General features: G+C 44.7%; 52 protein-coding genes (2 of these 52 cut by a window edge). 26 read left to right on the top strand and 26 right to left on the bottom strand.

Annotated elements, in window-relative coordinates:
* Together C6Y39_RS07845 and C6Y39_RS07840 are read right to left on the bottom strand one after the other, a co-directional pair.
* A protein-coding gene (locus tag C6Y39_RS07845) for an AMP-binding protein (RefSeq protein ID WP_105930722.1) crosses the window boundary here: on the bottom strand, nucleotides 1–539 show its beginning. It extends 1,030 nt beyond the left edge of the window; the window shows 539 of its 1,569 coding nt (coding positions 1–539); it begins with the start codon at nucleotides 537–539; its stop codon lies off the left edge, out of view.
* 106 nt (nucleotides 540–645) lie between these two features.
* Nucleotides 646–1,125 (bottom strand): hypothetical protein, encoded by a 480-nt coding sequence (locus C6Y39_RS07840; protein ID WP_205664173.1) that lies wholly within the window; start codon nucleotides 1,123–1,125, stop codon nucleotides 646–648.
* Between the two features lie 439 nt (nucleotides 1,126–1,564).
* Between C6Y39_RS07840 and nhaC the strand changes: the two genes are divergently transcribed.
* The 4 genes from nhaC to C6Y39_RS07820 all read left to right on the top strand — a co-directional run bounded on the left by nhaC (nucleotide 1,565) and on the right by C6Y39_RS07820 (nucleotide 8,075).
* A complete protein-coding gene (gene nhaC, locus C6Y39_RS07835; RefSeq protein WP_105930721.1) occupies nucleotides 1,565–3,052 on the top strand; it encodes a Na+/H+ antiporter NhaC in 1,488 nt (495 codons plus the stop codon).
* 145 nt (nucleotides 3,053–3,197) lie between these two features.
* On the top strand, nucleotides 3,198–4,301 hold the full coding sequence (locus C6Y39_RS07830; RefSeq protein WP_105930720.1) for a PQQ-dependent sugar dehydrogenase: 1,104 nt from the start codon (nucleotides 3,198–3,200) through the stop codon (nucleotides 4,299–4,301).
* A 462-nt stretch (nucleotides 4,302–4,763) separates the two neighbouring features.
* Nucleotides 4,764–7,574 (top strand): bifunctional aconitate hydratase 2/2-methylisocitrate dehydratase, encoded by a 2,811-nt coding sequence (locus C6Y39_RS07825; RefSeq protein WP_105930719.1) that lies wholly within the window; start codon nucleotides 4,764–4,766, stop codon nucleotides 7,572–7,574.
* Nucleotides 7,575–7,808: 234 nt separating this feature from the next.
* Nucleotides 7,809–8,075, top strand: a complete 267-nt coding sequence (locus tag C6Y39_RS07820) for a DNA ligase (RefSeq protein ID WP_105930718.1) — start codon at nucleotides 7,809–7,811, stop codon at nucleotides 8,073–8,075.
* A 60-nt stretch (nucleotides 8,076–8,135) separates the two neighbouring features.
* Here the strand turns inward: C6Y39_RS07820 and C6Y39_RS07815 are convergent, their stop codons facing one another.
* On the bottom strand, nucleotides 8,136–9,140 hold the full coding sequence (locus tag C6Y39_RS07815; protein WP_105930717.1) for a 5'-methylthioadenosine/S-adenosylhomocysteine nucleosidase family protein: 1,005 nt from the start codon (nucleotides 9,138–9,140) through the stop codon (nucleotides 8,136–8,138).
* Nucleotides 9,141–9,411: 271 nt separating this feature from the next.
* Here C6Y39_RS07815 and C6Y39_RS07810 point away from each other — a divergent pair, with 271 nt between their 5' ends.
* From C6Y39_RS07810 to lysC, 7 genes are all read left to right on the top strand, one after another.
* Complete coding sequence (locus C6Y39_RS07810; RefSeq protein ID WP_105930716.1) at nucleotides 9,412–11,124, top strand: ATP-binding protein; 1,713 nt, start codon at nucleotides 9,412–9,414, stop codon at nucleotides 11,122–11,124.
* Between the two features lie 147 nt (nucleotides 11,125–11,271).
* The gene (locus tag C6Y39_RS07805; RefSeq protein ID WP_105930715.1) at nucleotides 11,272–12,453 is read left to right on the top strand and encodes an alpha/beta hydrolase-fold protein; all 1,182 of its coding nucleotides are present in this window, start codon (nucleotides 11,272–11,274) and stop codon (nucleotides 12,451–12,453) included.
* 6 nt (nucleotides 12,454–12,459) lie between these two features.
* A complete protein-coding gene (locus C6Y39_RS07800) occupies nucleotides 12,460–12,744 on the top strand; it encodes a DNA ligase (RefSeq protein WP_105930714.1) in 285 nt (94 codons plus the stop codon).
* A 140-nt stretch (nucleotides 12,745–12,884) separates the two neighbouring features.
* Nucleotides 12,885–13,832: a DNA ligase gene (locus C6Y39_RS07795; RefSeq protein ID WP_105930713.1), complete on the top strand. Its 948-nt coding sequence runs from the start codon at nucleotides 12,885–12,887 to the stop codon at nucleotides 13,830–13,832.
* 361 nt (nucleotides 13,833–14,193) lie between these two features.
* Nucleotides 14,194–16,806, top strand: coding sequence for a bifunctional aconitate hydratase 2/2-methylisocitrate dehydratase (gene acnB, locus C6Y39_RS07790; RefSeq protein WP_105930853.1), 2,613 nt, complete (start codon nucleotides 14,194–14,196; stop codon nucleotides 16,804–16,806).
* A gap of 72 nt (nucleotides 16,807–16,878) precedes the next feature.
* Nucleotides 16,879–17,328: a DUF192 domain-containing protein gene (locus C6Y39_RS07785; protein WP_105930712.1), complete on the top strand. Its 450-nt coding sequence runs from the start codon at nucleotides 16,879–16,881 to the stop codon at nucleotides 17,326–17,328.
* Between the two features lie 60 nt (nucleotides 17,329–17,388).
* Nucleotides 17,389–18,738, top strand: a complete 1,350-nt coding sequence (gene lysC, locus C6Y39_RS07780) for a lysine-sensitive aspartokinase 3 (RefSeq protein ID WP_105930711.1) — start codon at nucleotides 17,389–17,391, stop codon at nucleotides 18,736–18,738.
* 72 nt (nucleotides 18,739–18,810) lie between these two features.
* Here lysC and C6Y39_RS07775 read toward each other — a convergent pair whose 3' ends face one another.
* From C6Y39_RS07775 to lptD, 8 genes are all read right to left on the bottom strand, one after another.
* On the bottom strand, nucleotides 18,811–19,377 hold the full coding sequence (locus C6Y39_RS07775) for an SOUL family heme-binding protein (RefSeq protein WP_105930852.1): 567 nt from the start codon (nucleotides 19,375–19,377) through the stop codon (nucleotides 18,811–18,813).
* A 227-nt stretch (nucleotides 19,378–19,604) separates the two neighbouring features.
* The gene (locus C6Y39_RS07770; protein WP_105930710.1) at nucleotides 19,605–21,629 is read right to left on the bottom strand and encodes a HAMP domain-containing methyl-accepting chemotaxis protein; all 2,025 of its coding nucleotides are present in this window, start codon (nucleotides 21,627–21,629) and stop codon (nucleotides 19,605–19,607) included.
* Between the two features lie 301 nt (nucleotides 21,630–21,930).
* Entirely contained in the window at nucleotides 21,931–22,758 is an 828-nt protein-coding gene (locus tag C6Y39_RS07765; protein ID WP_105930709.1) for a symmetrical bis(5'-nucleosyl)-tetraphosphatase, read from the bottom strand.
* 7 nt (nucleotides 22,759–22,765) lie between these two features.
* Nucleotides 22,766–23,140 (bottom strand): Co2+/Mg2+ efflux protein ApaG, encoded by a 375-nt coding sequence (gene apaG, locus C6Y39_RS07760; protein WP_105930708.1) that lies wholly within the window; start codon nucleotides 23,138–23,140, stop codon nucleotides 22,766–22,768.
* Between the two features lie 8 nt (nucleotides 23,141–23,148).
* Entirely contained in the window at nucleotides 23,149–23,976 is an 828-nt protein-coding gene (gene rsmA / locus C6Y39_RS07755; RefSeq protein WP_105930707.1) for a 16S rRNA (adenine(1518)-N(6)/adenine(1519)-N(6))-dimethyltransferase RsmA, read from the bottom strand.
* Nucleotides 23,973–24,959, bottom strand: coding sequence for a 4-hydroxythreonine-4-phosphate dehydrogenase PdxA (gene pdxA, locus C6Y39_RS07750; protein WP_105930706.1), 987 nt, complete (start codon nucleotides 24,957–24,959; stop codon nucleotides 23,973–23,975). The genes rsmA and pdxA overlap by 4 nt, the downstream gene beginning before the upstream one ends.
* Nucleotides 24,960–24,972: 13 nt before the next feature.
* Nucleotides 24,973–26,286 (bottom strand): peptidylprolyl isomerase SurA, encoded by a 1,314-nt coding sequence (gene surA, locus C6Y39_RS07745; protein ID WP_276309289.1) that lies wholly within the window; start codon nucleotides 26,284–26,286, stop codon nucleotides 24,973–24,975.
* 29 nt (nucleotides 26,287–26,315) lie between these two features.
* Entirely contained in the window at nucleotides 26,316–28,568 is a 2,253-nt protein-coding gene (gene lptD, locus C6Y39_RS07740) for an LPS assembly protein LptD (protein WP_105930704.1), read from the bottom strand.
* Between the two features lie 501 nt (nucleotides 28,569–29,069).
* On the opposite strand from lptD, the gene djlA reads away from it, so the two are divergent.
* The 12 genes from djlA (at nucleotide 29,070) to C6Y39_RS07680 (ending at nucleotide 41,662) form a co-directional block, all read left to right on the top strand.
* Nucleotides 29,070–29,936, top strand: a complete 867-nt coding sequence (gene djlA / locus C6Y39_RS07735) for a co-chaperone DjlA (protein ID WP_105930851.1) — start codon at nucleotides 29,070–29,072, stop codon at nucleotides 29,934–29,936.
* Nucleotides 29,937–30,863 (top strand): site-specific tyrosine recombinase XerD, encoded by a 927-nt coding sequence (gene xerD, locus C6Y39_RS07730; protein ID WP_105930703.1) that lies wholly within the window; start codon nucleotides 29,937–29,939, stop codon nucleotides 30,861–30,863. It abuts the gene before it with no gap.
* Between the two features lie 342 nt (nucleotides 30,864–31,205).
* Nucleotides 31,206–31,928, top strand: a complete 723-nt coding sequence (dsbC, locus tag C6Y39_RS07725) for a bifunctional protein-disulfide isomerase/oxidoreductase DsbC (protein WP_105930850.1) — start codon at nucleotides 31,206–31,208, stop codon at nucleotides 31,926–31,928.
* 215 nt (nucleotides 31,929–32,143) lie between these two features.
* Nucleotides 32,144–33,865 (top strand): single-stranded-DNA-specific exonuclease RecJ, encoded by a 1,722-nt coding sequence (gene recJ, locus C6Y39_RS07720; RefSeq protein WP_105930702.1) that lies wholly within the window; start codon nucleotides 32,144–32,146, stop codon nucleotides 33,863–33,865.
* Between the two features lie 43 nt (nucleotides 33,866–33,908).
* On the top strand, nucleotides 33,909–34,190 hold the full coding sequence (locus C6Y39_RS07715) for a hypothetical protein (protein ID WP_105930701.1): 282 nt from the start codon (nucleotides 33,909–33,911) through the stop codon (nucleotides 34,188–34,190).
* Between the two features lie 107 nt (nucleotides 34,191–34,297).
* The gene (gene recO, locus C6Y39_RS07710; RefSeq protein WP_105930700.1) at nucleotides 34,298–35,011 is read left to right on the top strand and encodes a DNA repair protein RecO; all 714 of its coding nucleotides are present in this window, start codon (nucleotides 34,298–34,300) and stop codon (nucleotides 35,009–35,011) included.
* 199 nt (nucleotides 35,012–35,210) lie between these two features.
* Nucleotides 35,211–35,948: a pyridoxine 5'-phosphate synthase gene (gene pdxJ / locus C6Y39_RS07705; RefSeq protein ID WP_105930849.1), complete on the top strand. Its 738-nt coding sequence runs from the start codon at nucleotides 35,211–35,213 to the stop codon at nucleotides 35,946–35,948.
* A gap of 17 nt (nucleotides 35,949–35,965) precedes the next feature.
* Nucleotides 35,966–36,346, top strand: coding sequence for a holo-ACP synthase (gene acpS / locus C6Y39_RS07700; protein WP_105930699.1), 381 nt, complete (start codon nucleotides 35,966–35,968; stop codon nucleotides 36,344–36,346).
* A 150-nt stretch (nucleotides 36,347–36,496) separates the two neighbouring features.
* Nucleotides 36,497–37,957, top strand: a complete 1,461-nt coding sequence (gene rlmD / locus C6Y39_RS07695) for a 23S rRNA (uracil(1939)-C(5))-methyltransferase RlmD (protein WP_105930698.1) — start codon at nucleotides 36,497–36,499, stop codon at nucleotides 37,955–37,957.
* A gap of 12 nt (nucleotides 37,958–37,969) precedes the next feature.
* Nucleotides 37,970–40,153, top strand: a complete 2,184-nt coding sequence (relA, locus tag C6Y39_RS07690) for a GTP diphosphokinase (RefSeq protein ID WP_105930697.1) — start codon at nucleotides 37,970–37,972, stop codon at nucleotides 40,151–40,153.
* The gene (gene mazG / locus C6Y39_RS07685) at nucleotides 40,131–41,018 is read left to right on the top strand and encodes a nucleoside triphosphate pyrophosphohydrolase (RefSeq protein ID WP_105930696.1); all 888 of its coding nucleotides are present in this window, start codon (nucleotides 40,131–40,133) and stop codon (nucleotides 41,016–41,018) included. Before relA ends, mazG begins: the two co-directional genes overlap by 23 nt.
* Before the next feature lie 275 nt (nucleotides 41,019–41,293).
* The gene (locus tag C6Y39_RS07680) at nucleotides 41,294–41,662 is read left to right on the top strand and encodes a YbaN family protein (RefSeq protein WP_105930695.1); all 369 of its coding nucleotides are present in this window, start codon (nucleotides 41,294–41,296) and stop codon (nucleotides 41,660–41,662) included.
* Nucleotides 41,663–41,747: 85 nt separating this feature from the next.
* On the opposite strand, the gene C6Y39_RS07675 is transcribed toward C6Y39_RS07680, so the two are convergent.
* The 15 genes from C6Y39_RS07675 to C6Y39_RS07605 form a co-directional block, all read right to left on the bottom strand.
* Nucleotides 41,748–42,914 (bottom strand): hydroxymethylglutaryl-CoA reductase, encoded by a 1,167-nt coding sequence (locus tag C6Y39_RS07675; protein ID WP_105930694.1) that lies wholly within the window; start codon nucleotides 42,912–42,914, stop codon nucleotides 41,748–41,750.
* A 165-nt stretch (nucleotides 42,915–43,079) separates the two neighbouring features.
* Nucleotides 43,080–43,781, bottom strand: a complete 702-nt coding sequence (locus C6Y39_RS07670) for a tetratricopeptide repeat protein (protein ID WP_105930693.1) — start codon at nucleotides 43,779–43,781, stop codon at nucleotides 43,080–43,082.
* A 15-nt stretch (nucleotides 43,782–43,796) separates the two neighbouring features.
* Nucleotides 43,797–44,642 carry an SDR family oxidoreductase gene (locus C6Y39_RS07665; protein WP_105930692.1) on the bottom strand — a complete coding sequence of 282 codons (846 nt, stop codon included), beginning with the start codon at nucleotides 44,640–44,642 and terminating at the stop codon, nucleotides 43,797–43,799.
* Between the two features lie 65 nt (nucleotides 44,643–44,707).
* Nucleotides 44,708–45,379 carry an iron-containing redox enzyme family protein gene (locus C6Y39_RS07660; protein WP_105930691.1) on the bottom strand — a complete coding sequence of 224 codons (672 nt, stop codon included), beginning with the start codon at nucleotides 45,377–45,379 and terminating at the stop codon, nucleotides 44,708–44,710.
* Between the two features lie 3 nt (nucleotides 45,380–45,382).
* The gene (locus C6Y39_RS07655; protein ID WP_105930690.1) at nucleotides 45,383–46,897 is read right to left on the bottom strand and encodes an AMP-binding protein; all 1,515 of its coding nucleotides are present in this window, start codon (nucleotides 46,895–46,897) and stop codon (nucleotides 45,383–45,385) included.
* Nucleotides 46,887–47,630 carry a thermostable hemolysin gene (locus C6Y39_RS07650; RefSeq protein ID WP_105930848.1) on the bottom strand — a complete coding sequence of 248 codons (744 nt, stop codon included), beginning with the start codon at nucleotides 47,628–47,630 and terminating at the stop codon, nucleotides 46,887–46,889. The genes C6Y39_RS07655 and C6Y39_RS07650 overlap by 11 nt, the downstream gene beginning before the upstream one ends.
* A 109-nt stretch (nucleotides 47,631–47,739) precedes the next feature.
* A complete protein-coding gene (locus C6Y39_RS07645) occupies nucleotides 47,740–49,551 on the bottom strand; it encodes an ArnT family glycosyltransferase (protein ID WP_105930689.1) in 1,812 nt (603 codons plus the stop codon).
* A complete protein-coding gene (locus C6Y39_RS07640; protein WP_105930688.1) occupies nucleotides 49,548–50,225 on the bottom strand; it encodes a TVP38/TMEM64 family protein in 678 nt (225 codons plus the stop codon). The genes C6Y39_RS07645 and C6Y39_RS07640 overlap by 4 nt, the downstream gene beginning before the upstream one ends.
* A complete protein-coding gene (locus C6Y39_RS07635) occupies nucleotides 50,215–50,952 on the bottom strand; it encodes a glycosyltransferase family 2 protein (protein ID WP_105930687.1) in 738 nt (245 codons plus the stop codon). Before C6Y39_RS07635 ends, C6Y39_RS07640 begins: the two co-directional genes overlap by 11 nt.
* Before the next feature lie 90 nt (nucleotides 50,953–51,042).
* A complete protein-coding gene (locus C6Y39_RS07630) occupies nucleotides 51,043–51,747 on the bottom strand; it encodes a hypothetical protein (RefSeq protein WP_167390635.1) in 705 nt (234 codons plus the stop codon).
* Nucleotides 51,741–52,502, bottom strand: coding sequence for an FTR1 family iron permease (locus C6Y39_RS07625; protein WP_105930686.1), 762 nt, complete (start codon nucleotides 52,500–52,502; stop codon nucleotides 51,741–51,743). The genes C6Y39_RS07630 and C6Y39_RS07625 overlap by 7 nt, the downstream gene beginning before the upstream one ends.
* Nucleotides 52,492–52,857, bottom strand: coding sequence for a cupredoxin domain-containing protein (locus C6Y39_RS07620; protein ID WP_105930685.1), 366 nt, complete (start codon nucleotides 52,855–52,857; stop codon nucleotides 52,492–52,494). The genes C6Y39_RS07625 and C6Y39_RS07620 overlap by 11 nt, the downstream gene beginning before the upstream one ends.
* Nucleotides 52,841–54,130: a sensor histidine kinase gene (locus C6Y39_RS07615; RefSeq protein ID WP_105930684.1), complete on the bottom strand. Its 1,290-nt coding sequence runs from the start codon at nucleotides 54,128–54,130 to the stop codon at nucleotides 52,841–52,843. Before C6Y39_RS07615 ends, C6Y39_RS07620 begins: the two co-directional genes overlap by 17 nt.
* A 1-nt stretch (nucleotide 54,131) precedes the next feature.
* Complete coding sequence (locus C6Y39_RS07610) at nucleotides 54,132–54,797, bottom strand: response regulator (protein ID WP_105930683.1); 666 nt, start codon at nucleotides 54,795–54,797, stop codon at nucleotides 54,132–54,134.
* Nucleotides 54,798–55,054: 257 nt separating this feature from the next.
* A complete protein-coding gene (locus tag C6Y39_RS07605; protein ID WP_240618837.1) occupies nucleotides 55,055–55,978 on the bottom strand; it encodes a transporter substrate-binding domain-containing protein in 924 nt (307 codons plus the stop codon).
* Between the two features lie 273 nt (nucleotides 55,979–56,251).
* On the opposite strand from C6Y39_RS07605, the gene rplM reads away from it, so the two are divergent.
* From rplM to petA, 3 genes are all read left to right on the top strand, one after another.
* Entirely contained in the window at nucleotides 56,252–56,680 is a 429-nt protein-coding gene (gene rplM, locus C6Y39_RS07600) for a 50S ribosomal protein L13 (RefSeq protein ID WP_012517329.1), read from the top strand.
* A gap of 12 nt (nucleotides 56,681–56,692) precedes the next feature.
* Entirely contained in the window at nucleotides 56,693–57,085 is a 393-nt protein-coding gene (rpsI, locus tag C6Y39_RS07595; protein WP_025256473.1) for a 30S ribosomal protein S9, read from the top strand.
* Between the two features lie 392 nt (nucleotides 57,086–57,477).
* A protein-coding gene (gene petA / locus C6Y39_RS07590) for a ubiquinol-cytochrome c reductase iron-sulfur subunit (RefSeq protein WP_105930682.1) crosses the window boundary here: on the top strand, nucleotides 57,478–57,671 show its beginning. The gene runs 436 nt beyond the window's last position; 194 of the gene's 630 nt are visible here — the first part of the coding sequence; its start codon is at nucleotides 57,478–57,480; the stop codon falls past the right edge of the window.

Here is a 57,671-nt window from a genome sequence, read left to right as displayed (position 1 = left end):
GCAAGCTCATCTAGATTTATCGAAGGGCGTTCGAATTGAGGTAACTCACTTCCTATTTCGATTGCTTTACTCAGTGATACCGTACCGTCAAGCGCGGGCGCTGTATTAGGGTCTAAAAGTTCAGTAGCAGACGTAGTGATAACAGTACTGATGTCTGTTTCAGTTTGTATGCTGGTGAACTTTGGAAGTAAATCGCCAAGAATGACCAAGGCTTTTGCACCACTGTCAGTAAACTGATGTTTCATTTCCCTTTCTGTATAAAGTGGGTTGGTGTTGACTACCACTAAACCCGCTCGTAATGCTGCGTATACGGCAATGGGATTCTGAATTAAGTTAGGAAGTTGAATGGCTACTTTAGTGCCCGGGGCAAGTTTAGCTTCGTGAACAAAATATCGCGCTAGTGCAGACGATTTGCTATCTATTTCAGCAAACGTGAGGGTTTGTCCAAGTGCCGTGTAAGCGGGCCTATCGGCAAACTGGTGCATTACATGTTCAATGTAGTCGGCTAGACAGGTCACGTTATCAGGATAAGTTATCATAATGCTTGTTCCTAGTAGGGCATGGTAATTAGGCATTCGTTATACAGTACCAAACTTAACCTTTTATTTACATCTGTGTTAATTTATTCGGCACTATCAATATTATTTATGTTTTTGCTTTAAATTTATTACCTAAGTAGGCAAAGACACACCCAGCAATAACCCCTGCTAAACACTGCGCTAGTAAACCAGCTAAAGAACGAGCGCCAGCGATAAGCGTAACGTTAAGAATAGGCTGCATTGCCATGAGCATTATTCCAAAGGAAACCGCTCCAGCTAATGAAAACAATGCTAAGCGGGTAGGTAATGGCGCACTTTCAGTTCGCTTACTATAAATACGATTGATAAGGTACTGGGTAATGAAAAAGGCAAGGGCGAGTGTCACCACAATAATTAAGCCATAGGTTGGAAGGAGCCCTAGTAAATCTTGCCTTATCATGAAGAGCCAGTCGCTAAACCCAATAGAAACGTCAATCTTTGTAAGCTCCGTCAATACCGCCGTGGTGTGAAGGATACTCGCTAATACAAAGCCCGCGGCCCATGCGGGTATGAAAACAAAAAATGTATGTCGTAAGAATTTTTTCATTGTTTTAGCCAAAAAGCTTCCGGTCGTTGTTATAGGTAAAATGTAGGTTTGACCTATCAAGCTGTTATTTTTTATCGAAAGTGCACGACATAACATAGTACGTTTATCCACATACAACAATCAGTTGATTTATTCGTCAACGCCACGGGTTATTAAAGCGCAGCTCGCCAGCCTAACCGGTATTTATTTTTTTAAATGTGCTGACCATCCGACACATTGAGTCTTTGCAAAAAGCTTTTTAGCCCAACACTATATCGACGAAACGGAAAGGTTAGAGGGATAGTGGGTTTAAAATTTAACCGATCTGTTCTTCACAGGTGTCCGTAAAGATTAACGAATATTTATGGAAATATATTAGCTGGGAGAAAAGTTAACTTTTGTCTCCTGTTAAAATTAGAGGCAAGTTCATTTTCCCAGCTATGACCTAGAAGGCACTAGCATGTCAGATGAACAACACACTACCCCAATACTACTGCTCGCGTTAACGCCAGTTGTACTTACATTGATGATATTAGGCACGCAGATATTTTACTTTGGCGTGTTCGAACCCCACATTCCACTTGCTATTGGCGTGGCGCTCACAAGCCTTGTCGGTATTTATCTTGGCCTCACATGGTTAGATATTCGCGCAGGAATATTTAAAGTCATATTGGTAGCGCTACCGTCCGTAAGCGTTCTTATTGTTGTAGGAATGATTATCGGTATATGGATTGCCAGCGGGACTGTGCCTACTATTATCTATTACGGCCTTAAAACCTTGTCTCCTCAAATTTTCCTTGCGGCTGGCATGGTTATTTGTGCGGTTGTATCAGTATCGCTAGGTACAAGCTGGGGAAGTGTGGGGACAGTCGGGCTCGCACTAATGGGAATTGGTGAAGGTTTTGATATACCCATGTACTGGACTGCCGGTGCTGTGGTGTCGGGGGCATTCTTCGGAGACAAGGTTTCCCCTTTATCTGATACGACAAATCTTGCGCCTGCTGTTACCGGAACTGACGTTTTTTCACATATCAAGAATATGATGGCCACTACCATCCCAGCGATGTTGATTGCGTTTCTAATCTATCTCGGCGTCGGTTACTTCGTTATCGATTCACAAAGTGTCTCTTTTGTGAAAATTGAGGCGATCACTACATCCTTAGCGTCTAATTTTACTATTTCCGGTTGGGCACTGGTGCCGGCTCTTGTTGTTATGGTATTAGCATTAAAGAAATTCTCCCCACTTCCTTCTTTATTTGCAGGTGTTGTTGTGGGCGGCGCTTTTGCGATGGTGATGCAAGGGCAAAGCCTTCAGGCTGTATTTGACTATGCGAATAACGGATATGCTATTCAAACGAATATCGTCGAGATTGATACATTGCTGAATCGAGGTGGTGTTCAATCAATGATGTGGACCATTTCGTTAGTGCTTATCGCCCTAGCATTTGGAGGGGCGCTCGAGACGACAGGCTGTTTAAGAAGTATTATTAATGCGATAAAAAGCAAAGCGAAGACGTTTGCTAGTACGCAGGTTGCGGCGGTTGGTACGGCGTTCTCAACTAACTTAGTAGCGGGCGACCCCTATTTATCGGTAGCTCTGCCAGGACGGATGTATTCTCCGGTTTACCGCGGAATGGGCTACTCTACTCTTAATCTTTCGCGAGGTATCGAAGAGGGAGGAACGTTAATGTCACCTCTTATTCCTTGGAATGCAGGGGGAGCATTTGTTATATCCGCACTTGGTTTGGGCGTGTCGGGAGGCAACCTTGAAAACTTGCTATATATTCCGCTGGCATTTGCCTGCTGGACCGCGCCTCTCATTGGCATCTTCTATGCCTATGTCGGTTGGTTTTCACCTAAAGCCACCGAGAAAGAGCGTGAAGAGTGGAAGTCGACGGGGGCAAAAATTGCGAAGTTTAACGACGACGGAACGCCAGTCACCGATTGAACAGCTCCGACTAATAACTTGCAAAGCGCATAAGGCTTAACGTAGATTCATTAACACGGTTATTGAACGAGACTTTTTTGAGATCCGATAAAAAGTCTCGTTTTCAATTGTGTCTGTGTTGTCCAACTCTTTCGAGTAGTCCGTTATGAATAATATAAAAAACGCTGTAGCGCTCTTAATATTGCTTGTTCTAAGCGTGAAATGTTGTCTTGCGCGCGTAGATGACTATGTTATTCGCGAGCACGCAGGCGGGCTGGTTTTTCCTAAGTCGATGACGTTACTGCCTGATAATTCACTGTTAATTTCACACAAGCACGGAGTGATTACCCGAGTCACCAGTGAAAAAACGCAAAAGGAATTTTCATTGTCTTTGCCCGAGCTTTACAGTGAGGGGCAGGGCGGTGTACTTGATTTGCTGGTTATCAGTGGGTTTAGCGAATCTCACCACATGACGTCGGGCGAACTTTTAATATCATACTCAAAGGGAACAGCAGAGGACAATCGGTTGGCGATTGTGTCTGCGACATTTTCTTTCAGTGAAGGGATTACAAACCTCAAGCCTGTTTTTGAAGTGAACGACGGGAAAGATACGCCTGTGCACTACGGCGGTAAATTGCTCAAATTACCTGAAGGCGGCTATCTCGTAACAACAGGAGACGGTTTTGATTACCGAGAACAAGCGCAGGTTATTAGCTCCCATTTAGGTAAAATCATAGGTTTTACACTAGATGGCCAACCGTTACCATCCCCCGCGTTTGAAGAAGCACCATACGTTTACAGCTTGGGCCATCGTAATCCGCAAGGACTGGTAAACTTTAACGGAGACATCTATCAGCACGAGCACGGTCCGGATGGCGGCGATGAATTAAATCTTATTGTAAAAGGTAATAATTATGGCTGGCCGGTAATTACTAAAGGACTCGATTACTCAGGTGCCCGAATTTCTCCTTTCACTCAATACAAGGGGATGGAAAACCCATTGGTTGATTGGACGCCCTCGATTGCTCCCTCTTCCATGGCGGTTTATACGCATACCGCGTTCGCGTCGTTAGAAAATACGTTATTGGTGAGTTCACTTAAAGCTCAGCAACTATTCGCCGTTTATGAGGCCGCCAATGGTTGGAAAGCGGTGCCCATAATTGACCAACTAGAGACACGACTTCGAGACGTAAAGGTCGATGCAAGTGGTAACATTTGGGTTTTGACAGACGGCGAAAATGCAAAAGTTTTCAGAATTTCTCCATCGTAAGCGATGGGCGACGCTTTGATGTGGTTCAAAGCATTGCCAATGCGGCAGGGTTGAAGGTCAGACCAATAGAGGTCGTGCAGAGATTCTTTTGTATGTAATTTGTACTGGTAGTACCATAAATATTATAAATGTCTGGCATAAACACAACACGGTTATTTATTTAGTTTGTTACTGAACAATAATCAAAAACAATAGAGTGAATTTCAGAGTGAATTTTTAACGCAATGAAAATAAAGAATAAAATTTCAATTTTTCTCATTTCCGTCCTTTTTATGCGCTAACAGAGACAAGGTTCAAGGACGTATGTATAGGTAAAATATCGGTTGGCACATACCCCATCTCTTTTAATGCAAACATTACGTAAGCCGTGAAAATCGGTTAAAATACCCTTCATTTTTATATGCGTATAGCTAAGACCGACTTAACACTACGCCCAAGTAAAACTAAGACCGAGAGAACTATATGAGTTTGTATTCAGAATATCTGGCAGAGATCGAAACCCGTAAAACGGAATTAGGTCTTAACCCTAAGCCTATTGACAGTGCAGATCTGCTGTCTGAAATTATTGCTCAAATAAAAGATACAACAAACGAGCACCGCGAAGACTCTCTAAAATTCTTTATCTATAACACGTTGCCGGGTACCACTCCTGCAGCTGTTGTTAAAGCACAGTTTCTAAAGGAAATTGTACTTGGCGAAGAACAAGTAGAAGAAATTACGCCTGAGTTTGCACTTGAGCTTCTTTCACACATGAAGGGTGGTCCATCAGTAGAGGCGCTTTTAGACCTAGCGCTTTCTGATAATGAAGCAGTTGCTAAACCAGCAGCTGAAGTATTGAAAACTCAGGTTTATCTGTACGAAGCGGATACTGAACGTTTAGAAACAGCATTTAAAGCGGGTAACGCGATTGCTAAAGACGTACTAGAAAGCTATGCAAAAGCTGAGTTCTTTACCAAGCTGCCTGACGTTCCAGAAAAAATTGAAGTGGTAACGTATATTGCCGCAGAAGGTGATATTTCAACTGACCTTCTTTCTCCAGGTAACCAAGCGCACTCTCGTGCAGACCGTGAACTTCACGGTAAGTGCATGATCACCCCTGAAGCACAGCAAGAAATCGTTGAGTTAGGCAAAAAGCACCCTAACGCTAAAGTAATGCTAATTGCTGAAAAAGGCACTATGGGCGTAGGTTCATCACGTATGTCTGGTGTGAACAACGTGGCTCTATGGGCAGGTGAGCCAACAAGTCCTTACATTCCGTTTGTAAACAAAGCGCCAATTGTTGCTGGTACTAATGGTATCGCCCCAATCTTCCTAACTACCGTAGATGTAACCGGTGGTATTGGTCTTGACCTTAAAAACTGGGTTAAGAAAACAGACGAAAACGGTGAAATTGTTCGCGATGCTAACGGCGACCCAGTACTAGAAGAAGCATACTCGGTAGCAACTGGTACGGTGTTAACTATCGATACTAAAGCGAAGAAGCTTTACAATGGTTCAGAAGAATTAGCTGACGTGTCTGCGTCGTTTACTCCTCAAAAAATGGAGTTCATGAAGGCGGGTGGTTCTTACGCGGTAGTATTCGGTAAGCAGCTACAGTCTTTTGCAGCACGCACGTTAGGTATTGAGGCGCCAGCGGTATATGCACCTTCTAAAGAAGTATCGCACGAAGGCCAAGGCCTAACTGCTGTTGAGAAAATCTTTAATCGCAATGCGGTTGGCGTAAACTCTGATGCACCACTACACGCTGGTTCTGATGTGCGCGTTAGAGTAAATATCGTGGGTTCTCAGGACACCACGGGCCCAATGACTTGCCAAGAGCTAGAGTCAATGGCTGCGTCAACAATCTCTCCACTTGTTGACGGTGCATATCAGTCTGGCTGTCACACAGCGTCGGTTTGGGATAAGAAAGCGCAGGCTAACATTCCTAAGCTTATGTCATTCATGAACAACTTTGGTGTAATCACAGCACGTGACCCTAAAGGTGTGTATCACTCAATGACTGACGTTATTCACAAAGTGCTTAACGACATCACGGTAGACGACCGCGCTATCATCATTGGTGGTGACTCACATACCCGTATGTCAAAAGGTGTAGCATTCGGTGCCGACTCAGGCACGGTTGCATTAGCACTTGCAACAGGTGAAGCGGCAATGCCAATTCCAGAGTCTGTGAAAGTGACCTTTAAAGGCAGCATGAAAGAGCATATGGACTTCCGTGACGTGGTTCACGCGACACAAGCGCAAATGCTGAAGCAATTCGCTGGTGAGAACGTATTCCAAGGCCGTGTAATTGAAGTACAAATCGGTACGCTACTGGCTGACCAAGCGTTTACTTTCACCGACTGGACTGCAGAAATGAAAGCGAAAGCGTCAATCTGTATTTCTGACAACGAAACTATGATTGCGTCTCTTGAACTTGCCAAGACGCGTATTCAAATCATGATCGACAAGGGGATGGACAACGAAGCTAAAATGCTTCAGGGGCTAATTGACCTTGCTGATAAGCGTATCGCTGAAATTAAGTCTGGCGAAGAGCCAGCGCTTGCACCAGATGACAATGCTAAGTACTACGCAGAAGTGGTTGTTGATTTGGACCAAATCGACGAGCCAATGATTGCTGACCCAGACGTAAACAACGACGACGTATCTAAGCGTTATACTCACGATGTTATCCGCCCGGTTTCTTACTACGATGGTAAGCCAGTAGACCTAGGCTTCGTGGGTTCTTGTATGGTGCACAAAGGCGATATGCAAATCATCGCACAAATGCTACGTAACCTAGAGAAGCTTAACGGCTCTGTAGAATTCAAAGCACCACTTGTTGTTGCGCCACCAACATACAACATTGTTGATGAGCTAAAAGCAGAAGGTGATTGGGAAATCCTTCAGAAGTACGCTGGCTTTGAATTTGATGATGCTAAGCCTAAAGAAGCGGCGCGTACTAAGTACGACAACATTCTTTACCTAGAGCGTCCTGGATGTAACCTATGTATGGGTAACCAAGAAAAAGCTGAGCCGGGCGATACAGTAATTGCAACGTCAACGCGTCTTTTCCAAGGCCGTGTTGTAGCTGACTCTGATGAGAAGAAAGGTGAGTCGCTACTTGGCTCTACGCCGCTAGTAGTACTTTCAACCGTACTTGGCCGCTTCCCAACAACGGAAGAGTACAAGCAAGCCGTTGCAGGCATTGACCTAACCAAGTTTGCTCCGCCTTCTGAAGACTTGGCAGTTAAGCCTAAGTTCGAAGCTGATGTAGCCGTTAAGCGCGTATAAGCTTTTAACGCTAAGTAAATCTTAAAAAGCCCCAACCTAGGTTGGGGCTTTTTTGTATCTAAAATTATGGGGTCAGAGTACATTAACGGTGTAGCAGCTCAAAGAATTGGGGTCAGAGTACATTTTTCTAAAAAGTACTCTGACCCCAATCCTTTATTGAACAATACGTAACCAAACACTACACTTATTCAATAAGGCGAATTGTATTCATTGTGTACTAAGGAAAGGTAAGCTATGAAAAATGTTAAGATATTAATTGTCCTGCTCACGACATGCTTTGCTTTAGGGGGCTGCAGTACGACAAGCATGGTACACACTGACAAATGCATTGAACAGGTTGATGAGGTCGAAACAAACAGTGCAGAAGTGGCTAATGCACGTTTACAGCATTGTCTCGATGAATCCTATCAAGCTAGGCGAGCGGAACGTTCAGCGCCGGGGGCATTGTTTGGCGACCTAATGGTAGCAATATTGCAACGAGCGTTCTCCAACAGAAACTGAATTTTTAAATAATGGGGTCAGAGTACATCAGTTAAAAAGTACTCTGACCCCATTTATTATCTATTGTGGGTCGGTTGCTACAAGCTCATCAAGTATGCCAAGTAGCAGCTTGGTGCCGGTACCAGAGGCTATAGCGTCAAACACATTCTCTACATTTTTACCGTGCTGCCCGCCAGCTAGGTCGCTGATTGAGCGGATAATTAGCCAGTCCACATCGTTTACAAAACTCACCTGTGCAACTGTTGCCGATTCCATTTCAGCTACATCTGCGGTATAAACGTCCCGTAGCCATTCGCGATATTTGGCGTTGTCTACGAACACAGAGCCGGTTACCCCGTTACCGCCTATATCTACCAGTATTTCTTTACCTGATGGCATAGTGATAGGCGGGATCTTTTTGAGCGCACGTTTTGCCATTTCTAACAACGCTTTATCGGCAGTAAAGTATGGCATTCTCCTGCGAGCATCCCATCCTTCTTTCACAACGGCGACTTCAGTAGGGTGAATAAATCCTATGTTTTTATAGTTAGGGGCATGCTCATCTGTGTCCCGGCGCGCTTTGTAATATTCGAGTTGTTTAGCGTAATAGTCAGGTAACTCATAGGCGCTAGCATCATCTTTTTTCGGATTGATATAGACAGATTCATCGTGGAAGTACCAGCGTTCAGGCACAGCAATATCACCAGGGGTGTATTTAGGGTTGATGGCGCCAGCAATCCCCATCATCACCAACTTATCAATAGGAAAGTAATCCAGCGCCATCTGTACTGTCATCGCAGCATTAGTGATGCTGACACCCGTACTAAATACAACAATGGGCTCACCTTTGTAGGTGCCAAGTTGGTATTTAACTCCTTTTATATAGATGGTTTGCGTAATTTGAGCGTCATCTATATCAGCAAATGCAGCATCTATGGCTTCAATTTCGGGCTCGTAGGCGGCAACAACAGCCGTCCATTTGTTCGATACATTTGAAAAATCTTTCGGGCCATATTGGCTGGTGTCGTCGTTAGCGAAAGACGACAGTGATATACATACGAATAAAACAAAACTACTTAAGCGCATAGTGACCTTATTTAATTTATTTGCGCACCAAACGGGTGCATACAATGGAACAAGAAGGAGTCTAAAAGCCTTTGAATGCTGTAGGCAAGGCTTAAGACACTACTATTCAATATATTAGTAAGGTTCGGCAGCAAGGTTCAGGCCAAGAATGGGTAATCGGAGCGGAGCAGATTGCTTGGGAAAAGTACACTGACCCCATTATTTTTATGCAGAGACGCTGTTTAGTACTTATACTGAGTTATCAGCTATTTACTCATCTTTAGAACGCCTAATGTCGAAGCAGTACACCACAACACCTGAATCATTTGGCGAAGTCACTGCGAGCTTGCGAAGCGCGGGCTTCAAAATTTTGCTAGGTTTTTCTTTATTGATCGTAGCGGTTATCGCTATTAAACAACCCGATAACGTTTATGTGGCATCATTTTTCGGTCTTTCCTGGTGTTCTATATCAGCAGCAGGTCTCACCTTTCCTAAATATCAGGAACTATTGGCAAAATTGTGGGCCTTGCTCACGATTCCAGTCGCCCCTTATTTGGTAATAAGCAATGGACTTATGCCCGCAACCTTGGCGCCTATTGCCACCATATTTCCTATTTTGTTGCTCTCTAATAGTTGGAGAGTTGTTGCCATGGTAGTGCTTGCAAGCAGCACGTTTTTTGTCCCTTTCTATGATAAACCTTACGATGAAGCCCTTTGGTTAAGGTTATGCTTAACAAATGTGGTTGTTTCTCTAATCATCTATGTCTTGGCAAGTCAGTTGGAGAAAGCCTTGCTGGAGAGTAAAAAGAAATCCCTTGAGCTAAACAGAGCACTTGAGAGTGAAAAACAAGCTTCGGCTGCACAATCGCGGTTTCTTGCAACTATGTCACATGAAATCCGCACGCCGTTAAACGGTATTCTGGGCTTGACCGATGTTGTGTTATCCAATGAGATCACAGAAAAGGTGCGACCAAATTTGGAAAAGATCCAGCGTTCAGGGCTTTCACTTAATCGCATTTTGAATGACGTTCTAGACCTCTCTAAACTGAATGCGGGAAAACTCACATTGGAATCTATCCCCTTCGACCTAAAACGTGCTGCCAAAGATTGTGTAGCTTTCTATGCGCAATTAGCAGAGAACAAAGCCATTTCATTGCGAATAAATGTCGATAAAAAATTGAATACCTGTGTAGTGGGTGATGCAACGCGCCTTTCTCAAATATTAAACAATTTAGTGAGCAACGCGATAAAGTTCACTCATCACGGAAGCGTCACCTTATGTTTGGCGAAAGGGGAAGCGTCAAAGACTCATCAATTTGTCCGGTTTTCAGTCAAAGATACGGGAGAGGGGATTAATGCCTCTGAACAAGAACGTGTATTCGATGCTTTTACCCAAGCTAACAGCAGCATAAATCGAGTGCATGGTGGTACAGGACTGGGTTTACAGATAGTAAAAAGCTTAGTTGAAGCAATGGGCGGCACGGTTTATCTGCTAAGTGCTCAGGGTGAAGGAAGTGAATTTTATTTTGAGCTGCCGTTTGAAATTGCAGAGAGCCCAATTGACGTTTTTGAACAAGTGAATGTACCGTCGTTCTCGAATCTTAGCGTGCTAGTGGCCGAGGACAATGACATTAATCAGGTCGTGGCCAAATCGTTGTTGGAAGATTTAGGGCTTAAGGTCGTACTAGCTAATAACGGAAAGCAAGCCGTAGAGCTTGCGCATAATCATAATTTCGACCTTATCTTAATGGATTTACATATGCCTGAAATGAACGGCTCTGAAGCTGCATTTGCGTTGCGACAGGCAAATATCACTATTCCTATTATCGCGTTCACTGCTGCGGTAGTTGTAGAAGAGATAGATAAAGCGTTAGCGTCAGGAATGGATGGATACCTCACGAAACCAGTCAATAGGTCGGAGTTATACGCGACGCTGACCAAATATTTGGGCGGCGACATGTCTGCAAAAAATTCCCGTATTGCCAAAGTGGAGGACACGGAGTAATTTAGACGTATGAGTAAAGATAGTTCTAATAAACTTCTTTAAAAACATAAATTAAAAAAGACGCCCGTGCCCAATCTAGCCGATATTCAAATTCTTTACTCAAAGACAGTGCTTGTAGAACATGGGGTTATATAAAAGGATTTAAATTTGAAGTCATATTTACACACCATTATTGCCCTATTATTTTTTGCTTTACCAAGTTTTACGGTTAGCAGTGAGCCTGACACAGACAGTCAGCGTTACGAACTCAAAGTAGAGAAACTCCAATCCCATGTGTTAAACGAGCAACGAGAAGTGGTGGTTCAGCTTCCTAAAAGCTATGCGGAAAATCCTGATAAGAAATATCCCGTTGTTTATCGACTTGATGGAGGGAGCAACCTTCCTGTAATGAATGCGGTACTGGAGTCGCTCCAATCTCAAAATGCTGCGCCAGAAGTGATTATAGTAGCGATTGAAAATACCGACCGTCTTCGAGATCTTTACCCAACGGCAAATGAAGATCCAAACGGGCCAGTAGGCTATGGTGGTGGCGGAGCAAAGTTTCTTTCTTTTATAACCACCGAACTTATGCCCGTGGTAGAGAGTAAATATCGTGTGCATGACTTTCGAGTGATTGAGGGCGCATCAGCAGGTGGTGTATTTGCGTTATACGCGCTTTCCCAAAAACCTGAGCTTTTTAACGCCGCGCTTACTTACAGTGCTGCAGTTTGGTGGAATTATGGCGCATCTGCAAAGCGGGTGGTTGCGTTCTTAAAATCTGCCAACCAATTAGACCATTATATTTACACGTCTATTGGTAATGAAGGCGCCCCCATGCGTTCTTATTACAACGACATGATTTCTGGAATGCGAGCTAACCAACCCGCTGGCTTAAGGTGGGAAAATGAAGCCTATGCCGATGTCCCGCATAATCTGGTTACTGCCGCGTCTACTTTTAGCGCTTACCACCACCTGTTTTTATCAGCCTATTTGATGCCGCAGCAGTACACTGGCGATGTGAATAGTATCAGCGAGTATTATGCCCGCGTTTCAAGACAGCGAGGCGAGAAACTGGAAGCACCGGAATGGGTCATTCGTGAGTTAGGCTATCACTACGTAGGTTTACAGAACTATGACAAGGCTATTGACTTGTTTGAACATGCTATCGCCAAATATCCGCAGACTCCAGATGCGTATAATGGCTTAGCGTATGGCTACGAGCGCATGGGTGAATATGAGAAATCACTGGAGAATGTGAATAAAGCTTTGGCCCTTTCGACGCCAGAGCACGACGGTCATCAGGTGTATTTAAGCCGACAAAAACGTCTGCAATCTTTGCTTGAGGAATAAGTTACGGTGAATCATCCAAATACAAATCGACAGGTAAAACCATTGGCCACAGCACTTATTATGGTTGCTATCATAGCAAGCATGAGCAGTTGCAGTACCGTTACGACAGGTCAAACTGATCACTGCATTGAGCAAGCTAATAACGCAGATGTTCATGGAGTAAGCACCGCTGATGAGCAGTTAAATGCCTGTTTAGAGACTTATCAAATGCGACGGAATGAAAAAAGAACCTTTGGTGAAGCCTTAGCAGAAGAGGTGCTGATCTCTGTCATTGATATAATTACTGATTAAAGCCTCGGTTAAACGAAAAACTATCCAACGTACAGTTAAAAAAGATGAGAAGGCAGAGTAATTTACTCTGCCTTCTTTGTTTTAGCTTCGTTTTTGAAAGCGTTAAAGCAGGTAACGTTTAATGAATAAAGGTGAATCTAGTGCGATACTTTTTAACTTTATTTTGGTTGTTTTTTGTTACGGGTCTTGTGAGTGCCGACGACAAGTTCGAATTTGTCGATGGGGTACAACTTGCCAAGCAGTACGATTTCAATGACACTGAAATTAACATAGCCGATTATTGGGTGAGCGAAAAGTTAGACGGCATTCGCGCAAGATGGGACGGGTCTGAACTGCGCACCCGCAACGGTAACAAGATTTTTGCGCCCGCGTGGTTCACTGCTAAGTGGCCAAAAGCCACTATTGACGGTGAACTTTGGATAGGAAGAGGGGAGTTTGAGCGTACGGCTTCTATTGTGCTTTCAACGTTAACGAGCGTTGAGCTGCACTCTGTTACCAACGCTTTATCGAGCACTAAATCTATAACTGACGCTACTGCAACAACACGTTCCGTATCAAGCAAACGCTGGACTAAAATTAGATTTATGGCCTTTGACATGCCTATGACAGGTGAGCTTTTTCAAACCCGGCTTAACATGCTTAACAGACTAAGTGAGATTACCCCCAACCCAACGTTTGCCGTTATCCCTCAATTTAAGCTTACATCTATTGATGCACTTGAAGAAAAGCTAAATCAGGTAACACAAGAAGGCGGGGAGGGCTTGATGCTACATCATGAAAAAGCACTATACATCTCAGGGCGAAGTAACAAGCTACTCAAAGTAAAACGATTTGAAGATGCAGAAGGGAAAGTATTGGCGCAACTTCCAGGGAAAGGTCGTTTTAAAGGGATGATGGGCTCGCTTCTTATAGAAACGCGAGAAGGTATTCAATTTAAATTAGGAACGGGCTTTTCAAAAATAGACCGCCAGTCGCCGCCTGCCATCGGCAGTTGGGTGACCTTTAAGTTTTACGGTGTAACGAAAAATGGGAAGCCAAAGTTTGCAAGCTACCTTCGCACTAGACCTCAGTCAGACTTACCCAATTAACACTTTTCAAAATGACTGTGCACACTCTATGAACCCCCTCTCACTTGCTGTTGTTAATCGTTTACGGTTTTCTTTATTCAAGGAAGCGTCACGTACAGTTAACTTCTTGTCTTTAAGTCATAAACCCTTATAACTTATCTATACGCTAACTACTCGAAAGACTTTGTTTACTTCTATTTAATCGCTTTTGTCGTTTAAAAGTAATGGTATGAATAGCGATTATAAGTGAATAAAAAGGGCGCAAAATTTAAAAAACTAGCCTGTGAAGTTATACTGTTGATGATTTATTAAACACACCTTGCGTCAAGTGTTCACAAGACCGTTTACTCCCAGTGCGCAAGCTAACGTAGAGGAAGAGACTGTGTTACAAGATTACCGCAATCACGTTGAAGAACGTGCCGCTCAAAATATTCCACCTAAACCTCTCAATGCTGAACAGGTGGCTGGCCTGGTTGATTTATTAAAAAATCCCCCGGAAGGTGAAGGGGATTTTTTATTAGAACTGCTGTCAGAACGTGTACCGCCAGGGGTTGATGAGGCGGCTTACGTTAAAGCCGGCTTTCTAAGTGCCATCGCAAAAGGAGAGGACAGCTGTGAGCTTATTTCCAAAGAAAAAGCGGTTGAACTGCTTGGTAATATGCACGGTGGCTACAATATTGCCACATTAGTAGCGCTACTCGACGATGAGGCATTAGCGCCGCTGGCAGCGAAAGAGCTAAAACATACGCTCTTAATGTTTGATGCCTATCACGATGTGGAAGAAAAGCACAAAGCAGGTAACGAGTACGCCACTGACATCATTAAATCGTGGGCTGAGGGTGAGTGGTTTACGTCGCGCAAGCTAATGGACGACAAAATTACCTACACCGTTTTTAAGGTAACCGGTGAAACCAATACTGATGATTTGTCTCCAGCCCCTGACGCATGGTCTCGCCCAGATATTCCTCTGCACGCCCTTGCAGCTTATAAAATGCCGCGTGAAGGACTTGTTCCGGAGGAGCCAGGCGTTAAAGGCCCAATGGCACAGATAGAAGAAGTTAAGAGTAAGGGATACCCTATCGCTTTTGTCGGTGATGTAGTTGGTACAGGTTCGTCGCGTAAATCGGCCACTAACTCTGTGTTGTGGTTCTTTGGCGAAGACCTGCCGGGCGTACCAAATAAGCGCGGTGGCGGTGTGTGCATTGGTTCAAAAGTCGCACCTATATTCTTTAACACAATGGAAGACGCCGGCGCGTTGGTGTTTGAAGCCGATGTGGAAAAAATGAACATGGGGGATGTGATAGATATCTACCCGTTTGAAGGCAAGATCACTAATCACGAAACCGGTGAGCTTCTCGCAGAATACAGCTACAAGTCGAAAGTCATTTTAGATGAGGTTCGTGCAGGCGGACGTATTAATCTGATTATCGGTCGCGGCCTTACCGAGAAAGCGCGTGAGACACTTGGTCTCGGCCCAACTGATCTTTTCCGTACGCCGGAACAACCCAAAGAAAGCGGAGCGGGTTTCTCGCTAGCACAGAAAATGGTAGGTAAAGCCTGCGGTGTTGAAGGTATTCGCCCTGGCACCTACTGTGAGCCTAAAATGACAACCGTGGGCTCGCAAGATACCACAGGCCCTATGACTCGCGATGAGCTTAAAGACTTAGCTTGTTTAGGGTTTACCGCCGATTTAACCATGCAGTCATTTTGTCATACCGCGGCTTATCCAAAGCCGGTGGATATAGAAACCCAGCACACATTACCTGATTTTATAATGAACCGTGGCGGTGTATCGCTTCGCCCGGGGGACGGTATTATTCACAGCTGGTTAAACCGTATGTTGCTGCCGGATACGGTTGGTACTGGCGGTGATTCACATACCCGTTTCCCACTAGGTATTTCATTCCCGGCGGGTTCTGGTTTAGTGGCGTTTGCTGCGGCAACCGGCGTAATGCCCCTTGATATGCCAGAATCAGTACTGGTGCGATTTAAAGGCGAAATGCAGCCGGGCATTACGCTACGCGACCTAGTACACGCCATTCCGCTGTACGCCATCAAACAAGGGCTGTTGACGGTAGAGAAAAAAGGCAAAATTAACGCCTTTTCTGGCCGTATATTAGAAATTGAAGGCCTAGAGAACCTAACGGTAGAGCAGGCGTTTGAGCTTTCAGATGCATCAGCAGAACGCTCAGCCGCAGGGTGTACCATCAACCTTTCTGAAGCGTCAATCGCTGAATATCTGCGTTCAAACATTACTATGCTTCGCTGGATGATTAACGAAGGTTATGGCGACCCGCGTACGCTAGAACGTCGAGCGCAGAAAATGGAAGAGTGGCTCGCGAACCCAGAATTAATGCGTGCCGATGCAGATGCCGAGTACGCAGAGGTTATTGAGATTGACCTCAACGAGATTAAAGAGCCCATAGTGTGCTGCCCGAACGATCCAGATGATGCAAAAACCTTATCTGAAGTTGCTGGCGATAAAGTAGATGAAGTCTTTATTGGCTCGTGTATGACAAACATTGGCCACTTCCGCGCAGCCGGCAAACTGCTTGAGCAATACAATAAAACGCTGCCTACCCGTTTGTGGATGTCACCACCGACTAAAATGGATAAAGCCCAGTTGATGGAAGAGGGCTATTACAACATTTATGGTCGCGTGGGTGTGCGCACAGAAATGCCTGGATGCTCACTATGTATGGGTAACCAAGCAAGGGTTGATGCTGGTACAACGGTTCTTTCAACGTCTACTCGAAACTTCCCTAACCGTTTGGGCGATGGGGCCAATGTGTATTTGACCTCAGCAGAGCTTGCTGCTGTGGGCGCTATTGTAGGACGTATCCCAACAGCCGACGAATACATGGAATATGCCAGCAAAATTAACGCGATGTCCGGTGAAGTATTCCGCTACTTAAACTTCGATAAAATGCCTAGTTTTAAAAAGGCTGAAGAAGAAGCGAAAGCGCGCATTATTCCAACATTGAATGTTGCCTAAAATAGTGTATAAACTACAAAGCCGGTGGCCGTTAAGGTGACCGGCTTTTTTTATGGTGAAAAGGAATGTCTAATGGGAAAATCTTTCTTTATTGTTGCAGCACTTGTATTAACCTTAGGGTGTGCAAAAGCGCAGGTTGACCCTGTATCGTCGCTGAATTCAGTGGACTTCGAATCCATCACACTGGAGATAGGCGGCAAGCACTATGAAGTAGAGTATGCCAAAACCTTCGAACAGCGCGCCCAGGGTCTAATGTTTCGTAAAGCCTTATGCGTAGATTGCGGTATGTTTTTCAAATTTTCTAGCCCCAAAATTGCGGGCATGTGGATGAAAAATACTTTTGTTCCCCTAGACGTGGCATTTATCGACAGAAATGGCGTAATAACGGATATAAAACCTCTCACTCCCCACAGTTTGGAGTCGGTCGGATCATCGAAAGAGGTACTTTACGCGTTGGAAATGAACCAAGGGTGGTTTGCCGAGAATAATATAAAAGTAGGCGACCAAATTACGATTGATTAACTGCGCAGACCGCGCGGTTACTGCTAGCAAAAAGCTAGTTTTATTCTGGAGTTAAATATAGTGACAAATGCCTTATCGATAGCTAAGTTCGGTGGAACTAGCGTTGCGAATTACGAAGTAATGCAAAACTGCGCCCGAATTGTTGCCGGTAATGACAAAACGCGCATTGTGGTAGTAAGCGCTGCAGCAGGTGTAACCAATCATCTAGTAAGCTTAGCGCATACACCCATGACGCAGCAGCAAATTGAAGAGACCTGTCAGGCTATCATCAACATTGAGCTTGCCATTCTTAACAAGTTAAAAGACAAAGATGCGGTAGAGCCGAAACTCAATGATTTGTTAGAAGAAATGCGTAGCTTAGCGTTTCACGAAGAAATTCTTCATCAAGACGACCTAAAAGATCAGCTGCTTTCTATGGGTGAGCGAATGTCATCACTGATGTTCGCCTCAGTGCTTGCAGAAGAGGGCGTAAAAACCATGAACTTTGACGTACGTAAGGTGCTGCGTACGGACAGTGAGTTTGGTGAAGGCGCGCCTCAAATTGAAGAAATAGAAAAGCTGTCCAAACAATTATTGGCACCTGAAATTGAGAACGCTATCGTTGTTACACAAGGCTTCGTCGGTGCAGATGAACAAGGCCGAACCACAACGCTAGGTCGTGGCGGTTCTGACTTTACAGCGGCCCTGCTTGCAGAAGCACTTGATGCGGAGTCCTGTGAAATTTGGACCGATGTAACGGGTGTATACACAACTGACCCGCGCATTACACCTGCGGCTCACCCCTTGCCAGAGCTTAGTTTTGAAGAAGCGGCGGAAATGGCCACCTTCGGAGCTAAAGTTCTTCACCCGGCAACTATGGAACCTGCGCTTCGAAAAGACATTAAAGTGTTTGTAGGGTCAAGCAAAGAGCCTGAAAAGGGCGGTACTTGGATTGTACGCGACTGCGAGCACGAGCCACCTTATCGCGCCATCACTCGCCGCAAAGAACAAGTAATGGTAACGGTTAAGACCCCTAAGATGATGTATGCTCAGGGCTTCTTACAACAAGTGTTCGCAATTATCGCTAAGCACAAGCTAAGTGTTGATTTGGTTACGACCTCGGAAATCTCGGTATCTTTTACTCTTGATAACCCAGCAAATTCTGTGGCTCAGCGACTGAACAAAGAAACCATTGCCGAACTTGAGACCATCTGTGATGTGAAAGTGGAAAAAGGCTATGATCTTGTCACCGTTGTTGGTAACAACATGCAGACAGCTGTAGGCGTTTCAAGCAAAATTCTATCTGCGGTATCAGACTTTAACCTGCGTATGATTTGCTTTGGTGCTAACCCGCACAACTTGTCGTTTTTAGTAAATGAAACAGATAGCGATGTAATTGTTCGAAAGCTTCACACAACGTTATTTGAATAAATCCTTTACTTACATCTATGAAATTAAAACGGCCGCTTATGTAAGCGGCCGTTTTTTTAAGGCTGGACTGGCTTATTTAATTTCTACAGGAACGATGATCTCGTGGCGTTTATTCCAAGGAAGCGTAAAAGGGGAGTCATACCCCATGTAACTGGGCGCTCCGACCGCCTTGATATTGTTATCGCTCAACGTTTTAAGCAGTTTATTTTTAAATTCCTCTTTTTTATCGTCACCGTTTAGCCCAGAGTACCGAATTGCAGCCACTGTTCTTGCTGGCACGGTCACTAAAGACACATCTTCATGGGTTGGCACAGGGGCGTTCTCAGCACTGTATTTACTTGGTAAGAAAAACATCATTTTATCGGGCGATGACATCTCTACAGGGGAGGTCATCGAAATCTTTGTGGCATTATTGCCAACCTCTACAGGTGACGTCATTGACACATCAGTGTTAGTTTTGTTTTCACCTGAAATGTAATTAAACAAGAGCCTGAAAGCCCCGGTGTCTTGATTACCAGACGACTCTACCGCCATAGACGCTTCATAGTGTCTAATTTCTGTATCGTCAGAAAGCGTTTCGATGACGGCGTAAGAAAGTGTTTCTGTGTCTTTGTAATAAGAGGGCTCGGCATGACTCATGGAAAGGGGTATCCAAAAAGCGGTGAAAGCAGAAATAAGGCTAATTCGACGTAAACGCATATTAGTTAAAAAGTTAGAAACTCATATTCTTATTACTTGTTTCCAGCTTTTTATGCTCAATTATATTTCCAGTGAAGCCCAGCGGTAGAAGATGGATGGATTCATTTAGGCAAGCTAAAAACAAAAAAGGGGCGCGCGCCCCTTTTAAAGTAGTCTGTTGAGCAAAGTTACACTTTAAACTGCCTAATAGACTGCTGTAACTCGTCAGCGAGGCGAGCCACTTCATGGCTAGACTCAGACGTTTGTTGTGCACCTGCTGTAGTCTCTTCAGCGATGCCAACAATGGTTTCGAGCTTTTCACTGATTTCTTGCGACACTGTGTTCTGTTCACGCGCTGACTGCTCAATTTGAGAGCTTACGTCATGTGCTTTGTGCACCGCATCAGTGATGATATCCAGTGCCTGGGTTGCTTTTTCAGTTTGCGCAACGCAGGCTGCGGTTTGTTCTTTACCTTGCTCCATTACCGCTACAGCCTTCTCAGCCCCAGCTTGTAGTACTTCAATCATGGCATTGATTTCTTGCGTTGACTCCTGCGTACGGCTGGCAAGGGTTCTTACTTCATCGGCCACTACCGCGAAGCCTCGGCCTTGCTCACCTGCACGTGCAGCTTCAATAGCCGCGTTCAACGCTAGCAAATTGGTTTGGTCCGCAACACCGCGGATAACGTCAAGGATCCCGCCAATGCTCGCGCTGTCTTGATGAAGCTTATTGATAACGTCAGCAGCCTCCTGTACGTCGCGAGATAAGATCTCAATCGTGTTTTTATTTTCAAGAGAAATCTTACGAACGTTTTCTGCTTCTGCATCTGCATGGCGAATTTGGCTTAGTGTATCTTCAGCATTCTGAACGACCAATTGCGACGTTGAGTGCATTTCTGTCGTCGCCGTGGCCACTTGGCCAATTTGTGATTTTTGATCTTGAATAGAATGGGTAGTTTGTGCCGTAACCGCCGAAGTTTGTTCTGACGCCGCAGCTAACTGCTCCGCGCGTACGTTAATCGCAGTGATAAGCTCTTTTAGGTTACCAATTAGCGTATTGCAGTTTCGCGCTAGAAGACCAAATTCGTCCTGTGCAGAATCATCTAAGCGATGTGTAAGGTCACCTGATGAAGCAACAGTAAGTAGCTCGTTTACACGATAAAGTGGGCGTGTGATAGCGCGCACTGTTGCGAAACCGATAATTGCCGCAACGGCGATAGAAATCAACACCACCACAATGACTACAGTGTTACCCGTTGTGATAGCACCGTTTACCTGACTTTCCACATGCGATGCTTTTTTATCTGCAAGCGTAAGAAGGTTTTCTAGAGCTACAACACCTTGTGCAATATTGTCATCTGACGTATTTAACGCTTTCTCGGCGTCGTTTCTGCGCTCTAATCTATCAACGTGGAGCTGCATTACCCCGTCGTTTGCTTTGATCGCGTTAATTGCGTTATTAACTAGATCGTTAATGTCATCAAGCGTGCCCGAATCGTCGCGTCCGCCCGCGGTCTGCATCATGTCGCTCAGCTGAGTTACCACTTTCTCAACCACAAGATCGACTTCGTTCCCCAAGGTTTGTGAACGCACTATGGTCTGAGTTTTAATGTACTCATAAGATACAGTTAGCAGAGAAAGCAATGAAGTTTCTAGCTGACCGCCAACCTCTGCTGCCCTACGAAGGTTTGCGTCGCGCTGAACACTGTCTAAATCTGAAAAATCTAGTAGATACGTTGATGCGTCGTCAGCATTATCTTCAGCGTCACCGAGTCTGTCTTGAATCGTGTTGCGCAAATCAAGGTACATTTGGTGGTTTTTATACATAGCCTCAACGTTAGTGATATAACTCTCGTAAGACTCGCGTACCGAGCTAAGCGTATTTTTGAGTTCAGGCTCATTGTTAACGGCCTGTGCTAGCTTTTTATACTCACTTTCGAAGGTATCTTTTGCCGAATTGAAAGCCGTTCTTTTGTCTTTCAGCTCACTTAAATTCTCTTCAATGTAGCTTTCAAAGGTCAGGCGACCCATGTTAAGAAAGCTTGCTTTAAGCGCATTACTGCCTGCTACTGTTGGAAGCGCAACATCGTTAACTTCTTCAGTGGCTGAACCTATTGAGTTGAGGTTATAAAGTGAAACAACACTAATGACGATTAGAAGTGCGCTAATCGCGACAAATCCCCCGATTACGCGTGTGGCTACCGTTATTTTCATCGGAACTCCTGGATGAGTGTTTTTATTTTTATCTCTAACGATATTACCCGTCTCAGCCAACAAAATATAGCGCTTAAAAGCTGCAGTATTGTTCTTAAGCAGAGAAGATAATTAAACATCATCGTTACTAACTGACGTAATTGTATCGGCTACAATAACTTAATGTTTATTTTATTTAGTCACTTAGTATAAAAATAATTTGCAAAATTTAGCTGGTAATACCAGTTGTTTTTTAAAAGTAGCGTCGGTAAGGGGGGGAATTATCTATGCGGACTGGTATTAAAGTTGTCTTTTGTGTTTTTTAAGCGTCGATTGCAACTTGTAATGAGTTGTCTAAATTCAGTAAGGTCATGCTCTGTCCCCAAACATATCCCGTATCTAGCCCTATAAATTGATGGCTGTTAGTTTGGCCTGAAAGCGCGGCCCAATGACCAAAAACAACCCGTTGTTCAGATGAAAGCTGAGTGTTTTGGTGCTCAAACCAAGGCATGATTGTGTTGCTCGTGCTATGAGACACGGCGCTAGGGTGGGACTTGTTGTCAAAATCGAGTGTGCCATTATCATAAACAAATCGCATACGAGTACACGCATTTACGATAAAGCGAAGTCGCTCTGCACCTTCTAAGTTCTCAGACCAATTATCGGGGGTATTCCCGTACATGCTCTCCAGAAAGTCAGCATAGTTATCAGCCTTCAAAACTTCGCTCACTTCGTCGCTAAGAGATATGCTTTGTTCGATTGACCATTTAGGATAAAGCCCTGCATGTATCATTACTGAGCGGTCGTCAATTTTCATTGCCAACGGCAAGCGTCGTAGCCAGTCAACAAGTTCAGGTAAGTCTGATGCCTTAAGCAGTGGCTCTAATTTATCTGACTTTTTTGACTTTCGTATGCCATTAACTACCGAGAGCAGATGTAAATCATGATTGCCCAACACGCTATGAAAATTTTTACCGAGGGATTTTAAAAAGCGCAGCGTATTAAGGGAGTCTTCTCCCCGGGCAACTAAGTCGCCTACAGCAAGAAGCGTATCGTTTGTGTCATCGAATTTAACTTTATCAAGAAGGCGACGAAGACCATCATAGCAGCCTTGAATATCGCCAACGACGTAAGTGTTTCCGCGAGACATAAAATCCTTAATGGAGAATACTGGGGATAGCTAGACGAAATATATCGATTGGAAGTCGAAAACGCTCGCCGTCTTCTAACTCCATCTCGTAATAGCCTTCCATATTACCCACTGGGGTGTCAATGACTGCGCCACTGGTATATTCAAATTGCTCGCCAGCTTTCAATATGGGTTGTTTACCCACAACACCTGCGCCTTGCACTTCCGACGTTTTGCCATTTGCGTCAGTTATTTTCCAGTAGCGATTAATAAGCTGTACGGTTTTATCACTATTGTTCTCAATTGTGATGTGGTACGCAAAGGCAAACTGCTTTGAATCTGACGGAAGGTGTTCTGGGAGGTGACGGGTTTTTACCCGCACCTTAATATCAAGTACATCCATGAATATGGCTATTGCTCTTGTTGACTCTCTTTTGCCGTTACTGCATTAGCCAGTGTGGCAAAATCGTTGAGTGATAAAACTTCAGCGCGACAAGTAGGGTCGAGACCTAGTTCACGAATTTCATCTTCACTTAAACAATCTTTAAGTGAGTTGCGTATGGTTTTACGGCGCTGATTAAAGGCTTGAGCACAAACACGTTCGAGCGTATTCACAGACTCAACGTCAACAGGCGGAGCCTGGTGTGGCACAAGCTTCACTACCGCAGAATCGACTTTTGGTGGTGGCTTAAAGGCACCCGGCGGTACATTCAGTACCGGAATAACATGGCAATAATATTGTGCCATGACGGAAAGCCTGCCGTAATTTTTCGACCCAGGCCCTGCAGCCAAACGATTAACCACTTCCTTTTGTAGCATGAAGTGCATGTCTTCAATGCAGTGAGCATGGTCGAAAAGGTGGAACATCAACGGCGTTGAGATGTTGTAAGGCAAGTTGCCAAACACGCGAATCTTTTTGTCTTTTACCGGCATCTCTTTAGCCAGTGAGCCAAAATCCATGGTCATCGCATCTTGTTCAATAACGGTGAGTTTATCACCGTTGAACGGATGATGGCGCAAGCGCTTTGCTAAGTCGCGGTCTAATTCTATAACCGTTAGTGCGTCTACTTCTTCACAAACGGGGTCTGTCAACGCACCTAAACCAGGCCCAATCTCTACCAAGTTTTGTTCGTTTTTAGGCGCGATTGCGGCGACAATTTTTCCTATAACATATTCATCGTGTAAGAAATTTTGTCCAAATCGCTTTCTGGCCGTATGGCCTAAATGTGTTTTACTCATTGTTGGTGATATGCAAGCTCAATGGCTTTTTCCAATGCTTTTCTAAAACTGCCGGCGTCGGCTTCTCCCGTACCCGCTAAATCTAGCGCAGTACCGTGATCGACCGAAGTGCGAATAAAGGGTAATCCCAAGGTAATATTCACAGATGCCCCAAAACCTTTGTATTTTAACACGGGAAGGCCCTGGTCATGATACATAGCAAGCACTACGTCAGCATGTTCTAAGTATTTAGGTTGAAAGATGGTATCGGCCGGTAAAGGTCCAGTTATCTTGAGCCCTTCTTCCCTAAGCTCATCGAGCGCAGGAATAATTGTATGAATTTCTTCAGTGCCAATATGCCCATCTTCTCCGGCATGCGGGTTCAAACCGCATACGTAAATGTGGGGCTCTTTAATACCAAACTTAAGTTTCAGATCGGTATTGATGATATGAATAACTTTGTACAGACGGTCTCGAGTTATTGCTTTTGCTACGTATTCTAGCGGAATATGAGTTGTAGCAAGGGCAACGTTTAGCCCTTCAGTGGCAAGTAGCATCACAACGTCTATGGTATTTGACTGATACGCAAAGAACTCGGTATGGCCGCTAAACGATACACCCGCTTTGTTGATAATACCTTTGTGAACAGGGCCTGTAACAACCGCATCAAAATCGCCGTCCATATTTGCCTGACACGCTTGACGCAGAGTTTCTACCACGTATAAACCGTTTTCGCTATCAAGTGTGCCCGGTAAAACTTCGACCGACTTATCAATTTGTTTTATAAACAGTGAACCCGCAGCTTGAATCTGCGGGTTATTGGCATCGTAATCGATAAGTGTGAGGGACAGACCTAACGCGCTTGCTCGTGCTTTAAGCATCTCGCCATCGGCGAATACGACAAGCTGCGCTTGCCATGCTTCTTGGGCCAGTTTAATTATCAAATCTGGCCCGATACCTGCCGGCTCTCCCGGGGTTATTGCTATTTTTATTGGTGTAGTCATGAATAACTTATTGTTACGACTCGACAACTTCGACGTAAGCTGCATCGCGCATCTCACGTAACCAGTTCTCGGTTTCCTCTGCAAATTTACGGTTGAAGATAAGCTGGTATGCTTTGTCTTCTTTGCGCTTATCTGTTGCGTCATCCATGCGACGATCGATAAGCTGAATTAAGTGCCAGCCGAATGTTGAACGAACTGGCTCACTGAACTCACCAGGCTCAAGCTGTGCTAACGCTTCTTTAAACGCTGGCGTATAGTTCTCTGGGTCTGACCAGCCTAATTCACCACCGCGCAACGCAGAGCCTGGATCTTCAGAGTACTCTTTTGCTAATTCAGCAAAGTCAGACTCGCCGCTTTTCACTTCCTCTCTAAAGCGAACCAGCATTGCTTTGGCTTTCTCTTCACTAAGAATGATAGACGGCTTCACAAGGATGTGACGAGAATTTACTTCTTCAACGGTGACTTTTTCAATTCCGCGTGTGTCTAACACTTTTAAAATGTGAAAACCTGCACCACTTCGAATAGGCCCAACAAGCGCATCTTTATCCTTGTCTTGAACAGCTTCAGCAAACAGTGTAGGCATAGCATTAATGTTCAGCCAGCCCATATCACCGCCTTCTAGCGCCTCATTGCCTGAAGATGATGCAATGGCGATTTTAGCAAAATCAGAACCTGACTCTAAGAGTGAAATAACTTTATCTGCGCGCTCACGAGCAGCTTGAATGTCTTCGTCCGTTGGTTCCGGCGGGAAACCAATAAGAATGTGACCTAAACGGTATTCTGCCTGGGTCGCGCCCTGTTGCTCGATTAAGTCAATCAGCGTATCAATTTCTTGTGGCGTAATATAAACACGACGGCGCACGTTAGCACGGCGAACTTCACCCATGATAATTTCTTCACGAATATCTTCGCGGTAATCATCGTAGGCGATCCCCTCAGCTGCCAATTGAGCGCGAAGCTGCTCAACGGTTGCATTTTGGTTAGACGCAATATTGCTAATAGTCTGTTCCAATTGTGGGTCGCTTATGCGTATACCCATACGTTCAGCCATTTGAAGCTGTAGATTTTTGGTGATCAAACGCTCAATAGCCTGTGTGCGCAGCGCTCTGTCTGAAGGCAGCTGTTGATTATTCGCTTCTGCGTTGCGCTTTACTTCTTGTACAAGGGCATCAATTTCGCTTTCAAGTACCACGCCTTGGTCAACAATGACAGCAACACGATCAAGCATAACTTCTTGCGCAACACTGTTAAACGAGAGTAGGGCACCTAACATCAATGCACGGATAATGAACTTCATACACACTCTTTTATTATTGGTTAATTGCATTTAAGCGATTAAAAACGCTCAACTGCGGGTTAATTTAAACTATAAGGCTGACGATAGCCAAACATACCGTCTTGTAGCATGCTTCTTCGGGTTCCCGACGAACCAATGCCTTTAAAGATAAACTGCAGCGATATACCAGAATCAAAGTCGTCGGTTGTTTGCTGGCCAACGTCATTATAACGGTTATTTAAGCTGCGCTGTGCAACAAGGCGCACTGCCCAGCAGCAAGACTCATATTGTATACCTGCGTAAGTTTCTACACTTCTGTTGCGCTCTAGATCTCGATATGTTCGACCAACCCATTGCCAGTTTTCAGAAATAGGCCAGCTTGCAGAAATACCGATTTGATCTATCGTTTCGCCGCTGAGATCGCGAACATAGCGATGACTTAATTGAATAAAGCGCGCGTCATCTTTGCGGTATTCAATACCTACGCTACTCAAATCAACTTTGTCAGTATCAGTGGTTACCTGCACATCAGAATGGAAGAACCAATTGTTGTTAAAGCGCCAGTCAATTTCGGCCGCAAGTGCAGAACGATCTTGATTTTTAGTTGCCGCAATGACTTTGTTATCTTCAAGGTAGAATATCTGACCCACACTAAGAACAAATTGTTCCCGATTGTTTTTATCAAGCATGCGTGTGGTAGCGCCAAGGGTTATTTGATTGTTGTCACTAATGCGATCAAGTCCAGTAAATTCCTGGCCCCTAAATAGCCCTTCCACGTCGGTAAGAAGAGGCGTGGAGTCGTAAAATCCGATGGCAGTTTGGTCTTCATAAGAAGTGTAGAGGTATTGTACTTTCGGTTCTAGTGTCATGGACATGTCGTCACTAAACCATGATGTATCTCGCTCAAAATACAATGCGCCGTAAATACGCGCTTGACCAAGAGTGCGCTCCACGTCCTCTTTTAGGTTAGTGCCCTCGACGTTATCTTGCTGATAAACCGTTTGAAATACCGTAGTTTCAGCGACAAGTTCACCCCATGCGGCGCGTAGCGGCATCGCTAGTGTTGGCGCAATGTGAAAACGGGTGGCGGTTGGCGCTGTATCTAGCGTATTGTCAAAATGCGCGACTTCTGAATCCAAGTTAAATTCAAAATAGTCGCCTAAAGATTTGCTGTAATTCACCTTTATTTCAGGTACGGCGCGGTAGCTATCTGCGGTGTCACCAAGTACTTCGAAATCTTTTATCTGCATATTTACAGATAAATTTTCTGAGTAGTAACTTAACCCAACGCTACGATAAAGGTGAGTATCTGCACGGCTGTAATAGTCAGAGCCTAAATCTACAAGGTAGTTATTATCACTCAACCCGTTAAAATCTATGTTGAGCAACCAATTATCAGCAATCAGGCCTTGGTGTTCTAACCGATAAAAATAACGGTCAGGGTTACCTTCAATATCCGAATCGCTTGGTAAGTATTCTACGTAGGCTTTACCTTCACTGCGCTCAGTTAGATAACGAAACTCAGTATTAAGCTGCAGGCCGCGAAGTGACATCACTCGCGGCGATATCGTCATGTCGTAATTAGGCGCAATATTCCAATAAAAAGGTTGAGTGTAATCGACCCCAGTTCTGCTCGAGCTGGTTAGTTCAGGAAACAGCAGACCTGTTTGTCTTTCATTGCTTACTGGAAAAGCAAAATAGGGTAAGTAGAACACCGGCACGTCGGCAATATAAAACCGAGTATGTTTGGCTTGCCCCCATACTGTCCCTTTTTCCAAACTTATTTCACTGGCCCGTATCAACCAGTCTTCTTCACCTTCAGGGCAGGTAGTAAAGCTTACGTCTTTAAGCACAATACCTGAGGCGGTATCGAGTACTATGTCTCTGGCAGCGCCTTGGCCGACAAAACCGGTGAGTTGATATCGGGTGTTTTGCATTTCTAGACGCTCTTCTTCTGAACGAAGAGTTACAGCATCGCTTTCTACTTTTAACTGCGCATCTTGGTAGGTCACATCACCTTTCGCAATAAGGTCGCGACCACCGCCATTGATTTGGGCCTGTGATGCACTGATTATTGCGGTATCCGAGGTAATATCGACATTGCCTGAAAACAGGGCTACGGTATCTTGGATAATTTCAGTGCGGTTTGCTTCCACTTTTACGTGGCCTTTAGGCATTAGTGCCTGGCTGCTAAAAGTAACAGGTTCCACCGAACAAAATGCCAGTGGAGCTGCATCTGTTAGGGAGATAGCGTCTGAAGTTGTCGTTTCCTGTGCAAACGCGACCGTAGGCAAAAGAGTCGCGGAAACAAGCATGGCGCAGGTGTTTTTCATGCGTTAATGGGTGGCCTGTTTTGTTGTATGTTGCTTTTAAACCCAAGTGAGACGGTGTGCGTCTTGGTTAGTTCGACATAACGTTTAAAAAAACCAGTGATAGTACCAGTTCCAACCAAAGCTTGAGGTGAATCAGTTTATCACTTGCGATTACTTTTTATTTAGGGGCTCAATTCTAAGCACTTCTGGCACAATTACCAACCATTCAGGTAAAAAAATGCACTTTTATAGGTTTATCATCGCAACGAGTAACGCGATTATCTGTTCTTTGCTTGATTTTAAGCCTTCAAGACCAGAAGACAGTGAATTGTAGTTGTCCAACAAATAGTGCATTAGTACTGTTGAGACAGATACTGGGAAAAACGACAAGCAAAGCGCTACTAGCGCTAGTTAACTAGCTTATGTATTTGATATGATGCAAGAGATGTCACGCTGTGCACGGCGTGCACAGGCAAAGAAAGCATTACCTTTTTGATTCGTGCACTAATGGAGTATGACGCGATGTCAATTTGGGGAAAAATCCTCGGCGCCTTATTCGGCTTTATGTTTTTTAAACACGTAGTTGGGGCTATCTTTGGTCTACTAATAGGGCACTTTTTCGATAAAGCTTACCGTCAAAACTTCAATCAGTTAGGTGGATTTGGGCGTTTTTTTACCGATCAGGACAACCTAAAGCAACAGGCTATCTTCTTTCATAGCTTGTTTAGTGCATTAGGGCATTTAGCCAAATCAGACGGTAAAGTAACAGACCGTGAAATCCAGATCGCTACATCACTTATGGATGAAATGCGCTTAACAGGTGATGCTCGACGTGAAGCACAAGATGCGTTTAGAGAAGGAAAAGCACGGGATTTTCCTTTGGTCGACACCTTAAAAGGGTTCTATGAAGCAAGTCATGGAAGAAGAGATATACTCCAAGTATTTCTGGAAATACTTATCCAAGCTGCATTTGCCGACGGTCAACTCTCTCAAGAGGAATATCATGTACTTGAGAAAGTAGCGAAACCGTTAGGCTTTAGACGCCGGGATTTAGACTACTTAATTTCTATGTACGAGGCGGAAATTCGCTTTAGACAACGAGGCGGTCAGCGTGCTCATTCAGGAGCGGGGCAACGTCAACACTCTGCCGGGCATCAATCTGCATATTCAGAACAGCAAAGTATTGATGACGCTTATAAAATATTAGGCGTGTCGTCTTCCGACGATGAGAAAACCATTAAACGTGCATACAGAAAACGCATGGCCGAACATCACCCGGATAAGCTTGTCTCTAAAGGGTTACCAGAGCAGGCCATGGAAATTGCTAAGAAAAAAGCACAAGATATTCAGTCAGCCTATGAATTAATCAAACAAAAGCGTGGCTTTTAAATGACGAGGACTGAACGCGAGCTAACCTATGTGCCGGCGGCCAGCCAAGCGCATATCGATGGATTTATCGAAATGCTGTGGCTTGAAAAAGGGTTGTCAGAACATACGCAGCAAAGCTATCGCACAGACCTTACCAAGCTTGCTATTTTCAGCAATAACGTAGGCGTTAAAGATATCGCAGTGTTAACTACCGAGCAGCTTCAGGACTATTTAGCATTTCGCCATGATAAAGGATTATCGACACGCAGTACTCAAAGAGCGCTGAGCGCAATTCGAGCGTTTTTCGTTTATCTTATTAGCAAGCAAGTTCGCGTTGATAGTCCAGTTTCAGCGCTATCTAACCCTAAAACACCCAAAGCGTTGCCCTCATCTTTAAGCGAGCAGCAGGTAGAAGACTTGCTTAATTCACCGCTTACGGACGACCCTATTGAATGTAGAGATAAAAGCATGCTCGAAGTGCTCTACGCTACCGGTCTTCGAGTGAGTGAACTTATCGGGTTGACGATGGATCAGATAAGTATTCAACAAGGTGTAGTGCGAGTAGTAGGTAAAGGTAACAAAGAGCGTTTAGTTCCATTGGGGGAAGAAGCAATTGAATGGCTGCTTACCTATATCAAAACGGCGCGTCCCATCCTGGCAACTAAGCCCTCTGACTTTGTGTTCCTTAGCAAACGAGGTCAGAAAATGACTCGTCAGACGTTTTGGCACCGTATTAAATATTATGCTGTGAAAGCCGGTATTGAACAGCATTTGTCACCACACACCCTAAGGCATGCCTTCGCAACACATTTGCTTAATCACGGCGCTGATTTGCGTGTTGTGCAAATGCTGTTAGGACACAGTGACCTCTCTACTACTCAAATTTATACCCACGTGGCAACAGAGCGACTTCAAACGCTTATTCACAGTCATCACCCAAGAGGCTAGTGTAAAAAGAACCGAACTTTAAATCACAAATACTATAAGTGGTGTACTGCATAAGATAAGGTTCATATTCAGCGTGTATTAAGTTGAATCGTGTATGGTAGGATGTTCTAGTCGAGTGAATGTTGTTGTGATCGTAATGTGAGCATTAATTAGAATAAGAGCTCTCGGCCAGTTTTCTGGCGTGAATATTCGCGAATATTCCCTGAAAATTAGTATGTGAAATGCAATTTTTTGGCAACTATTACGGTCTGATGAGAAATAACGTTATATTGTGAGTGGTTGCTTTTTGGTTAATGAGAGCACCAGCGCAGTTGCCCAAAAGGCACAATGGAGAAATGTTTAGTGAAAGTAGTAAAGAAAATATTGTTAGCTGGCGTTGTCGCAGCAAGTTCATTGCTAGGGCTTAGCGCACACGCCGCTGATGAAGCCGCTATTCGTGACAAGTTAACGTCGATGTTAGGTTTAGACGTGGAAACGATTGCTGACTCTCCAGTTTCAGGTTTGGTGCAGGTATCGACAAACCGCGGCTTGTTTTACGTTAGTGAAAATGGTCAATACCTACTTCAGGCTCGTGTATTTAATATCGACGAAGAAATGCGCAACGAGACAGAAATTGCGCTTTCTGGTCTGCGAAAAGACGGCGTAAAAAAAATGGAGTCGTCGTCAATAACGTTTAAAGCGAAAGATGAAAAGCATGAAATCAGTGTTTTCACCGATATCACCTGTGGCTACTGCCGCAAATTCCACAACGAAATTGATGCGTTGAATGATGCTGGCATTACTGTTCATTATCTTGCATTTCCACGTTCGGGCCTAAATAGCCAGAATTACGAAGATATGGTGTCAGTATGGTGTGCCAAAGACCCTCAAAAAGCACTTACTAGAGCAAAAGCGGGTAGCGATGTGGCCAGCGCAAGCTGCAAAAATAAGGTAGCCGAGCAGTATATGCTGGGGCAAAAGTTAGGGGTAAATGGTACCCCAAATATTATCTTGCCTGACGGTTCACTGATACCTGGATATCAGCCTGCTGCTTTGTTGACAAAGGCGCTAGAAGCGACAGAATAACGCTTTGTAGAATTCCGAAAGATTATAGAAAAAACGCACTTGTGCGTTTTTTCTTTTTCTGGGGTATTATCTCTTAAATTCTTTTCCAAAAAGTTTTTCATCACATTTTTGTACAGTGAGACATTGCGATACTGAAAGAGCAGGTTGTTACTGTAAAGAGTATGTCGACACTGTACATCATCAATTGTAACGACAATATTGGTTAGTGGTATCTCATGATTTTGCCTATTGTTCGCCGCGAGGTTTCGGGCACCTCGCTAAGCTCAGACTTACATCCAGTTATCGACAGAATTTATCGTGGCCGCAATGTGGCGAATATGGATGATTTGGAAAACGGTCTCAAAGGATTGACCCACTTCAACGCCCTAAAAGGGATGCCAGAAGCAGCGCAAATCCTTGCTGATGCGATAGAACAAAATAAGCGCGTAATTATTGTTGGCGATTTTGATGCCGATGGTGCCACTAGTACCTCAGTGTGCATTTTGGCGCTTCGCGCCATGGGCTATCACAATGTCGATTTCCTGGTACCTAATCGATTCGATTTTGGGTACGGACTAAGCGTGCCCATCGTAGACGAAGCTGCTAAACAAGGGGCAGAGGTTATTGTTACGGTGGATAACGGCATATCCTGTATTGATGGTGTGACCCATGCTAAAGCATTAGGAATGCAGGTTGTTGTTACCGACCACCATTTGCCTGGTGGAGTATTACCGCCAGCTGACGCGATAGTAAATCCTAACCAACCTGGTTGTACGTTCCCCTCTAAAAACTTAGCAGGTGTCGGCGTAGCCTTTTATATTATGCTTGCGCTAAAGGCTGAGTTGCAGCAGCGAGGGTATTTTGAAAAGGTAGGCATCGCGCCGCCAAATTTAGCTTCACTGCTCGATATCGTTGCCGTCGGTACTGTGGCAGACGTGGTGGTACTGGATAAGAATAATCGAATTTTGGTTCACCAGGGGCTTCAGCGAATTCGGGCAGGCAAATGTCGGCCAGGTATTAAGGCACTGGTGGAAGTGGCCAATCGTGATTGCGCTCATTTGACCTCAACTGACTTAGGCTTTGTTGTTGGGCCTAGGCTCAACGCGGCAGGACGCCTCGATGACATGTCGCAAGGCATTGCCTGCCTGTTAGAAGAAGAAGTGATTCAAGCGCGAATGATAGCGGCTGAACTTGACGCGCTTAATAAAGAGCGCCGTGAAATTGAAACCGGTATGAAAGCGCAAGCTGAAGCTGTGCTTGAGCAAATGGCGCTAGATGAGGGGGATATGCCAAGTGCACTGGTGGTTTATCGTGAAGACTTCCATCAGGGCGTTATTGGGATTGTCGCAGGGCGTTTAAAAGAAAAGTATCTTAAACCCGTTATCGCTTTTGCCCATCAAGACGACGTAATCATAAAGGGCTCCGCACGCTCTATTCCGGGCGTACACATTCGTGATGTGCTTGATGAAGTGAATACCCGCTATCCGGGTGTTATTGAAAAGTTTGGTGGGCACGCCATGGCAGCAGGCCTAAGCCTGCCCGTTGAAAAGTTGCAAGACTTCGAGAAGGGGTTTATTGAAATCGCGGCTAGGCATATGGAAAAACTCGACGGTAGCCACGCGCTGCTCTCGGACGGAGATTTATCATCGGAAGAACTCTCTCTGCCTTTTGCCCACCTGCTGCGACAAGCTGGCCCGTTTGGACAAGGCTTCGAGTCTCCACTATTTGATGGTGAATTTACCCTTCTCGATCAGCGTTTAGTGGGGCAAAAGCACCTTAAAATGGTGCTAAAGCCCGACGGTGTCAACGAGGTCGACGCTATAGCATTTAATGTTGATATCAGCTTGTGGCCAAATGCTATGATTAAGCGTATTCGAATTGCTTATCGACTCGATATCAATGTATTTAGAGGGCAAGAGACGGTGCAACTTATTGTGGAGCAAATAGAAGCAATATAGCTTAGTGGATGTGGCTACAGGGTAAATCAAAGGGCATAAAAGGGTGAAAAGCGAAAGACAGAAATTGGTTGAAAAGCATCGTCAGCTAAATCAAACCGACAATGTTAAAGTGATGTCGCATGTGCAGCGTGAAGAGAAAGACAGTGATTGGATCCGCCACACCATTATGCTGGAAGGCATCGATGTGCCCTTTATCTACCGACGTAAGCAGCAGTACCAGAGCTTGAAAGGTGCTCGGGTTAATGTGACTTACTATCGACATGTTGAAGACGTGGCCGGTATTGAATTTGAAACTATGAAAGTGGTCCGAATCAAACGCAGTTAGGCGCGTGGCTCGTAGAATGCTCCATTGCAGTCTAACGGATAAAAATTGAAACGGGATCGCTGCTACGGGTAGCAACATCGTATGCCGATAAAACACAGTGAGAAACAATGAATAATGAATGGTTAAATGCCTATGTGTTACATAGACGCCCCTACAGGGAAACCAGCTATATTGTTGATTTTTTCACGTTGGAAGAAGGGCGGATAAGTGCGGTTGCGAAAGGCGTAAAAAACAGTAAGTCAGATAAAAAAAGTCTGCTCCAACCTTTTCAACACCTTCGTTTGCAGCTTAGTGGTAAATCAGAGCTAAAAAACTTGCGGCACGTTGAAAGTGTTTCTCCCTCCATCAACCTTGCGGGCACCGCCTTATTTTGTGCCATGTATGTCAATGAATTAACTAACCGCATAATGCCTGCAGGTCTTGCCAGCGATGGTGTGCACAACGCATATGAAAATGCACTGTTATCATTGCGTGATGAAAACGATATAGAAGTTACCTTAAGGCAGTTTGAGTTTGCATTGCTTGATGAAATGGGTCTGTTGCCCGATTTCACTACGGACGTGGAATACGAGATGCCTATAGTGGAAAGCGGAAGCTACCATTTTCAGATGGATGCTGGATTTATTAGATTGCCAGAGGATGCGGCAGGCGCAAGAGGAATGCGGGGGTTACCTGGCCAAGCCTTACTCAGTTTGTCGCAGGGCGAATTTACCCCCCTTAGTAAAAAGGTGGCAAAAGTACTTTGTCGCGATTTACTTAAACCGCTTATTGGTGACAAGCCGCTGAAAAGTCGTGAACTCTTTATGCCAAAGCCACGCTGAGCATGTGCGTATGGGGTGGACAAGATAACGGGTTGTTCATCTTAGTAAAAATTATTTTCTCTTAACTCAAGCGCGTAAACAGCCCCTAAAATCAAAAACTTTGTTACAATCTTCAAACCTTACAAAGGCGTATTACGCCGTTAAATCAACTTGATAGATACGAAGAGTGCTTCTTCGTTCTTTTACGCTAGGTGGTGAAATGAGCACGATTTTATTAGGCGTTAACATCGACCATATCGCAACGCTTCGCAATGCGCGTGGTACACATTACCCAGACCCAGTGCATGCCGCTGATATAGCGGAGCGTGCGGGCGCAGACGGCATAACGGTTCATTTACGTGAAGATCGCCGCCATATAAAAGACCGCGACGTACGTATTTTAGCGCAGACCATCAATACTCGGCTGAATTTAGAAATGGCGGTCACCGATGAAATGCTTGCTATTGCAGAGGAAGTTAAACCCGTTTTTTGCTGCTTAGTACCTGAAAAGCGAGAAGAACTAACCACTGAAGGTGGCCTTGATGTAGCGGGCAATTTTCAGAATATCAAAGCCGCCTGTGAAAGACTCGCTAATGCAAACATTCTGGTGTCGTTATTTATTGATGCAGATAAAGCGCAAATTGACGCGGCAGCGGCATGTAACGCGCCTTATATCGAAATTCATACAGGGCAATACGCAGAAGCCACCAGCGAAGAAGAGCAGCACAAAGAACTCGCTCGTTTAGTAGAGGGGATTGAGTACGCCGACAGTTTAGGGCTGAAAGTGAATGCGGGCCATGGCCTGCACTATCATAACGTTAAACCTATCGCGGCTATTCCGCAGCTAATCGAACTAAACATTGGTCACGCCATTATTGCGCGCGCGGCGTTTGATGGCCTTCACACTGCCGTTGCCGATATGCGTAAGCTCATGCTTGAAGCTCGAGCAGGTATTTAACAAAGGTAAAACAAACTGTGGCTATCGCTGGATTGGGTACGGATATAGTGGAAATTGCACGCCTTGGAAAAGGCGACGGTGTCAATGAACGTTTGGCCAAGCGTGTGCTTACGGCTGCTGAACTGAAGCAGTTCAGTGAGCACAGCACGCCGGTGCGCTTTTTAGCCAAACGTTTTGCGGCAAAAGAAGCGGCGGTTAAAGCGCTAGGCACTGGTATTGGCAACGGTGTCAGCTGGCAACATATTGAAGTGCGCAATAACGACCTAGGTGCACCAGAATTACATTTTTCTGGTGAATTTGCATCAATATGTGAAGCGCGAGGCATAACACGAAGTGTAATTAGTATCTCAGATGAGCAGCATTACGCCGTTGCCACCGTTATACTAGAGACAGCGTAACCATGGGCTTCCTTTGAGGGATGCAACACGTTAGCCAACAGTGCTTACTTTTCTTATTAATATTTTTTAGAAAGCATCGACGGCAGATTCTTATGAAGGTTGAAAGGCCTAGCAAAAACCATTTATACAAAAAGGGAACGGGAGTCTCACTTGGCAAACCTTTTCAAACAGTCGCGCAGTAAGCAAAAAGATAAAGCGTCTCGTACTCAAAGCAGTGCTTCAAAAAGAGGAAGTGTTAGTGCAAATGCGCAGGTCGCTGGTCTGCGGTTTGGGAAGGATAAGAAAACAACCAATTTCAGCACAAACCAAGTAATAGATACGGTTACCATTGATGATTTAGATTGGATGGGTAATGGCGTTTCGCGCGGTAACCCCATGGTGTTTGTGGAAGGCGCCCTTGTAGGAGAAACCTGCGATATAGAGGTGTTATCTAGTAAAAAGAAAGTCATAAACGCCAAAGCGAAAAAAGTTCACACGCCCAGTGAAGCGAGACAAGTACCTTTTTGCCCTGTGTTTGATGCATGTGGCGGGTGCCAGCTACAGCACATAAAACCCGACGCTGCCCTTGCGCAACGTGACCTTGCCCTTAAAGTGATGATGGAACGTCACCTTGCAATGAAGCCACACGTTTGGCAAGCACCTCTAGAGGGGCCTCGCCCTCAATATCGAAGGAAAGCAAGGCTGGCCATAGATGCCCGTAACCCTAATCAAATTAAGTTGGGCTTCCGCGAAGCGAATAGCAATAATGTTATCAATGTGGAAACATGCCCTATATTGGTCGACCCGCTATCTACAATTATAGGTCCGTTGCGAGACGCGTTGACAGGGTTTGAGTCCTCTCGTCACATTGGGCATGTTAGCCTTGTAGCAGGTGATAATACCTCACACCTTGTTATTAAACACACCAAAGCCCTTGAGGCTGAGCTTATTGATGCGGTGAGCGCATTGGTGAGCGAAAATTCCTCTGTTAGCGACCATGATATCGAATTAAAACTTGAGAATAAGCAAGGGCAAATTCGCAGTGTGGGTAAGCATACTGATATTGTTATGAATACGGTAAATGGTTGTTCAATTTCCCCCAGTGCTAACGATTTTATTCAAATAAATAAAGTGGTTAATGAAAAAATGATTAACCAAGCAATAGACTGGCTAAGTCCTCAGCCCGACGAGCGTGTAGCTGATTGGTTTAGCGGGCTGGGTAATTTTACCTTACCCATTGCTAAACGAGGTGCAAAGGTTCAAGCGATTGAGGGTGTGGCCGAAATGGTGCGCCGAGCTAAAGACAATGCACAGCAGCAGGGCATTGAAAATGTTGAGTGGCTGCATTTAGATTTAGCCGATAAGACCAACGTCGAGGCCTCATTGCATCAAGGCGTAGATAAGGTATTGCTAGACCCCTCACGAGAAGGGGCGTTGACTGTTTGTCATGCGCTTGTAAAAGCACTACCAAAAACGATAGTGTATGTTTCTTGCAATCCAAGTACGTTTACAAGAGATGCAAAGGTGTTGATAGACGGAGGTTATGAAATGGAAAAAGCGGGCGTAGCAGAAATGTTCCCCTTCACCCATCACATGGAAATGATGGCCTTGTTTACGCGAAAGCAGCAGTAACGAGTAAAGGATATGGTATCTACAAGAAAGGTCCACGAAGCCGACCGGCCGCCCTTTGAAGCGTGGTTAGACAGCCTTGAACTAAGTGCAGAAACAAAAGAAAAGCTAAGTGCGGTGTCCTCCATGCCTGAGCGACTATTGGTTGGTCAGGAAATGGTTGAGATTTTGTGCCAACTTAATATGGATGATGCGACGCTGCAGGCCGCTCTGGTTTTTCCTTATTGCGAACAGCATGCGTTGAGCGAAGACGACATATATGAAGAGTTTGGCGGCGAGATTCGCGACCTCATTGTTGGTGTTCGCCGCATGGATGCCATAAAGTCGTTACACGCTCGTAAAGTAAATGGCTCTGGCTTTGCTCAGAAATCAGATGAACAGCACATAGACAGCATTCGTCGCATGCTGCTTGCGATGGTAGAAGACGTGCGCGCCGTTGTAATAAAAATGGCCGAGCGTATTTGCGCACTACAACAGGTTAAAAAAGCCGACGAAGAAACCCGCGTCATGGTGGCACGGGAGTGCGCTAGTATATATGCACCCTTGGCAAACCGTTTAGGCATAGGTCAGCTTAAGTGGGAGCTTGAAGATCTTGCTTTCCGTTATTTGCATCCTATTACTTATAAACAAATTGCGCAGCAGCTTGACGGCAAGCGCAGAGAACGCGCCGAATATATAGATACTATTGTAGACGATCTGCAAGCTTTGCTTGATAGCGAAGAGATCCGCGCCGAGGTTTATGGTCGCCCTAAGCATATTTTCAGCATTTGGAAAAAAATGCAGAAAAAGCGCCTTACGTTTGAACAGCTTTTTGATATTCGTGCAGTGCGTATTATTGCCGAGCGATTACAAGACTGTTACGCAGCGCTAGGTACCGTTCACGCTAGTTACAAGCATTTACCCAACGAGTTTGACGATTATATTGCAACACCTAAGCCCAATGGCTACCAATCAATTCATACGGTTATTGTGGGGCCTGAAGGGAAGTCGGTCGAGATTCAAATTCGCACACAGAAAATGCATCAGGATGCAGAGCTTGGTGTGGCTGCGCACTGGAAGTATAAAGAAGGTAGCACGGGCAAGCAGTCAGGCTATGACGAGCGCATAAATTGGCTTCGTCGTATACTTGCATGGCAAGAAGAAGTGGCCGAATCGGGTGATTTGGTTGAAGAGCTTCGTAGTCAGGTGTTTGACGATAGAGTGTACGTGTTCACACCAAAAGGCGACGTTATTGACCTTCCCCAAGGCGCTACGCCGCTTGATTTTGCGTATTACATTCACAGTAATGTAGGTCATCGCTGCATTGGCGCAAAAGTGAATGGGCGTATCGTACCGTTTACTTACTTGCTGCAAAGTGGGGACCAGATAGAAGTTCTCACCGGCAAAGAACCAAACCCAAGTCGGGATTGGATGCACCCAGGCCTTGGCTATGTGCACTCCTCACGGGCCCGTGCCACCATTCATTCGTATTTTAAAAAACAGGACAGGGATAAAAACCTTGCCGCTGGTAAAGAGCTGTTAGAGCGGGAGCTTCACCGCGCCCATTTGTCAGCTAAAGTACCTAATGAGGCATTTGAGAAGTTTAACTTACAAACTCTTGATGACTTATATACTGCGGTAGGCGCTGGCGATGTGCGCGTTATGCAGGTGATTAACTTTATTCACCATTTGCAGGAGCCGCCAGCCCCAGAGCCCGAGATAAGCCCGAAGGTTAAAACCAGAAAAACCGCGGCTGGCACAGGTAAGAAAGATGCGGTGATAGTGCAGGGAGTGGGTCACCTAATGAGCCAGCTGGCGAATTGCTGTAAGCCGGTGCCCGGCGAAGCAATATTGGGTTATATCACGCAAGGTCGCGGTGTAAGCGTTCATAAAGAAAATTGCGACCAGTTGCAGCACTTGTTATCTCAGCACCCTGAGCGTCAGATAGAAGTAAATTGGTCTGAAGAGCTGAAAGTGGGCTTTGAGACAGGCATTGATATATTTTGTCATGATAGAACAGGGCTGTTGCGCGACATCACTACGGTGTTGGCTAACGAAAACGTCCCGTTATTAGGTGTAAACAGCTTAAGTGACAAAAACAGACAAACGGCGCTAATCACTATTTCGATAGAAGTTCATGATCTCGACACGGTATCAAAAGTGCTCACTCGATTGCGACAGCTCAAAGGCGTGACTGATGCAAAACGCAAACAAAGCTAAGCTTAGCGAAATGCAGCGGCTGCTTGAAATTATGGAACAGCTGCGCGACCCCCAATCTGGGTGCCCGTGGGATGTGAAACAAACCATGGAAAGTCTCACTCGTTACACCATAGAAGAAGCCTACGAAGTGGCTGATGCTATTGCCACTGGTGATATGCGCGATATTAAGGATGAGTTGGGTGACTTGCTGTTTCAAGTGGTGTTCTACGCGCAGATAGCCAGAGAATCTAAAGCGTTTTCTTTTGACGATGTGGCGCAGAGTATTAGCGACAAGCTGGTGCGTCGTCACCCTCATGTTTTTGGTGATAGTGCCAATAGCAATAATGGTTTAAATGAGACCGCGCTGAACGAACAATGGGAATCAATTAAGGCTGAAGAAAGACGCGCTAAACAAACTGGTAATAACAGTGTTTTAGATAATGTTCCGTCAGGAATGCCAGCACTGATGTACGCACAAAAGCTGCAAAAAGCCTGTGCAAAAGTAGGCTTTGATTGGCCTGATGCTGCTCCCGTTATAGATAAAGTACGTGAGGAAGTGGAAGAGATTCAGCAAGAACTGGATTTCAAACAGCGAACACAAGAGGCACTGGATACTGGTGTTGCACCTTTAAACAGTGGCGTGCCCGATAACCAACAAGCTATTGAAGAGGAAATTGGTGATGCACTCTTTGCCATGGTTAATCTGGCAAGGCACTGCAAGGTGGATGCCGACACTGCACTTCGAAATGCGAGTAATAAATTTGCTAACCGATTTAAGGGAGTAGAGCGCCTCGCAGCTCAGAGAGGTGAAAAACTCGACGCACTGAGCCTCTATGAAATGGAATCGCTATGGCAGCAGGTTAAAAAGTCGTCTCGTTCTAAGTGAAGAGCTCGTTATGGAGTCTACAAACACTCCTCGTTAAATAACTTTCTACCATATTTGCTTATCAGAAAACGAATGGCCTATGGATTAGACCAATGTAGATGGAAACTTTCCCATTTTGGCTTATGTTTATAATGTAGGTTTGATTTACGACAAGGCCATGTAGATCCGTTTTGTCTAAAATCTGTGTATAAAAATGGCACATTGGAAGGGTGTTTAACCAGTGTTCTTCAAAAGCACTTACCAAGGAGTTGGACTGTATTGGGCGTTAGTATCTCATGAAAAAAGTACTGTATTTATCACTCGGGTTGTTTTTTACCCTTCTAGGCATTGTTGGAGCATTCTTACCGGTAATGCCAACCACGGTATTTTTGATAGGTGCGCTTTTTTGTTTTACGAAATCCTCACCGCGCCTCGAAAACTGGTTAATTCAGCATCCCAAATACGGCCCAGGTCTTGTTGCATGGCGAAAGCATGGTGCAATATCGAAAAAGGTAAAATGCATTGCCTGCTGTAGTATGCTTTTAAGCTTTATTTTTGTTTGCCTGTTTGCATCTATGCCCATTCCTGCCTACATAGGTATTGGTGTGTTTATGGGAGTAGGCGCGTACTTTGTGGTTACACGCCCCAGTCTTCCCGCTATTTAGTTTCTTCAAGCGCATTCAGTTACGCTTATTTTGAGAAGTCTTTGCCTTATTTGAAGGCATAAGCTTTTTGATACACTCAAAACGTCTAGCGATTTCTACCAAGTCGTTCGTGACTACTTACCCATTCATCGGCCACCACAGCAGAACCCAAAGATAAATCGCCGCACAATACGGTCGCAGCAACAATTTCAGCAAACTTATTTACGCTGCCTCTTTCGGTGCAGCCAAGCACACTTAAACATTCGTTTTGGGTTGCCAGGCCCGTACCACCGCCATACGTGGCAACGATTAACGACGGAATAGTGACCGAAAAGTAATAGTCGCCGTTTGGCGTTATTTCAGCGTAGGTAAAGCCCGCTGACGACTCAGCCACATTGGCAACGTCTTGCCCACAAGCGATAAACATGGCGGTAATACCGTTAGCGAAATGCGCACCATTGTTAACGCTACCTGCCATCAGTGCGCCCATATTTGAATATTGGCGCTGTTTAAACAATGCCTCAGGCGGGCAGTGCATTATTTCTGTCATCAGTTTTTTTGGCAGCGTAACTTCAGCCACCACCCGTTTTCCTCGGGTGCGCAAGGAATTAAGGTGAGAATGTTTTTTATCGGTATCAAGGTTTGCGGCCAGTACGAAATGGTCGATAGCGTTTGGATAGTTTGCTTGTATCCACTCGCAACCCGCTTTTGTGGCTTTACTTACCATGTTCTGACCAGCAGCATCGCCGCAGGTAAAGTTGAATCTTAGCCAGCGAAGTTTAGAGGCCGCATACTGCTCAATATCTCTTAATCTTCCCACGCTGGTGGTGCTATCACAGGCTTGTTTAATTGCACTGAAATTTTGCTCTACCCACTTACCAAAGGCTAAAGCCTCTCTGGCATTGCTAAACGCAAACAAAGGTGCTCGCTGCATAGCATCGTCAATAACCGTCGTAGTAATACCGCCTGCTTCCCTTGTTAAACGCATACCTCTGCTGTAGCTAGCTGTTAGCGTACCTTCTGTTGTAGCCATGGGAACGTAAAATTCGCCCTTAGCATGCTCTCCATTTACCAACATTGGGCCTGCAAAGCCAATAGGTACCTGTGCAACGCCGGCAAAGTTTTCTATGTTGCCCGATAAGGTTTCAGGCGGGATTGAATAGTGTCCTAAGTGGTTTAACTGAGTGCCTGTCTCGCGGGCGATAAACTCACGGCGGGTCTGGCTCATGTCATGGGTATAGTCGTTGTCTGAAGAGCGTGGGATTTTAGGCATTAGGCCACTCCTTTTTTATTTCATAATAGGAGCCCTGGTATCAGATGAACACTGTTTACAATTTATACATTAAGATAAATGCAGCCTATGTAAATGAATTAAGCGAAGAAAGGTGTCTAATACACCTTTCTATCACTAATATCTGGAAAAGTTAGGCTCTGCCAACTAACTTTTTCTCGCTATTTTTGCTTCCAATAAAGCGATTTCTTTTTTGCGACCTAAGTCTGCAATAGGTCGATCTGCACGACTTGGAGCGACCTGTGCCTTTTTGGCGAATTTAAGGGCTTCGTCATATTTACCGTTATCGAATAAATACTCTGCGTAGAAATAGTTAGGATCTATTCCGTCAGGGTTTATTTCAAGCGCATGCTTTAGCAATTTTTCAGCTTTTTTGTCGCTACCGAAACTAATAGGCCAGCCCGGAAGCTTATGGTACAGCACGCCTAGACTGGTCATCGCAGAGCCAGAGAGTGCGTTTTCGTCCAATCGCATTGCTTGTTCAAAACTCTTACGCGCATCCTTTGCGTAGTCCAGAGCACCAAGTCCGCCCTTGGCACCGGCTGTACTGGATTGAATTATGCCTTGCCAAATCAATAGTTCAGGGTTGTTGGGTTCTGCCTTAACGAAAGATTTAGCGGTATTAATAAGGGCGACGAATGCTTTTTCCTTTTCTGCATCATCAAGTTCATAGTTAATATGTGCCCACTGATGCTGAAGTGTCTTTAACGGGGTGGTTGCTGTTTCACTTAGGGCTGATGTCGGCGCTGTACTTTCTGTGACCTCGTTAGCTTGAGCCATAGCCGTATGACTTAATGCCAGACCGAGTCCTAGAATTACCGTGGTGCTAAGCGTGGTTAATTTCTTCATAGTAATGTCCTCGTGTTAAATCAGCTTATTACCCAGGCGGGTATCGTTTTGAGCGCTGGTTTGTTTGTCTTGTGATTGCGATTTTTGAAAGGCATAGCGTTTAATTATTGGAAGTTTTTTTGCCAACGCGTTGTCAACAACACTGGGAACTAGCGCGTTAAGTTTGGCAAAAAAGCGTTCAGCACGTCCTAGCGCCACTCTTGGCAAATTGTTTTCTAACTGTTTAATAAATGCTTTTGCTACTGCATCAGGTTCGTCTGTCTGGTTGCCTAATGCGTCGTTTAGCGCAATAGCGCGTTGGTCGTTTATGTCGGTGCGCGTTGCACGTGGCGCTAGATAATGAAATTTGATTTTGCTATCGCTGAATTCTCTGTGCATGGCTTCCGTCCAGCCTTTCAACGCGAATTTAGTTGCGCAGTAGGTTCCGTGCGCAGCAAAACCGATACCTCCAAAAGCAGAGCCTACATTCACAATGTGCGCAGACGGTCTACGTTCTAGTAACGGCAGCAGGCGTTGGGTTAGTAGCATGGGTGCCAGCATATTTGTCGACACAATCGACTCGATAGGGGTGCCCTCAAACTCGCCAACATAGGTAATGCCGGCATTGTTAACCAGAATACTTAAAGGAAGTCGTTGGCAGGCACTTACTACTCTATCTCTGCCTTCATCTGATGTAATGTCAGCCACAACGGCGGTATGATGAAGGGTTAAATTTTGTTGCAGCTGTTCGAGCTTCGCCTTACTTCTGCCAGTTAGGATAATGTGCGCGCCTTTTTCATCAAGCGCCTTGGCTATTGCTTTACCAATACCGCCAGTAGCACCTGTAAGAAGCACCACTTGATTACGCCACTCAATATTCATTGTATTTACCTTAACGTGTTAGCCGTTTACCTCAGGAGATAAGCACCAGAGGTACACCCTTGAATTCAAGCAACCTGTTCCAAGCCGTGTTCGGGTGTTAATTCGCGAAAGATATCTCCGTATAAGCGATAAAACATGTTCGCGCTGTGAATGATCATTTGTTGCTCTTTGGGGTCGGTAATTTTGTTCATAAGCCCTTCAAAGAAAACAATGTGCTCTTGGTCTAGCGCACCGTGAGAGGTAAGGTATTTAAACGCTGATTTAGGCAGTGATAATTTGTCTTTGATTTGTTTTGCAGCGGCGTCGGCAAGCGCAATACTTGTGCCCTCTAAAACGAATACCATGCCGAAGAAATACAGTGGGCTTTTGCGTGCTATTGCATCAAAAGCATAGGCAACCATTAATTCGGTGGCGGGTGCAGGCTGACTATTCCTCGCCTTTTCTTTATCAACGCCACAGGCTGCAAGGTCGTTAAGGATCCACTCCTGGTGACCCATTTCTTCTTCAATGTATTCACCAATTGCTTCTCTTAGCCATTCCTTATCTTCGTTGAGTTTGGCACCTGTAGCCATAAGCAGTGGAACAGTAAACTTAACGTGATGATAGGCCTGTTGAAGAAAGGCAATATAGTCGTTTAGGTTAAAATCACCGTTAAAGCAGCGTTGTATAATCGGCGCCTGTAAGAATGTCTCTCTGGCATGCTCGGTGTTGCTTTGAAGTTGCTGATAGAAATCCATAAATTATTCCTTGATAACAAATTGAGAAGAAGATGGTATTGTGCTTTGAGCGCTGTACAGGTGTTGGTCTTGGCTCTGGTAGAGCTTGTCTAAGTCAGTCGCGTAGCGGGTAATTATTGCGTCACGTTTCAGTTTTCCCGTTGGGGTAAGCAATTGGTTTTCTGGCGTGCAAAGACCGATGGTGGCGAAACTAACAACTTGCGCATAGTCAGGTAACTGCTTATTGATAAGTGCAACGGCGCTTTGAATTTGTGTAGTAGAAATAGTATTGGAAGCGGGTACGAGGAGCGCAACACAGTAGGGTCTAGCTTCGCAATACACTAAAGCTTGCCTAAACAGTCCTGTTCCCAGTAACAATGATTCAATCCACTCCGGCGATACATTTCTACCAAAGCTGTTCACCATTATGTTCTTTATACGCCCACTAAGCGTGAGTGTGTTGTCAGAAAAAAAGCCTAAATCGCCGGTTCTGACCTGGGTCGGATAAAATGAGGAAGGTTGATTCAGATAGCCCAGAAAGTGGTTACCTGTTACTACAATTTCACCCTCTTCGATGTGCAGTTGATTATGACCTAGCGTTTTTCCGGCACTGCCCATCGTATTGCAATTGGGCGTGTTCAATGTTGATACTGATACCGCTTCAGATAAGCCATAACCTTCAAATACTGGTAGTCCCTTCGCTTGAGCTTGCGCCAGCAAAGCGGGCGATACATGCGCACCGCCAACAGCAATGAACATTAGTGATGAAGGCGGTGTCCAGCCCTGGTTACATGCCTGTACTAGCACCATGAGCAAGTCGGGAACCAAGATAACAGACGTTGGTTGAACGCGGTCTATCAGTGACAGCAGTGCATTTGGGTTGACGAGTTTGCTCCCTTGAAATCCGCGCTCAGATGCTGTGGCTAAATAAACCGTGCCGCCGTGGTATAGAGGGGCGTAAACGCCGGCAATATTCTCAAGTAGGGTAGACAATGGCAGTAAACACAGGTGGTTCACTATTTCTGGTTGAACAGCACGCTCAATAGAATGGGCAACCTTCCATTGCGATTCAGTTGACAGGCACACGCCTTTCGGTGAACCCGTAGAGCCCGAAGTAAAGGTTATTTTGTTAGTACCTAAAGGCATACATACACGAGCGTCATGTTTGAGCGGATGAGCGACAATGTCGTTTTCGCTATCAATAACTGTCGGAGACTCACTCCATTCACTTAGTTCGCCACCGCTATTGGTCAACAAAAAGTGACACTGGCTCTCATCCAATACATGTTCTTGTTGGGAAGCGCTAAAAAATAGTGGAACGGGAACACAGCAGACATCAACCTGTTGGCAGGCTAAATCAGCAATCACCCATGCAAAACTATTGTCAAAGGCAATGCCTATCCTCTCGGCTTTGTGGTGAGTTATCCAGCTTGCGAGGTTCTCGACGGCGCTGAAAAGGGCGCGGTAAGTCATTGAACTGTCATTGCACTTCAGCGCAATATCATCATCGTGCCCATTTATATACTGATTAAGCAACATACGCCGTTTCCTTCTTGGTGCACATACTTTGCGGCAACGCATCCACATTTTCGGAAATAAGCTCAATTGCTCTTTGGTAATGAGCATTTAGTTCAGGGCATCCAATGATGTGTTGGGTTACGTGATTTAGCGACAAGGCAGTAACCTGAGGCGCGGTATCATAGTAGGTACCCCAGTCATCGCTATTTCCTTTAAGTTTTGATACATCAGCTCTAACAAGGGGGAGGAGCTGAATACCCGCGCCCAAGAGTAAAGCGGTGAGTTGTGAAGTCGCACTGAAAACCAGGTATTTGCTACCACATCGTTTTAAAACGAAGAACAGGGCAAATAATAAGGGGAGGGTATAGCGCGATGCACTGCTAAAAAGGTTACCAACTTCAGCAATATGCGCTCTGTTTACGGTTATCCCTTGTAAGGTGAGGGCAGTTTCTACCGAAGTGTTAAGGTATTGCTCTATAAAAAGAGAATTATACTCACCATCATATGCGGCAAATCTTGCGCCTGCGGCGGCTTTAACTCCATCAGCTTCAATAGCAAACAGCATAGGCATAAAAGAAGTCACTCGTGCGTTGTAGCGAGCTTTAAAACCACTTGCTATAAACGCTTCAATGCGGCGACGGGCATTATGTCCATGTTTTGCCGCGATAAAGGTTATAGCGGGCTTTTCCTTTGAGACAATCGCAGATTGCTTACCAGCAACCTGAACTGGAACAGAAGCTAAAACGTAACTCATAAACATGCTCATTGGTTTTGCGATGTTATAAGTATTAACGCGAGACCTTAAGAGAACCTTAAGTGTGAAAAATTTTTATAAAGGTTGAAGTTAAGAACGCCCAAGCCGTTTAATTGCTTGAGCCTTTATAGCTGTTAAAAACTGGGCCGTTAGTCGGTAAATCACAGGTAGCGTTCGCAGCACTGGCAGGAAGCAATAACCATTCGTCACGGTGGGCTATGCCCAGTGAAGTTGCTTGTGACAAGTCTACACATTGAAACTTGTAGTCACTTGGAACTAACAAAAAGCGTTGACGTATTGGGGGGCTAATCCGCTGGCCTGAAGCTTTTGTTAGCCCGAGCGAAGGCTCGGAAGTATCAGTTAGCCAAGCCCACGCTGTACCGTTTTCTAGCTCTTTAGGGGTATGGTAACCAAAATGAGTCATTTGAAAGGGTGAAAAAAGCAAATACTGTTCTTTAAAGCTGACTATCCCTACCTCGAAGGCAGTTGAATCCTTCGTCAACATATTACCTATTTGGCTTTCTGCATTTTGAAGGACTATACGGGGAGTACGGTAGTCGTTTAGCAGCCATGCACCGAATGTGTAAGGAATTACAGTTAAAATGAAAAGCCATGCCAGTAATTGGCGGGCGAGTAATTCTCCATCCCCTGCGTTGCGCTTTTTATTGTAAACATTGTAGACAATATGAGTACAAAGCCCAGCGAAACCGAGTACAAGTAATACTATGCTTAAAAGAACGAGGGTTTCGCTGTCGCTGTCAAAGCGCGTAATCAACTTACTGGCGATGGGTTCGTGAAACAGCAGTGCTAAGCCAGCAATCAATAAAGCGCCAGAGATTAACGAAGTCACTGCGCGCGCAAACAGCGCTAATCCTCTTGATACAGTTGAATTTGCAAGTACCAGGCCTGCAACCATACTCAACGCAGGCAGTGCCGGTAGAACATAAACACCACGTTTACCTGGGCTGATACTAAAGAAAATGACAACCAATATTACCCATATCAACAAGGATGAGTAAGCGTGGTTGTGAGTAAGTGCATCTTTTAACGACTTAGCTTTTGATACAAGTATGGCAATTGGAGTTATCCAAAATACAGGAATAACTTCAACAATATAGTAATACCAGGGCTCTATGTGGTGCCAGGCATTGGCATATCGCTCAGCCGTTTGTTTAAACAAAATGTTCGACAAGTATTGTTGTATTTGAGGCTCTTGTTTTATCAAACCAAGATAAAGCAGAGGTGCAAGCCACATCGCCACAACTGATAGCATGACTAAGGGGCCAAACAACACGCGCAATGACCACTTGCCGCGATGTGAGCTGCTGGTAAATGCGAAAAACGCAATGGGAATAAACAAAAGAATAGGTAAAAAGCCAACGCCTTTAGTTATGATCCCAAGCCCCATAAAGAACCATGCTGCAAAGTACCACCGCCAATTAACACGCACATAAAAGTGCTGAATGAGTCCGTAGACGCCAATCCAGATAAAGCAGGCGACAAGGGCATCTATTTGAGCAAATTTGGCTTGAATAAGAAACTGAGGGCTCAGTAGAAGTACGAGCATACTCAACATAGCCGCTTTTTCACTGGCAAGTCTTAGCGATAGCTTGTAGGTTAACCCCAAAGTGACAAGGCTTGCGATAGCGTTAGGCAGGAGCATAGCCACCTTCAGGCTACCCGTTATAAGGTAAAAGAAGGCAATACACCACATAAACACAGGGGGCTTGTCTGGATAAATTTCGCCACCGCGCATGGGCACAAGCCACTGTCCGCTGTTCACCATCTCTTTTGCGACCAATGCGAATCGAGGCTCATCGGGGGGCCAAGCATCTCTGAAACCCAGACCAACAAATATCAGAGCACAGGCAAAAAAGAACAGGGTAGATGCATGGCTATTTGAGTTAAGCACAAGCCTCACGACGGCTCACTCCTACGAGAAATGCCTGATAAGGATAGAAGTAGAAGAAGGCTAATGATTAAGCCACCAATTTGTAAAGGCTGTTCAAGGGAACTGACAAATCGAGAACCGCTTCCAAGCAAGGTAAACAAAAAAGTTTGAGGCGCAAAGCCGATTGCACTTGCAACAATAAACGGGACAAACGGAATGCTTAGCACACCTGCGACGGCGTTTGTGATTAAGTTTGAGCCTACAGGGAATAAACGAACAATTAACACATTGCGAAAACTTCGCTTGGCCAGTTTGTTTTCAACTGGTTTTAACTTTGAACCTAAAAGACGGACAGCGAGTGAGCGCAGAGGGCCATTTGCTAATGCGTAGGCGATACATGCAGACAATACCGTTAGCAACAAGGCAATTAATCCTCCCTGCCATGCGCCAAAGCCCACTCCGCAAAAAAAACTGACAGCCTGACGGGGAAAACCCATAGTTAAAAGCACAACACAGCCACTTAAAATCACACTTAGCGACTGCCAATTTAAATTTGAAATATAGGCATTCAACCAATCTGTATCATCACCGTGCTTCCATACTTCACCAGTGACCTCAAGCGACACATAGCAGATAAGCGCGATGCTTGCTGCCCCGATGAAAAACTGTATGAAGCTTTTGAGGCGGCGAAGATTAGTCTTCATGACCCATTCCGCTGACAATGTGATTAAGCTTGTTTCTGTACATTAGCCATCTGACGCCAAGCATATCGATGATCCCTGCCCAGCCACGATTCCACGCTGTATAATTTGATTTACCTTCTAAGCGCGCGCGATGATTGACCGATACACATACCACTTCTCCCCCAAGCCTTTTAGTTAAAGCGGGAATATATCGGTGCATATGGTCGAAGTAAGGCAAAAGTAAAAAGGTGCTTCTTGGGAGTAGCTTCAAGCCACAGCCCGTGTCTGGTGTGTCGTCTTGTAGGATCCACTGGCGAACACGATTGGCAACTTTAGACTGAAATCGCTTCCACGGGGTATCTTTTCGCTTTTTACGATGTCCGATAACGCAGAAGTGCGCTGCATTAGTCTCTTTAGCTGCGCGAATAAGTCGCGGTATATCAGCAGGATCGTTTTGCCCATCAGCATCAAGGGTGATGATCCACTTTCCTTTTGCCTGTAAAACGCCGTGAAAAACCGAAGTGCTTTGACCGCAGCTGATAGGGTGGACGATGACACGACAACTTACCGGCAAGGTGCTTGAAAGGTTATGCAGCAAGGATAGGGAGTCGTCGCTGCTACCGTCATCAACAACAATAATTTCTGTTGTTGTACTTGGAACCACTTCTGCAATTTCTCGTAACAAAGCAGAAAGGTTTTTGGCTTCATTTTTAGCAGGTAAAACAACACTGACGTCAAACTGGTGCATAAGAATATTTGGTAAATCATCGAATGACGTGCACTTTAAATGTTGAACCTTAAGGAAAGCTTAAGTTAGACGCTAAAGTAAAAACTTGCATTAAAATTCGTATTCCAACGACATGCGAAGTGTGTGATCTTTACTGTCACCGTTTAGTCCAGCTATAAAGCCCAGTTCCCATTTTAACTGCTTCTGTCTGTCATAACGCTTTATACCCATAAAGGCTGGGCCTACGCCAATAAAATCCTCAGCAACATAAACTTCAACGCCGGGCTGTATTTCAGGAAGCCAGCGGTATCTAAACTTGGCTTTAAATTCGCTTTCCCATTCGTTAGCAACCGTTTCGCCCCATTCATAAACGACGCTTATGTTGGTAGTAAGGCTAAATTGGCCAAACTCTTTTTCAGTAAGCAGGCCTGCCTTTACTTCCCAGTCATCAGTATTATGTTGTTTTTCAAGCTCAAACAATGTGCCCCAGTCAGCCCAATACTGTCCCTGTTCGGTCATCATCCAACGTAATTCTAATTCGTAACCCTCTACGCCAAAATCTTCATTCTCATCACGCGCCCCTACCACATAGGCCTCTAAAATTAAAAATTCAGAAAGTGCATGGCCGAACGAAAATCGTTGCATTAGCACATTTCCATCGTCGTTTTGTCTTGATGTCAGGCGCCATTCGAATTCTCGCTCAAACGGCAGAACGTAAGGATGATATACCTTATCGACGGTAAAGTTATCTGCGCGTGCCTGACCGGCAAACAGTAACAAAAACGTGATTAAGGAGAAAAAAGCACGTTTTAACATGCGGCCTCCATGAGAGGGGTAGACCTTTGTCTTGTACACAAAAAGGTGATGAGATTAGGGACAATCAAAGCAATCAAAAAGACAACGATATAACTTATAGAGGGCGTGGCTTCATAGCCAACAAGCGCGTTAAGTAAGTGCCCGTACTCGCTGTTATCGCTCACAATGTCGCTGCTATCCCAAAGTTTGTTTGGCGAGGGAAACGTATCGGTTTGTTCCAATAATAAAGCGATATTGGCTGCCTGCGCTGCAACAAAAACAGAAATAAAGCACTGCGTTACTTTTAAATTAACAAAATGAGTGAGAAAAATATTAAGCAAGATGGCAATACTGATGCTTATACCAAGCCCAATAGTGGTGCCCAGTAATAGCAAGGTGCTATCGCTGTTTCTCGTCAGTTCAGAGATGAAGTAAACTAAAAAGTGCAGCGAATTTGGTAATCCAATACCCAATACTAGCAGCGAGACTCCAATGCTAAGCAATGATGAATTCGATGTGCCGTATGACGCGAGAAAGCACATGCCAATCCAAGCAACAAAAAATAATAACGTCTTGAAAAGTTCAAATCCTGCGCCTTCATAAAATTCTGACACCAAGCCCAGCTTTGGATAGGTCAATAATGCGATAAATACAAGTGCAAACAAACGCCATAAGATATTGACCGCGGAAACGCGAGGTAGGGCTAGCAGTACGCTGATAAGTAAGAAAATAGGTAGCGTATCACGCAGAAAAAGCACAACAGTATTAATGAGCATATTGATTGTCCTCTGCGCTTTTCACTACTACCTTACCCACTGCAGTGTTTGGATGAAATTCTCCGAAGAATGGGTATTCTCCTGGTGTGAGCGGTCCGATAAATATGGTGCCTCTGCTATTTGCAAATATCACCTTCTCTCTGTTTAAGGAGAAGCTATCGATTTCCTCTGGTGTACTATCAAAGTTGATAAAAGTAAGTTTTACCTTTTGCCCAGCTGGAACAGTGACTTCTTGGGGATAAAATAAATGTGATTTAATTTCAACTACAACCTCAGGTAGCGCCCAGGCACTTGGTATGTGGCAGGCAAAAAAGCCAAAGACAAAGGCAAGGGATGACTTAAAGTACGTAGTCATTTGAAAAATTCACCCTTACTTCTAAACCGCCCAGCGAACTTTCGTGCAGTGTCAGTTCTGCATTATGTAAAGCAACAACTTGCGCAACAATTGCGAGACCTAGTCCACTCCCCGTAGTGGGTTTACTCGTAGACCCCCTTTGAAACCGTTTTATAACCTCAGGTCGTTGATCAGCAGGAATGCCCGGGCCCGAATCGCATACACTTAATGAGACACCACTGTGATGACATTCTACTTTAATTAAAATTTGCGCCTTTTTAGGCGAATAGTTACTCGCATTACTTACCAAATTCTGAAGCAGCGTATACAGCATAAACTGCGAGCTTTGAAGCCAAACCTCATCCCCTTCCAGCGCAATTTCCTGTGCTTTATTTTCTATTTTTCCATAAAGGTCACTAATAACCTCTTGAGCAACATGGTGCACATTAACAGGCTCTCGTTGCTCAACAAAGGTCTCTGGGCTTGTTCTAGTTAACAAGAGAAATTGGTTTACTGCATGGATCATTCTGTCAGTATCAGCCTTAAGTGTTTTAAGTGCTTCACCCTTTTCGCCCAGTTCATTTGCGATATTGTGAATATTGATTTTCATAACACTTAAAGGCGTTCTAAGTTCGTGCGCCGCATTAGAAGCGAACTGTTGTTCACGCTCAAATGCAGCGTTAAGGCGATTGAACATAGTATTCAATGTAGAAACCACAGGTGTAAGTTCACTTGGTTCTCTTTGCAGTGCAATGAGAGAAAAATCGTTGCCTTTTCGCTTTGCTAGCAATCTAGATAAATGTTTTAAAGGTGACAAACCCCATGTTATGCCAAAAAACAAAATAAGAGCGAGCAAAGGTACACTCAATATAAAAGGAGTGATGGCCGCTACGGTGAGCGAGTCGGTAAGCATAAATCGGTTGCTTACCGGCTGAGCGACCATATACCAAGTGGCAGGTTGTTCCTGGTACTTAGCAAACACACGCCAACGAGTACCCAACGCGTTGACTTCAGAAAAACCGGGTGTGAAGGCGGCTATGGGGGTAGTGAGTTCAGCCGAAGAGGTACTTATTAGTTCGCCTCTCTTCCAGATCTGAAACAACAGTGCATGTTCCTCTTCCTCACTATTACTATCAAAATAAGCAATGGCGCGGGAGAGCTCAATCAATTCGTCGTCTAAAAGTGCACTAGAGATATCTAGAGTCGCGCGATAACCATGAAGGGCTGCGCTAAAAATCACCAGCACGAGGGCACTGATCAATGTAAGAATTAGAAAACGGCGAATAGACGACAACTCATTCCCCCGATTTAGATATACAGTAGCCCACGCCGCGAATGGTTTTGATAAAATTATCAGGCATTTTTTTTCGCAAATGACTCACATGAACCTCTATCGTGTTACTTGCTACTTCTTCGCCCCATTCATAAAGTTTGTTTTCAAGCTGATTTTTGCTCAATACGCGACCGGCATTTTCTATGAGCGCTTTAAGTACCATAAGCTCACGTCTTGGTAAGTGTATGGTCTTATTGTCGATTGTCAGCGTGTGGTGTGCGGTATCAAGACTCACATTTTTAATCGTAATGATTGTTTGGGAAGCCGTACCTAGGCGGCGTTCAAGTACGCGTAACCTGGCGAGTAATTCATCAATTTCAAATGGTTTTGGTAAATAATCATCAGCACCTGCGTCTAACCCAGATATTTTGTCGGATACTTTATCTCGTGCAGTTAGAATTAATACCGGGAGTGTCGCATTCTTTTTACGTATCGATTTAAGTACATTCAAACCATCTGTATCGGGTAAGCCTAAATCAAGAACAACGATGTCGGTTTGTCCGATACTAAGGGTTGTCATTGCGTCTGCACCTGTATAAACGCAGTCAACAGCATAGTTTGCATTTTTAAGAGACAAGGCTAGCGCATCAGACAAAGGCCTATCATCCTCAACCAATAATATTCGCATTCAGATACTCGACGATATGTAATCAGTAAAAGTGTATACCAGAAAGCTTAAGAAAACCTTAAGAACTATACTGTGAGGGCAGTCAAGTTACTGTTTTAATGAAGGTTGCGAAGGCTTACTTACTAGCTACCTTTCTTGCTTCGCGTTTTACGAACGCCAAAGGCTAACCATGTGGTGCCCGTATGAGCAATGGACATCGAAAAACAGTCGCAGTGTTGTAAAGTCATCAAATAAAATCTTAAAAACGACCTTGGTGTTTATTTTCGCAATTCAATAAGTTCTTTTCTTAGTGCCTCAATTGCTAGCTGTGGGTGTTTGTCCCAGCGGGCGTAGTTAATGCGATAAGGAATGTTGGGATTATCAAGATAGTGAATTTTACGTGTGCCACTATCGACGAGCTTTCCTGCCTCTTCGTGGAAGTCAAAGTAATTAAAAATGTTATTAAGTTCACCGTTTTCCAATATTCGAATAAGACCTATCTTCAACCTGTTGGCAAGCGCCTGGTTATTTGGGCTTACAAAAAAATATTCATAGTTGGGATAATTGAGTAGGTGATATTGCTCTAAGGAAACATGCTTATCAGAATGGCGGGACAAATCACGATGTACTTCAATAACGTTGCGGGGAAAGGCGTCAACAAGATTCTTCTCCACGAGAGAATACATAGAATTAAACCACAAACTCCAATCCTCACCTTCAACGTTGTAACCATTCGAACTCAGTACAGTTAAATCAGGCCAATCCGAACCCTGTACTAGTGTCCGAGTTTTCAGTGTTGAACTATCAATGGAATAGTTAAAACTATCTTGTTTATCTGGGTTTATGACGAACACGCGGAAACCTGCAAAACCTTTAAGTAATGGAAGTCTGATAGGAATAAGTTGTTTTTCTCTAACTTGACTGGTTGCGCTCCACATGACGTCAGCTTCGCCATTGATAAGTGACACCAGCTGGCGGCTTTGACTCATGGGTTGGGGATGTGGAACTAAGGTTGTGGATCCCAGATCTGGGGTTGCATTAAGTGCGGCTTGCAAAACTGCGACGTGATAGTTGCCGTATTCGTTGTCTGCAAATGCGCGTGTGAAAACAATACTCTGGTGATTTTCTTCTTTGGCCACTGCGTCGTAGCAAAGAAAAAATAAAGCAAATGCACTAAGACACGCCGCTGATGAGATTTTCATTTGTTTTTGTTTTGTGATCAAAAATTCAACAGATAAAAAATATCGCATATTTGGCGCATTGTCATTTGTTTTATGTCTAAATATTATTCATTTATTTTGCATTAGGGGTTCGCATTTATGTCAATTCCTGTATAATTCGCGCCCTGCCCAGTTACGCCCACCTTTGGGAAGGTGGAAGAATCAGCCGGCTCGAAGGGGTCTTTGTGTTGATTTTAAGGTGATTTCTGGTGTTCAGAAATCAGTAACGACGATATTATTCGGGTGAATTTGAAAATGAAAACTTTTGTTGCTAAGCCAGAAACGGTACAACGTGACTGGTATGTGGTAGACGCCACAGACAAAACTCTAGGCCGTTTGGCTTCTGAAATCGCACTACGCCTTCGTGGTAAGCACAAGCCAGAGTACACACCTCACGTGGACACTGGTGATTACATCATCGTAATCAATGCTGAAAAAGTTGCGGTAACAGGCCGTAAAGCGCAAGACAAAATGTACTATGCGCACTCTGGTTACCCAGGTGGTCTTAAAGAGACAAACTTTGAAAAACTAATTGCTCACAAGCCAGAAATGGTTCTTGAAAAAGCAGTTAAAGGCATGTTGCCAAAAGGCCCTCTAGGTCGCGCAATGTTCCGTAAAATGAAAGTTTACGCTGGTGCAGAACACTCTCACGCAGCACAGCAACCACAAGTTTTGGACATTTAAGGAGCTATTAACATGGCAGATACTCAATACTACGGCACAGGCCGCCGCAAAAGTTCTACTGCTCGTGTGTTCCTACGTCCAGGCACAGGTAGCATTAAAGTAAACCAACGCGCTCTTGACGAGTACTTTGGTCGTGAAACAGAGTGCATGGTTGTTCGTCAGCCACTTGAACTTGTTGAAATGACTGAAAAGTTTGACGTTTACGTCACTGTAAAAGGTGGTGGTTCTAACGGTCAAGCGGGCGCAATCCGTCACGGTCTTACTCGTGCTCTTATGGAGTATGATGAAGCGCTACGTCCAGCTCTTCGTAAAGCTGGCTTCGTTACTCGTGACGCACGTCGCGTTGAACGTAAGAAAGTTGGTCTTCACAAAGCGCGTAAGCGTCCTCAATTCTCAAAGCGTTAATTTTTACGCTTTTTGTATTGCAAAAACCCGGCTTATGCCGGGTTTTTTATTTTTGCATTCACAAGTGATTTTATAACAAAGGTTTAATTTCTACGCCTTATCCCATCAAATATACCTCAAAACCTTGATTTTAGAGGTTTACCTCGCTAAACCTTATCATACCTTTTGAATTAAATTATCGCTTAAATAGCAGTAAAACCTTGTGTTTATAAGGGCTTTTCTTTTATCATTTGCGGTCGAAAATTTTGAAAACTTTCGTGACTTCGTGAACTAGCAAAATTTTGCTGTAGCGTCGCTATCATGACAAGCCATATGATGCATGACTCAAGCGTGACAAAACCAGTATAAGCTTGGGTTACACATCATAATTATCCAAACCTGGAGAAATGTGGATGAGCAATGTATCTGTAGATGCAACAGAGTCTGCACACAATGAAAACCAGCCAGAAAACAACACTCGTCGTCGGTTCTTGACCGTTGCCACGTCGGTAGTTGGTGGTGTAGGTGTCGTTGGTGCTGCTGTGCCTTTTATTGCGTCCTGGAATCCAAGCGCCAAAGCGAAAGCCGCTGGTGCTGACGTTGAAGT

This window comes from Alteromonas gracilis, assembly GCF_002993325.1.
GTDB classification, from domain to species: Bacteria; Pseudomonadota; Gammaproteobacteria; order Enterobacterales; family Alteromonadaceae; genus Alteromonas; species Alteromonas gracilis.
This window is presented reverse-complemented; position numbering and strand designations above follow the sequence as displayed.

What these genes read in the sequence shown, in the direction of transcription:
- C6Y39_RS07840 (WP_205664173.1), bottom strand. Translation starts at nt 1,125, where the DNA reads ATGAAAAAATTCTTACGACATACATTTTTTGTTTTCATACCCGCATGG.
- nhaC (WP_105930721.1), top strand. Translation starts at nt 1,565, where the DNA reads ATGTCAGATGAACAACACACTACCCCAATACTACTGCTCGCGTTAACG.
- C6Y39_RS07830 (WP_105930720.1), top strand. Translation starts at nt 3,198, where the DNA reads ATGAATAATATAAAAAACGCTGTAGCGCTCTTAATATTGCTTGTTCTA.
- C6Y39_RS07825 (WP_105930719.1), top strand. Translation starts at nt 4,764, where the DNA reads ATGAGTTTGTATTCAGAATATCTGGCAGAGATCGAAACCCGTAAAACG.
- C6Y39_RS07820 (WP_105930718.1), top strand. Translation starts at nt 7,809, where the DNA reads ATGAAAAATGTTAAGATATTAATTGTCCTGCTCACGACATGCTTTGCT.
- C6Y39_RS07815 (WP_105930717.1), bottom strand. Translation starts at nt 9,140, where the DNA reads ATGCGCTTAAGTAGTTTTGTTTTATTCGTATGTATATCACTGTCGTCT.
- C6Y39_RS07810 (WP_105930716.1), top strand. Translation starts at nt 9,412, where the DNA reads ATGTCGAAGCAGTACACCACAACACCTGAATCATTTGGCGAAGTCACT.
- C6Y39_RS07785 (WP_105930712.1), top strand. Translation starts at nt 16,879, where the DNA reads ATGGGAAAATCTTTCTTTATTGTTGCAGCACTTGTATTAACCTTAGGG.
- C6Y39_RS07775 (WP_105930852.1), bottom strand. Translation starts at nt 19,377, where the DNA reads ATGAGTCATGCCGAGCCCTCTTATTACAAAGACACAGAAACACTTTCT.
- C6Y39_RS07770 (WP_105930710.1), bottom strand. Translation starts at nt 21,629, where the DNA reads ATGAAAATAACGGTAGCCACACGCGTAATCGGGGGATTTGTCGCGATT.
- C6Y39_RS07765 (WP_105930709.1), bottom strand. Translation starts at nt 22,758, where the DNA reads ATGTCTCGCGGAAACACTTACGTCGTTGGCGATATTCAAGGCTGCTAT.
- apaG (WP_105930708.1), bottom strand. Translation starts at nt 23,140, where the DNA reads ATGGATGTACTTGATATTAAGGTGCGGGTAAAAACCCGTCACCTCCCA.
- rsmA (WP_105930707.1), bottom strand. Translation starts at nt 23,976, where the DNA reads ATGAGTAAAACACATTTAGGCCATACGGCCAGAAAGCGATTTGGACAA.
- pdxA (WP_105930706.1), bottom strand. Translation starts at nt 24,959, where the DNA reads ATGACTACACCAATAAAAATAGCAATAACCCCGGGAGAGCCGGCAGGT.
- surA (WP_276309289.1), bottom strand. Translation starts at nt 26,286, where the DNA reads ATGCAATTAACCAATAATAAAAGAGTGTGTATGAAGTTCATTATCCGT.
- lptD (WP_105930704.1), bottom strand. Translation starts at nt 28,568, where the DNA reads ATGAAAAACACCTGCGCCATGCTTGTTTCCGCGACTCTTTTGCCTACG.
- djlA (WP_105930851.1), top strand. Translation starts at nt 29,070, where the DNA reads ATGTCAATTTGGGGAAAAATCCTCGGCGCCTTATTCGGCTTTATGTTT.
- xerD (WP_105930703.1), top strand. Translation starts at nt 29,937, where the DNA reads ATGACGAGGACTGAACGCGAGCTAACCTATGTGCCGGCGGCCAGCCAA.
- recJ (WP_105930702.1), top strand. Translation starts at nt 32,144, where the DNA reads ATGATTTTGCCTATTGTTCGCCGCGAGGTTTCGGGCACCTCGCTAAGC.
- recO (WP_105930700.1), top strand. Translation starts at nt 34,298, where the DNA reads ATGAATAATGAATGGTTAAATGCCTATGTGTTACATAGACGCCCCTAC.
- pdxJ (WP_105930849.1), top strand. Translation starts at nt 35,211, where the DNA reads ATGAGCACGATTTTATTAGGCGTTAACATCGACCATATCGCAACGCTT.
- relA (WP_105930697.1), top strand. Translation starts at nt 37,970, where the DNA reads ATGGTATCTACAAGAAAGGTCCACGAAGCCGACCGGCCGCCCTTTGAA.
- mazG (WP_105930696.1), top strand. Translation starts at nt 40,131, where the DNA reads ATGCAAAACGCAAACAAAGCTAAGCTTAGCGAAATGCAGCGGCTGCTT.
- C6Y39_RS07680 (WP_105930695.1), top strand. Translation starts at nt 41,294, where the DNA reads ATGAAAAAAGTACTGTATTTATCACTCGGGTTGTTTTTTACCCTTCTA.
- C6Y39_RS07675 (WP_105930694.1), bottom strand. Translation starts at nt 42,914, where the DNA reads ATGCCTAAAATCCCACGCTCTTCAGACAACGACTATACCCATGACATG.
- C6Y39_RS07670 (WP_105930693.1), bottom strand. Translation starts at nt 43,781, where the DNA reads ATGAAGAAATTAACCACGCTTAGCACCACGGTAATTCTAGGACTCGGT.
- C6Y39_RS07665 (WP_105930692.1), bottom strand. Translation starts at nt 44,642, where the DNA reads ATGAATATTGAGTGGCGTAATCAAGTGGTGCTTCTTACAGGTGCTACT.
- C6Y39_RS07660 (WP_105930691.1), bottom strand. Translation starts at nt 45,379, where the DNA reads ATGGATTTCTATCAGCAACTTCAAAGCAACACCGAGCATGCCAGAGAG.
- C6Y39_RS07655 (WP_105930690.1), bottom strand. Translation starts at nt 46,897, where the DNA reads ATGTTGCTTAATCAGTATATAAATGGGCACGATGATGATATTGCGCTG.
- C6Y39_RS07650 (WP_105930848.1), bottom strand. Translation starts at nt 47,630, where the DNA reads ATGAGTTACGTTTTAGCTTCTGTTCCAGTTCAGGTTGCTGGTAAGCAA.
- C6Y39_RS07640 (WP_105930688.1), bottom strand. Translation starts at nt 50,225, where the DNA reads ATGAAGACTAATCTTCGCCGCCTCAAAAGCTTCATACAGTTTTTCATC.
- C6Y39_RS07635 (WP_105930687.1), bottom strand. Translation starts at nt 50,952, where the DNA reads ATGCACCAGTTTGACGTCAGTGTTGTTTTACCTGCTAAAAATGAAGCC.
- C6Y39_RS07630 (WP_167390635.1), bottom strand. Translation starts at nt 51,747, where the DNA reads ATGTTAAAACGTGCTTTTTTCTCCTTAATCACGTTTTTGTTACTGTTT.
- C6Y39_RS07625 (WP_105930686.1), bottom strand. Translation starts at nt 52,502, where the DNA reads ATGCTCATTAATACTGTTGTGCTTTTTCTGCGTGATACGCTACCTATT.
- C6Y39_RS07620 (WP_105930685.1), bottom strand. Translation starts at nt 52,857, where the DNA reads ATGACTACGTACTTTAAGTCATCCCTTGCCTTTGTCTTTGGCTTTTTT.
- C6Y39_RS07610 (WP_105930683.1), bottom strand. Translation starts at nt 54,797, where the DNA reads ATGCGAATATTATTGGTTGAGGATGATAGGCCTTTGTCTGATGCGCTA.
- C6Y39_RS07605 (WP_240618837.1), bottom strand. Translation starts at nt 55,978, where the DNA reads ATGAAAATCTCATCAGCGGCGTGTCTTAGTGCATTTGCTTTATTTTTT.
- rplM (WP_012517329.1), top strand. Translation starts at nt 56,252, where the DNA reads ATGAAAACTTTTGTTGCTAAGCCAGAAACGGTACAACGTGACTGGTAT.
- rpsI (WP_025256473.1), top strand. Translation starts at nt 56,693, where the DNA reads ATGGCAGATACTCAATACTACGGCACAGGCCGCCGCAAAAGTTCTACT.